This window comes from Streptomyces sp. NPDC042100, from assembly GCF_055582325.1.
The window spans coordinates 285,821-340,124 of the sequence record NZ_JBVJDK010000003.1 but is presented as its reverse complement, the minus strand read 5'-3'; the positions used below and the strand labels follow the sequence as shown (position 1 = coordinate 340,124).

54 protein-coding genes (1 of these 54 only partly in view) are annotated in these 54,304 nt (G+C 75.0%); 20 read left to right on the top strand and 34 right to left on the bottom strand.

Translation table 11 applies throughout. The features are described 5' to 3' along the window. Together ACZ6J5_RS08930 and ACZ6J5_RS08925 are read right to left on the bottom strand one after the other, a co-directional pair. A protein-coding gene (locus ACZ6J5_RS08930; protein WP_469389222.1) for an RNHCP domain-containing protein crosses the window boundary here: on the bottom strand, positions 1-369 show its 5' portion. It extends 48 nt beyond the left edge of the window; the window shows 369 of its 417 coding nt (coding positions 1-369); its start codon is at positions 367-369; its stop codon lies beyond the left edge, outside the window. 26 nt (positions 370-395) lie between these two features. Next, positions 396-803 (bottom strand): RNHCP domain-containing protein, encoded by a 408-nt coding sequence (locus ACZ6J5_RS08925; RefSeq protein WP_469389220.1) that lies wholly within the window; start codon positions 801-803, stop codon positions 396-398. Positions 804-1,196: 393 nt separating this feature from the next. Here ACZ6J5_RS08925 and ACZ6J5_RS08920 point away from each other — a divergent pair, with 393 nt between their 5' ends. Continuing rightward, positions 1,197-1,790, top strand: coding sequence for a TetR/AcrR family transcriptional regulator (locus tag ACZ6J5_RS08920; RefSeq protein ID WP_469389218.1), 594 nt, complete (start codon positions 1,197-1,199; stop codon positions 1,788-1,790). A 53-nt stretch (positions 1,791-1,843) separates the two neighbouring features. Further along, a complete protein-coding gene (locus ACZ6J5_RS08915; RefSeq protein WP_469389216.1) occupies positions 1,844-2,554 on the top strand; it encodes a tyrosine-protein phosphatase in 711 nt (236 codons plus the stop codon). Between the two features lie 82 nt (positions 2,555-2,636). Here the strand turns inward: ACZ6J5_RS08915 and ACZ6J5_RS08910 are convergent, their stop codons facing one another. From ACZ6J5_RS08910 to ACZ6J5_RS08890, 5 genes are all read right to left on the bottom strand, one after another. Then, entirely contained in the window at positions 2,637-5,729 is a 3,093-nt protein-coding gene (locus tag ACZ6J5_RS08910; RefSeq protein WP_469389214.1) for a tetratricopeptide repeat protein, read from the bottom strand. Then, positions 5,730-7,598, bottom strand: coding sequence for an HSP90 family protein (locus tag ACZ6J5_RS08905; RefSeq protein ID WP_469389212.1), 1,869 nt, complete (start codon positions 7,596-7,598; stop codon positions 5,730-5,732). A 299-nt stretch (positions 7,599-7,897) separates the two neighbouring features. After that, entirely contained in the window at positions 7,898-8,875 is a 978-nt protein-coding gene (locus ACZ6J5_RS08900) for a hypothetical protein (RefSeq protein ID WP_469389210.1), read from the bottom strand. Between the two features lie 90 nt (positions 8,876-8,965). After that, complete coding sequence (gene thpR, locus ACZ6J5_RS08895) at positions 8,966-9,559, bottom strand: RNA 2',3'-cyclic phosphodiesterase (RefSeq protein WP_469389208.1); 594 nt, start codon at positions 9,557-9,559, stop codon at positions 8,966-8,968. Positions 9,560-9,719: 160 nt separating this feature from the next. Next, positions 9,720-10,223 (bottom strand): hypothetical protein, encoded by a 504-nt coding sequence (locus ACZ6J5_RS08890; protein WP_469389206.1) that lies wholly within the window; start codon positions 10,221-10,223, stop codon positions 9,720-9,722. 137 nt (positions 10,224-10,360) lie between these two features. Between ACZ6J5_RS08890 and ACZ6J5_RS08885 the strand changes: the two genes are divergently transcribed. Further along, positions 10,361-11,596 (top strand): sensor histidine kinase, encoded by a 1,236-nt coding sequence (locus ACZ6J5_RS08885; RefSeq protein ID WP_469389204.1) that lies wholly within the window; start codon positions 10,361-10,363, stop codon positions 11,594-11,596. Positions 11,597-11,604: 8 nt separating this feature from the next. After that, positions 11,605-12,243, top strand: coding sequence for a response regulator (locus tag ACZ6J5_RS08880; RefSeq protein ID WP_469389202.1), 639 nt, complete (start codon positions 11,605-11,607; stop codon positions 12,241-12,243). Positions 12,244-12,260: 17 nt separating this feature from the next. Here the strand turns inward: ACZ6J5_RS08880 and ACZ6J5_RS08875 are convergent, their stop codons facing one another. The 6 genes from ACZ6J5_RS08875 to ACZ6J5_RS08850 form a co-directional block, all read right to left on the bottom strand. Further along, positions 12,261-13,535 carry an MFS transporter gene (locus tag ACZ6J5_RS08875; protein WP_469389201.1) on the bottom strand — a complete coding sequence of 425 codons (1,275 nt, stop codon included), beginning with the start codon at positions 13,533-13,535 and terminating at the stop codon, positions 12,261-12,263. 95 nt (positions 13,536-13,630) lie between these two features. After that, positions 13,631-14,083 (bottom strand): DUF7144 family membrane protein, encoded by a 453-nt coding sequence (locus ACZ6J5_RS08870; RefSeq protein WP_469389199.1) that lies wholly within the window; start codon positions 14,081-14,083, stop codon positions 13,631-13,633. A 154-nt stretch (positions 14,084-14,237) separates the two neighbouring features. Next, positions 14,238-14,504: a metal-sensitive transcriptional regulator gene (locus ACZ6J5_RS08865; protein WP_469389197.1), complete on the bottom strand. Its 267-nt coding sequence runs from the start codon at positions 14,502-14,504 to the stop codon at positions 14,238-14,240. Between the two features lie 58 nt (positions 14,505-14,562). Further along, positions 14,563-15,423 carry a sulfite exporter TauE/SafE family protein gene (locus tag ACZ6J5_RS08860; RefSeq protein WP_469389195.1) on the bottom strand — a complete coding sequence of 287 codons (861 nt, stop codon included), beginning with the start codon at positions 15,421-15,423 and terminating at the stop codon, positions 14,563-14,565. Next, positions 15,420-16,040 carry a rhodanese-like domain-containing protein gene (locus tag ACZ6J5_RS08855; protein WP_469389193.1) on the bottom strand — a complete coding sequence of 207 codons (621 nt, stop codon included), beginning with the start codon at positions 16,038-16,040 and terminating at the stop codon, positions 15,420-15,422. Before ACZ6J5_RS08855 ends, ACZ6J5_RS08860 begins: the two co-directional genes overlap by 4 nt. 173 nt (positions 16,041-16,213) lie before the next feature. After that, positions 16,214-17,626 (bottom strand): MBL fold metallo-hydrolase, encoded by a 1,413-nt coding sequence (locus ACZ6J5_RS08850; protein ID WP_469389191.1) that lies wholly within the window; start codon positions 17,624-17,626, stop codon positions 16,214-16,216. 269 nt (positions 17,627-17,895) lie between these two features. Here ACZ6J5_RS08850 and ACZ6J5_RS08845 point away from each other — a divergent pair, with 269 nt between their 5' ends. After that, positions 17,896-19,254, top strand: coding sequence for an MFS transporter (locus tag ACZ6J5_RS08845; RefSeq protein WP_469389189.1), 1,359 nt, complete (start codon positions 17,896-17,898; stop codon positions 19,252-19,254). Here ACZ6J5_RS08845 and ACZ6J5_RS08840 read toward each other — a convergent pair. Continuing rightward, complete coding sequence (locus ACZ6J5_RS08840; protein ID WP_469389187.1) at positions 19,249-20,841, bottom strand: multicopper oxidase family protein; 1,593 nt, start codon at positions 20,839-20,841, stop codon at positions 19,249-19,251. The genes ACZ6J5_RS08845 and ACZ6J5_RS08840 overlap by 6 nt on opposite strands. Positions 20,842-20,925: 84 nt before the next feature. Continuing rightward, positions 20,926-21,306, bottom strand: a complete 381-nt coding sequence (locus ACZ6J5_RS08835; RefSeq protein ID WP_469389185.1) for a hypothetical protein — start codon at positions 21,304-21,306, stop codon at positions 20,926-20,928. 266 nt (positions 21,307-21,572) lie between these two features. On the opposite strand from ACZ6J5_RS08835, the gene ACZ6J5_RS08830 reads away from it, so the two are divergent. Then, complete coding sequence (locus tag ACZ6J5_RS08830) at positions 21,573-22,610, top strand: C40 family peptidase (RefSeq protein WP_469389183.1); 1,038 nt, start codon at positions 21,573-21,575, stop codon at positions 22,608-22,610. Between the two features lie 18 nt (positions 22,611-22,628). On the opposite strand, the gene ACZ6J5_RS08825 is transcribed toward ACZ6J5_RS08830, so the two are convergent. The 4 genes from ACZ6J5_RS08825 to ACZ6J5_RS08810 all read right to left on the bottom strand — a co-directional run bounded on the left by ACZ6J5_RS08825 (position 22,629) and on the right by ACZ6J5_RS08810 (position 26,086). Continuing rightward, positions 22,629-23,546 (bottom strand): M56 family metallopeptidase, encoded by a 918-nt coding sequence (locus ACZ6J5_RS08825; protein ID WP_469389181.1) that lies wholly within the window; start codon positions 23,544-23,546, stop codon positions 22,629-22,631. Beyond that, positions 23,543-23,911 (bottom strand): BlaI/MecI/CopY family transcriptional regulator, encoded by a 369-nt coding sequence (locus ACZ6J5_RS08820; RefSeq protein ID WP_362476608.1) that lies wholly within the window; start codon positions 23,909-23,911, stop codon positions 23,543-23,545. Before ACZ6J5_RS08820 ends, ACZ6J5_RS08825 begins: the two co-directional genes overlap by 4 nt. Before the next feature lie 148 nt (positions 23,912-24,059). Further along, positions 24,060-24,821 carry a GNAT family N-acetyltransferase gene (locus ACZ6J5_RS08815; protein ID WP_469389635.1) on the bottom strand — a complete coding sequence of 254 codons (762 nt, stop codon included), beginning with the start codon at positions 24,819-24,821 and terminating at the stop codon, positions 24,060-24,062. A 260-nt stretch (positions 24,822-25,081) separates the two neighbouring features. After that, complete coding sequence (locus ACZ6J5_RS08810; RefSeq protein WP_469389179.1) at positions 25,082-26,086, bottom strand: glycoside hydrolase family 26 protein; 1,005 nt, start codon at positions 26,084-26,086, stop codon at positions 25,082-25,084. Positions 26,087-26,190: 104 nt separating this feature from the next. On the opposite strand from ACZ6J5_RS08810, the gene ACZ6J5_RS08805 reads away from it, so the two are divergent. Further along, positions 26,191-26,718 carry a DinB family protein gene (locus tag ACZ6J5_RS08805; RefSeq protein ID WP_469389177.1) on the top strand — a complete coding sequence of 176 codons (528 nt, stop codon included), beginning with the start codon at positions 26,191-26,193 and terminating at the stop codon, positions 26,716-26,718. A gap of 56 nt (positions 26,719-26,774) precedes the next feature. Here ACZ6J5_RS08805 and ACZ6J5_RS08800 read toward each other — a convergent pair whose 3' ends face one another. Both ACZ6J5_RS08800 and ACZ6J5_RS08795 read right to left on the bottom strand, forming a co-directional pair. Beyond that, the gene (locus ACZ6J5_RS08800) at positions 26,775-27,158 is read right to left on the bottom strand and encodes a hypothetical protein (protein WP_469389175.1); all 384 of its coding nucleotides are present in this window, start codon (positions 27,156-27,158) and stop codon (positions 26,775-26,777) included. Next, positions 27,155-28,297 (bottom strand): alpha/beta hydrolase, encoded by a 1,143-nt coding sequence (locus tag ACZ6J5_RS08795; protein WP_469389173.1) that lies wholly within the window; start codon positions 28,295-28,297, stop codon positions 27,155-27,157. Before ACZ6J5_RS08795 ends, ACZ6J5_RS08800 begins: the two co-directional genes overlap by 4 nt. 61 nt (positions 28,298-28,358) lie before the next feature. On the opposite strand from ACZ6J5_RS08795, the gene ACZ6J5_RS08790 reads away from it, so the two are divergent. After that, positions 28,359-28,931 (top strand): antibiotic biosynthesis monooxygenase, encoded by a 573-nt coding sequence (locus tag ACZ6J5_RS08790; RefSeq protein ID WP_469389171.1) that lies wholly within the window; start codon positions 28,359-28,361, stop codon positions 28,929-28,931. Between the two features lie 46 nt (positions 28,932-28,977). On the opposite strand, the gene ACZ6J5_RS08785 is transcribed toward ACZ6J5_RS08790, so the two are convergent. Beyond that, the gene (locus tag ACZ6J5_RS08785) at positions 28,978-30,183 is read right to left on the bottom strand and encodes a hypothetical protein (protein WP_469389169.1); all 1,206 of its coding nucleotides are present in this window, start codon (positions 30,181-30,183) and stop codon (positions 28,978-28,980) included. A 156-nt stretch (positions 30,184-30,339) separates the two neighbouring features. On the opposite strand from ACZ6J5_RS08785, the gene ACZ6J5_RS08780 reads away from it, so the two are divergent. Together ACZ6J5_RS08780 and ACZ6J5_RS08775 are read left to right on the top strand one after the other, a co-directional pair. Then, entirely contained in the window at positions 30,340-30,711 is a 372-nt protein-coding gene (locus ACZ6J5_RS08780) for a PadR family transcriptional regulator (RefSeq protein WP_469389167.1), read from the top strand. Then, on the top strand, positions 30,708-31,268 hold the full coding sequence (locus tag ACZ6J5_RS08775) for an HAAS signaling domain-containing protein (RefSeq protein WP_469389165.1): 561 nt from the start codon (positions 30,708-30,710) through the stop codon (positions 31,266-31,268). The genes ACZ6J5_RS08780 and ACZ6J5_RS08775 overlap by 4 nt, the downstream gene beginning before the upstream one ends. Before the next feature lie 57 nt (positions 31,269-31,325). On the opposite strand, the gene ACZ6J5_RS08770 is transcribed toward ACZ6J5_RS08775, so the two are convergent. After that, positions 31,326-31,694: a VOC family protein gene (locus ACZ6J5_RS08770; RefSeq protein WP_469389163.1), complete on the bottom strand. Its 369-nt coding sequence runs from the start codon at positions 31,692-31,694 to the stop codon at positions 31,326-31,328. 63 nt (positions 31,695-31,757) lie between these two features. Beyond that, positions 31,758-33,980: an RICIN domain-containing protein gene (locus ACZ6J5_RS08765; protein ID WP_469389161.1), complete on the bottom strand. Its 2,223-nt coding sequence runs from the start codon at positions 33,978-33,980 to the stop codon at positions 31,758-31,760. Positions 33,981-34,573: 593 nt separating this feature from the next. On the opposite strand from ACZ6J5_RS08765, the gene ACZ6J5_RS08760 reads away from it, so the two are divergent. From ACZ6J5_RS08760 to ACZ6J5_RS08750, 3 genes are all read left to right on the top strand, one after another. Continuing rightward, positions 34,574-35,764: a cytochrome P450 gene (locus ACZ6J5_RS08760; RefSeq protein WP_469389159.1), complete on the top strand. Its 1,191-nt coding sequence runs from the start codon at positions 34,574-34,576 to the stop codon at positions 35,762-35,764. Positions 35,765-35,778: 14 nt separating this feature from the next. Beyond that, a complete protein-coding gene (locus ACZ6J5_RS08755; protein WP_469389157.1) occupies positions 35,779-35,973 on the top strand; it encodes a ferredoxin in 195 nt (64 codons plus the stop codon). A gap of 575 nt (positions 35,974-36,548) precedes the next feature. After that, the gene (locus ACZ6J5_RS08750; RefSeq protein WP_469389155.1) at positions 36,549-37,007 is read left to right on the top strand and encodes a GNAT family N-acetyltransferase; all 459 of its coding nucleotides are present in this window, start codon (positions 36,549-36,551) and stop codon (positions 37,005-37,007) included. Positions 37,008-37,335: 328 nt separating this feature from the next. On the opposite strand, the gene ACZ6J5_RS08745 is transcribed toward ACZ6J5_RS08750, so the two are convergent. Beyond that, positions 37,336-38,553: an MFS transporter gene (locus tag ACZ6J5_RS08745; protein WP_469389153.1), complete on the bottom strand. Its 1,218-nt coding sequence runs from the start codon at positions 38,551-38,553 to the stop codon at positions 37,336-37,338. Positions 38,554-38,617: 64 nt separating this feature from the next. On the opposite strand from ACZ6J5_RS08745, the gene ACZ6J5_RS08740 reads away from it, so the two are divergent. Continuing rightward, positions 38,618-39,214, top strand: a complete 597-nt coding sequence (locus ACZ6J5_RS08740; RefSeq protein ID WP_469389151.1) for a CGNR zinc finger domain-containing protein — start codon at positions 38,618-38,620, stop codon at positions 39,212-39,214. Positions 39,215-39,462: 248 nt separating this feature from the next. On the opposite strand, the gene ACZ6J5_RS08735 is transcribed toward ACZ6J5_RS08740, so the two are convergent. Then, the gene (locus ACZ6J5_RS08735) at positions 39,463-39,930 is read right to left on the bottom strand and encodes a hypothetical protein (protein WP_469389149.1); all 468 of its coding nucleotides are present in this window, start codon (positions 39,928-39,930) and stop codon (positions 39,463-39,465) included. Between the two features lie 364 nt (positions 39,931-40,294). Here ACZ6J5_RS08735 and ACZ6J5_RS08730 point away from each other — a divergent pair, with 364 nt between their 5' ends. Next, positions 40,295-42,544 carry a sulfatase-like hydrolase/transferase gene (locus tag ACZ6J5_RS08730; RefSeq protein ID WP_469389147.1) on the top strand — a complete coding sequence of 750 codons (2,250 nt, stop codon included), beginning with the start codon at positions 40,295-40,297 and terminating at the stop codon, positions 42,542-42,544. 181 nt (positions 42,545-42,725) lie between these two features. Then, complete coding sequence (locus ACZ6J5_RS08725) at positions 42,726-44,096, top strand: FAD-dependent oxidoreductase (RefSeq protein ID WP_469389145.1); 1,371 nt, start codon at positions 42,726-42,728, stop codon at positions 44,094-44,096. On the opposite strand, the gene ACZ6J5_RS08720 is transcribed toward ACZ6J5_RS08725, so the two are convergent. Continuing rightward, positions 44,065-44,679 (bottom strand): TetR/AcrR family transcriptional regulator, encoded by a 615-nt coding sequence (locus tag ACZ6J5_RS08720; RefSeq protein WP_469389143.1) that lies wholly within the window; start codon positions 44,677-44,679, stop codon positions 44,065-44,067. The genes ACZ6J5_RS08725 and ACZ6J5_RS08720 overlap by 32 nt on opposite strands. Before the next feature lie 48 nt (positions 44,680-44,727). Here ACZ6J5_RS08720 and ACZ6J5_RS08715 point away from each other — a divergent pair, with 48 nt between their 5' ends. Beyond that, the gene (locus ACZ6J5_RS08715) at positions 44,728-45,282 is read left to right on the top strand and encodes a GNAT family N-acetyltransferase (RefSeq protein ID WP_469389633.1); all 555 of its coding nucleotides are present in this window, start codon (positions 44,728-44,730) and stop codon (positions 45,280-45,282) included. Positions 45,283-45,339: 57 nt separating this feature from the next. Here ACZ6J5_RS08715 and ACZ6J5_RS08710 read toward each other — a convergent pair whose 3' ends face one another. Further along, complete coding sequence (locus ACZ6J5_RS08710; RefSeq protein WP_469389140.1) at positions 45,340-46,587, bottom strand: chitosanase; 1,248 nt, start codon at positions 46,585-46,587, stop codon at positions 45,340-45,342. Positions 46,588-46,811: 224 nt separating this feature from the next. Between ACZ6J5_RS08710 and ACZ6J5_RS08705 the strand changes: the two genes are divergently transcribed. Beyond that, positions 46,812-48,125, top strand: coding sequence for an NAD(P)/FAD-dependent oxidoreductase (locus tag ACZ6J5_RS08705; RefSeq protein ID WP_469389138.1), 1,314 nt, complete (start codon positions 46,812-46,814; stop codon positions 48,123-48,125). Continuing rightward, the gene (locus tag ACZ6J5_RS08700) at positions 48,122-48,676 is read left to right on the top strand and encodes a GNAT family N-acetyltransferase (protein WP_469389136.1); all 555 of its coding nucleotides are present in this window, start codon (positions 48,122-48,124) and stop codon (positions 48,674-48,676) included. Before ACZ6J5_RS08705 ends, ACZ6J5_RS08700 begins: the two co-directional genes overlap by 4 nt. Before the next feature lie 45 nt (positions 48,677-48,721). Here ACZ6J5_RS08700 and ykgO read toward each other — a convergent pair whose 3' ends face one another. The 4 genes from ykgO to ACZ6J5_RS08680 all read right to left on the bottom strand — a co-directional run bounded on the left by ykgO (position 48,722) and on the right by ACZ6J5_RS08680 (position 50,991). Beyond that, positions 48,722-48,844, bottom strand: coding sequence for a type B 50S ribosomal protein L36 (ykgO, locus tag ACZ6J5_RS08695; RefSeq protein ID WP_362476568.1), 123 nt, complete (start codon positions 48,842-48,844; stop codon positions 48,722-48,724). Between the two features lie 2 nt (positions 48,845-48,846). Next, positions 48,847-49,011 carry a 50S ribosomal protein L33 gene (gene rpmG, locus ACZ6J5_RS08690; protein WP_469389134.1) on the bottom strand — a complete coding sequence of 55 codons (165 nt, stop codon included), beginning with the start codon at positions 49,009-49,011 and terminating at the stop codon, positions 48,847-48,849. Positions 49,012-49,117: 106 nt separating this feature from the next. Continuing rightward, positions 49,118-50,158, bottom strand: coding sequence for a CU044_5270 family protein (locus ACZ6J5_RS08685; protein ID WP_469389132.1), 1,041 nt, complete (start codon positions 50,156-50,158; stop codon positions 49,118-49,120). Further along, on the bottom strand, positions 50,155-50,991 hold the full coding sequence (locus tag ACZ6J5_RS08680) for a sigma-70 family RNA polymerase sigma factor (protein WP_469389130.1): 837 nt from the start codon (positions 50,989-50,991) through the stop codon (positions 50,155-50,157). Before ACZ6J5_RS08680 ends, ACZ6J5_RS08685 begins: the two co-directional genes overlap by 4 nt. A gap of 155 nt (positions 50,992-51,146) precedes the next feature. Between ACZ6J5_RS08680 and ACZ6J5_RS08675 the strand changes: the two genes are divergently transcribed. Further along, positions 51,147-52,745 carry a serine protease gene (locus ACZ6J5_RS08675; protein WP_469389128.1) on the top strand — a complete coding sequence of 533 codons (1,599 nt, stop codon included), beginning with the start codon at positions 51,147-51,149 and terminating at the stop codon, positions 52,743-52,745. Between the two features lie 10 nt (positions 52,746-52,755). Here the strand turns inward: ACZ6J5_RS08675 and ACZ6J5_RS08670 are convergent, their stop codons facing one another. Both ACZ6J5_RS08670 and ACZ6J5_RS08665 read right to left on the bottom strand, forming a co-directional pair. Then, a complete protein-coding gene (locus tag ACZ6J5_RS08670; protein ID WP_469389631.1) occupies positions 52,756-53,799 on the bottom strand; it encodes a sigma-70 family RNA polymerase sigma factor in 1,044 nt (347 codons plus the stop codon). Between the two features lie 82 nt (positions 53,800-53,881). After that, positions 53,882-54,298: a nuclear transport factor 2 family protein gene (locus ACZ6J5_RS08665; protein WP_469389126.1), complete on the bottom strand. Its 417-nt coding sequence runs from the start codon at positions 54,296-54,298 to the stop codon at positions 53,882-53,884. Positions 54,299-54,304: the final 6 nt, after the last annotated feature.

Genomic DNA, 54,304 nt, shown 5'->3' with positions numbered 1-54,304 from the left:
TCTCAGCGCCAGGCGCAGCAGGGCGAGCGGGTTGTCGTCCCCCGCGACGCGGTTGGCGCTGAGCTCGTCGCAGGAGGCGCACTGGTGGATGATCATCCACTCGCCGTCCGGGCGGGCGGACAGGCCCAGCGCCACCATCCGGCCGTGGCACTCCGCGGCGCGGTCGCCCGGGACCCTGCGGTCCACGTGCAGGCTGGCGAGGCAGTTGGGGCAGTGGTTGCGGTGCGCGGTGCCGGGCGCGTCCAGGGACACGTCGAGTCGGCAGGACACGCAGCGGAAGTCGTGGGCCCGGTGCCGGCCCTGGGTGTGCAGGACGTCCTTGCGCCGCTGGGGACGGCGCCGTCCGCGACCGGTGTTGTTGCGCGACATGGCGGGTGCTCCTTCTCTCCGGGCGGTCAGAGGGTTCCGAACGCTTCGAGCGGGAAGGGCGGTTGGGCCAGCGGGCGGACCGCGATGCGCATGAGGATGAGCTGGTTGTCGTCGGTGTGGACCGGGTTCGAGGTCAGCTCGTCGCAGCGTACGCAGCGGTGGATGACCCTCCAGTCGCCGGTGCGGAGCACGGCGATGGCGATCGGCGACATCCGGCCCGCGCAGTCGGAAGGACCGCCCTCGACGTGGTCGAGGACGTGCCGGGAGCGCAGACAGGACGGGCAGTGGTTGCGCGGGGCGCCGTCGGGGGCGTACGCGGACACGGCCAGTCCGCACCAGGCGCAGGCGAAGGTACCGAGGCTGAGGGTGTGGGTGAGCGTGTGGGTGGTGCTGGAGTCGGTGGTGCGGGAGTTGCTGGAGGTGTGGCTGGACACCCGGTGCTCCTTGCTGAGAGGTCGTCATGACAGCAAGAGCAGGCCGAGCGGCCTCGTCAGGAGTCGGCCCGGGGCCGCGAGACGGCGGCGGGCGGGCAGGACGGAACACCGGAGAACACGTCCGGCAGCCGCCGGCGAAGACGGGCGGCAGGGAACAGCGGACGGTTACGCGGCGTGGCGAGGCGCACTCGGCGCGGTCCGGGACATCAAGACACCCTCTTCTTCGGGCGTGGAGGCCCTGGAGCGAGAACGGATCGTTGCGACCCCCGCAGGCTAACAAGGCACCGGGCGGGGCCGTCAACGCATTAAACGCCGCCCGCCCCGCGCCGCCCGCCGTCCCCACACCGCCCGCCCTCCCGTCCCTGCGCCGCAGGCCCGGCCTAGACTGGGTCCGTGCCCAAGATCCACGCTGCCACGGTCGCCGACCACCGCACCCAGCAGCGTGCCGCCCTGCTCGACGCCGCGCGGGAGCTGCTCGCCGAGGGCGACGCCTCCCGGGTCACGTTCGCCGAGGTGGCACGCCGCACGGGGCTGGCCCGCAACAGCGTCTACAAGTACTTCCCGGACCGGCAGCACCTGCTGACCGAGGTGGTGCGGGAGGCCGCGCCGCGCTGGACCGAACGCATCCGCGCCGCGCTGGCCGCCGCCGGGGACGCCCCGAGCGACCGGGTCGCCGCCTATGTCAACGCCCAGCTGGAGATGGTCCGCGACGGCGAGCACCGGGTCGCCCGCGCCTCCGCCGACGCGCAGGACGCCGCCGCCCTGCGCGCGGGCGCGGACGAGGCGCACCGGGCGCTGCTCGAACCGCTCGTCGCGGCCCTGGCGGAGCTCGGCGACGACGCGCCGCTGCTCACCGCGCGCCTCCTCCAGGGCTTCGTGAACGCCGCGACGACCGCGCTGGAGGGCGGCGCCGACTACGCGACGGTGACCGCCCGTGCCGTACGCCTGGCCGTCGCCGCCCTCGACGGGGTGCCCGGCGCGCCGTGACGCGGGGGCCGGGCCCGGCCGGCCCCGGTGAACGCGCAACGTACAGTGAGCCGATGAGGACCGATGGGGTGGGAACAGCGGCGCCGGTCGGCGTCGACGGCGTGCGGAACCTCCGGGACGCCGGCGGACTCGGAGGACTGCCTTCCGGCGTCCTCTACCGGTCCGGCGCGTTGCACGCGATGTCCGCGGCGGGCGCCGACGAGCTGGTGGGCCTGGGGGTGCGCGCGGTCGTCGACCTGCGCAGCCGGCCCGAGGTCGCCGTCCGTCCGGACGCCCTGCACGGGGCGGCGATCCGGCATCTGCATGTTCCGGTGTTCACCGAGCGGCGCTGGCCGCAGGAGCAGATGGAGCTCTACCCGGCGATGGCCGAGCGTTCCGGCCGCGCCGTACTGACCGTGCTGCGGCGGCTGCGTGCCGGGGGCGACGGTGCAGTACTGGTCCACTGCGCGTCGGGGAAGGACCGGACCGGTGTGGTGGTGGCGCTCGTGCAGACGCTCTTCGGGGTGCCCGAGGCGGAGGTGACCGCCGGCTTCGTGCGCTCCAACACCGAGCTGGGCCTGTCCGTCGCGGAGTCGTCGGGCCCTCGGGGGCACCACGCCCTGCCGGTCTCGGCCGGGCACCTGAGCCGCGCGCTCCTGTGGATCCGCAGCCACCACGGTTCCGTGGCCGGCTACCTCCGCACACAGGGCGCCACGGAGGAGGACCTCGCCGTGCTGCCCGCCGCCGGGGCGTCGGCGGGCCGTCCGCCGGTGTCTCCGTACTGATGCGAGCCGAGGGGGAACGGTCTGTTCCCGTCCTGAGGTGAGCCGAGGGGGGAACGGGCCGTTCCCCCCTCGGCTCAGCGGCCTAGCGCGACAGGTACTCCTGCCGCAGCGCGTCCAGGATGTGCGCCGCCTCGTCCAGGCCCGCGTGGCGGCAGCGGGCCGCGGCGGCGGTGAGGCGGGTGATGGCGTCGTTGAACCTCTCCAGGCCGTTGCCCTCGATCAGGGCGGCGATCCGTACGGCCTCGGCACGCGGGATCTCGCCCTGCTCCCCGCCCTCCTCGTGGGCGCCGATCGCGGCCTCCGCCGCGACGAGCGCCTCGTCGAAGCGGCCGGCTTCGGCGAGGACCCGGGCGCGCCGGTAGAGGACGGAGCCCGTCTCGTACCAGACGGGGAACTCCGCCTTCCCCTCCGCCGCCGCGGCGGCCACGAGTGCGTCCGCGCGGGCCAGGTGCTCCAGCGCCGTCTCGACCCCCTCGGCGTCCCGGGCCGCCATCGTCAGGCGGGCGAACTCCCGCATCATCTCGGCGATGACCGGCGGGTTCGGCTCTTCGGCGTGTGCCTCGACGGCCCGCTCGTACGCCGCGTCGGCCTGCTCCCAGCGGTCGGCCATGGCCAGCGTGGTCGCGGCCTCGGCGGCGACCAGGGTGTGGACGTACCGGTCCTCCTCCCACGCCGCCACGCTGTCCGCGAGCCGCAGGAACTCGGTGGCCGAGGCCAGGTACTCCTCCAGCTCCCGCAGCCCGCGCGCCAGGTTCAGGCGGGCCTGGGCGAGGACGCGGTCGTCGAGGCCGGTCGTCTGCTCGTCCGCGAGGACCGATTCGAGCACGGCGACCGCGTCGGCGTGCCGCCCGTCGCCCGAGAGGACGTCGGCGAGCCGCAGCCGCGTCTCGGACGCCTCCTCCTGGTCGTCCGCCTGGTCGAAGCGCGCGGCCGCCTCCGACAGGTGCCGGACGGCGCCCGTGGTGTCGCCGAGGTGCGAGAGCGCGTGCCCGAGGATGGCGTACGTGGGGGCCAGCGGGAAGTCGGTCTCGTCGTACCGCACGGCGTCGGCGATCGCCTGGTGCAGCAGCTCCACCGCCTCCTCGCGCTGCCCCCGGCCCATCAGGACCTGGGCGAGCAGGGCGCGCGGGCGCGAGCCGCGCCAGGGCCGCCCGGCGGCCTCCACCAGCTTCAGGGCCTCGCGGAGCTCCGATTCGGCGCTCTCGAAGTCGCCGTTCCGGGCGCTCAGGTCCGCGATGTACTGCCGTGCGTTGGCGAGCTGGTGCGGAACGGCCAGGCGCTCCGCCTCCGCGCTGAGGACGCCGACGCTCTCGTCGAACCGGCTCCGCACGGCCTCGGGCACCTCGGGGAGCCCGCGCAGCACGCCCTTGTAGGCGGCGAACGCGTGGCCGCTCAGCACCGAGAGGTACTTGAGGGCCCGCTCCCGGCCGACCTCGTCGGCGGAGCCGGTCTCCCCCTCCCCCGGGTGCTCGCCCGAGAACGGAGCCCGCGTCTTGAGGAGCTCCGCCTCGGCCAGGAAGCCGTCGAGGCGGGCCCACATGGCGGACTCGTCCGACGCCGTAGCCGTGGCCGAAGCCGCAGCCGTAGCAGGCACCGTCGCCGACGCCGTGGCCGCCTCCTGCCCCTGCTCCGCCTCCGAGCCCGGCTCCCGCTCCGAGCCCGGCTCCCGCTCCGCCCCCGGGCCCTGCCCCGGCTCGTCCAGCTTGGTGCCCCAGGCGACCGCCCGCGTGCGTACGGAGAGCTCGTGCCAGCGCATCCCGAGCCCGCCGAACAGCTCGGCGGCCCGCTCCATCTCGACGACGGCCTCGTCGTCGCGGTCCGCGTTGCCCAGCTCGGCGGCGCGGTGTTCGGCACACTCCGCCTGGAGGAGCGCCTCCGGGCCGAGGTCGTCGGTGTGCCCGGCCGTGCCGGCGGCGACCCGCTCCTCCACGGCCGTCCACAGCCGGTCGGCCGTGGGGTGCCCCTCGGCCGACAGGCGGCGGGCCTCGCGGACGAGGGCCGCGTAGTCGTCGGGGACCGCGACCGCGGCGCTCTTCGGCGGCGCGGGCTTCGGCGCGGTGCCGGCCGCGGCGGGCGAGCGCAGGCCCAGCGGCAGCGGGGCGTCGACCAGCGGCTTGCGGGCGAGCCGTTCGGCGCGCCGGTCGCCGACGGCGGTCGTGCCGTTGCGCGCGTCGAAGGCAGCGGCCAGCCGGTCCTCTTCGGCACGGACGTGGGCGAGGAGTCCGGCGGCCGTCCAGGAGCGGCCGGGCGGGCCTGCGACGACGGTGTCCGCGTGCCCGTCCTCGACCAGGCGGGCGACCAGCACCTCGACGCCGGTGAGGAATTCGAGGTGGGCGAGCGGGGCGCCGGTGGCCTCGAACAGCGGCCGGTTCTCCGCGAGAATCTCCAGGCCGCGGCCCTCGTTGCGGGACAGGGCGCAGAACTCCAGGTGGAGACCGACCTCCTCCTGGGTGCCGGTGCCGCCGCGGACCTGCCGGTAGCCGGTGAGGTGGTGGGAGCGGACCTCGTCGGTGCGGCCCTCGCGGAGCAGCGACAGCAGCACGCGGGCCTGGCTGGCCTGCGGCTCCTCGCTGCAGGACTGGGCGCCCGCGAGGACGGGGCCCCAGCTGTCGACGGCCGAGGCGTCGTCGCCGGCCAGCACCTGGTGCCAGGCGAGGTGGCGGGTCTCGCAGGCCTCGCAGTCGCTGAGCCGGGTGCGGCCGCGGGTCGCCCACAGGTCGTACGCGTCGGGGACGTCGATGCCGGTGTGGGCGGCGACGTGGTAGCGCATGGCGGCCACCGGCTGCATGCCGTGCCCGGCCGCCTCGTAGCGGGAGCGCATCCGGTCGATCCAGGCGTGCACGGTGGCCAGCGGCACCTCGGGGACCTGGAGGAGCGAGGTGGTGACCCACTTGAAGCGCCAGAAGACCTGGTGGGCCTCCCAGTCGCTGAAGGACTCGGGCGCGGTGTCCCACAGTTTGAGCAGCCGGGCGAAGACGACGGGCGACTTGCGGTGCTCGCCGGTGTACTCGTACGCCGTCATCAGTTCGAGCAGCGCGGTGATGAGCATGTCGGGCTTGTCGAAGGGCTCGGCCGCCTCGACGAGCTCCTCGGCGGTGACGGTGCGGTGCAGACCGTGCGGGCGGTCGTGGTTCTCCCGCAGCGCTTCCAGCACGGCCTCGGGGGTGTCCAGCATCTACAGTTCCTTCCGGGGCTCGGTGCCGGGTGCTTCGCCGCCCGGGTGGTGCATGGCGTGGGTCAGCAGCCCGATGAACGCGCGGTTGAGCAGGGCGCTCTCGCTCGCCTTGAGCGGGCGGCGGCTGAGCAGCAGGGCCTGCCCGTACAGCGCTTCGGCGGTCGTGACGGCCAGTCCGCGCTCGGCGATCGTGATCGCCTGGCGGACCAGCGGGTTGAGGTGGTTGAGGACGAGCTGCGCGCGGGGCGTCTCGTGCCGCAGGGAGCCCAGGATGTCGGCCCACAGGCCGTCGCTGTCGGCGGCGAGGTGGGACCGGGTCCGCTCGTGGCGGGCCTCGCGGTTGTCGAGGAGCAGCGCGGGGGCGGTGACGGGCTGGAAGTCGCGCAGGACGACGTCGCAGTCGTGGATGGCGACGGTCTCGCGCGCGACGGCGAGGAACCCGGCGGCACGGAGTTCGGCGGTCGGGTCGACGGCGTCCAGGTGGGCGGTGACGGTGGCCGGGTCGAGGTCGGTGACGCTCGTGCCGGGCCGGATCTCGGGGAGCCGGTGCACCAGGTCGCGGTCGTAGGTGTAGCCGCCGTTGACGACGCCGAGCCCGGCGGCGGAGGCGATGGGCGCGACCTGGCGGAACTCCTCGACGCTCCGGGTGACCAGGAGCGTCGGGTGGGTCCGCGCGAACTCCTCCAGGGTGACGTTGCCGTCGGTGGTCTCGAAAGGCAGCCAGGGCAGCACGATCCGGAGCAGCTCGTCGTCGTAGCGGGCGAGCGCCTTCACCGCGAGGTGGTGGGTGTCGATGAACCGGTGCAGCAGGGCCGGGTCGCTGGCGGCGAGTCCGGTGAGCCAGTCGCGGATCCGCTCGCCGAGGGCGTCGCGTACGGCGGACAGGGTGCCGTCCTCGTACAGCGACTCCCGGGAGGCGGTGGGCCGCAGGCTGGTGGTGTCGACGACGCAGCGGACGAAGAAGGCCCAGTCCGGCAGCAGTTCGGGGGCCTGGTCGGTCAGCAGCATCCCCTTGAGGTGGACGCGGTGGCCGGCGCGCTGGGCCGGGCTCACGGCGGTGGGCAGCACGTACGCGACGCCGCGCAGGCCGGCCGCCGGGAGGTCCAGCTCGATGGTGTCGAGCGGGGTGAAGTCGAAGAGGGCGCGGCCGTATTCGGCCAGTGCCTCACGCCGGGCCAGCGGGGAGCGGTGGGTACGGTCCCAGGGCGGCGTCTCGTTGACCCGGTGGCTCTCGCCGCGCGGGCCGACGACGGTGACCTCGTGCCGCAGCAGTCCGCCGTAGTGGCGGGCCAGCTCGACGACCCGCTCGGGGCTCGTCCACTCGGCGTTGTCGACGCGCGGGACGAGCCGCACGGTGGTGCCGGGCTCGGGTACGGCCGAGGCGGGCAGGGTGCGGATGGTGTAGCGGCCGTCGGAGTGGCCGCGCCATTCGACGGCGGGTGCGCCGGGGTCGGCGGCGGACCGGGTGAGCACGGTGATCTCGTCGGCGACCACGAAGCAGGCGAGCAGGCCGATGCCGAACTGTCCGATGAACTCCCCGCGCGCCGCGTCGAGCCCGGCGCCGTCGAGGGCGCCGTCGGGGGTGCGCTTGGAGCTGCGCCCGATGGTGGCGAGGAAGCGGTGGACGTCGGCCTCGGTCAGCCCGACGCCGGTGTCCGTGACGGTGAGGGTGTCACCGGTGCGCACGGTGATGCTGCCGTGCGCCGACGGGTCCAGTGCCTGGCGGGCGGTGATGGCGTCGACGGCGTTCTGCAGCAGTTCGCGCAGGTAGACGCGCGGGCTGGAGTAGAGGTGGTGGGACAGCAGGTCGACCAGGCCGCGCAGGTCGACCTGGAAGGTGTGCGCGGTCTCGGCGTCGGAAGGGGACAACGGGCGAAGTCCTTCACTGGGCCCGTCGCTCGGGGCGAGCGGGCGGGCGGGGCGTACGGGAGGGAGGTGTGGGGGCGCGAAGAGACGGGACGGGGCGGGGCGCCCGGCGAGGGACCGGTACGGACCGGGCCGGGTCGGACGCGGTACGGACGGGGCCGGGTACGGACCCGGTACGGACGGGGCCTGGTACGGCCCCGGTACGGGACTTGACCGGAGTGCGGCCCCGGTACGGGACTTGACCGGAGTGCGGCCCCGGTCCGGTCCGGTTCCTCCGGCTTCGGACCCCGCCTCTCCTGGCGTCAGCGACCGGCCAGCGAGCGCATCTTGCGGTACGCCTCGGTCGGCTCGGAGCCGTTCAGGTAGTACCAGGGCGCCTCGGTGACCCGGCCCTCGGCGGCTCGGAAGCACTCGCGGGCGCCGGCCCGGTCACCGGCCAGCGAGAAGGCCATGGCAAAGGTGTTGACCAGCGGGAGCCAGCCTCGGTTCCGCTGGAAGTCCGGGTGCCGGTAGGTGTGGTCGGCGGCCTCGTTGAGGGAGGCGGCGACCTGGGGGCCGGCCATGTACGCGGCGTCCTCGCCCCGGTCGAGGTCCAGCCAGTGCTCGATGTGCGCGTACGCGACGAGCTGTCCGAGCAGGTTGCCGCCGGGCGCGCCGAAGGTCGCGGCGCGGGCGAAGGCGTGCATCTCCTCGTGCGAGCCGCTCCACTTGGCGCAGAGGTGCTGGAGCTGCTGCTGATGGGCGCCCAGGTGGAGCGGGTCGCGCCGCAGGGTGGCCTCGAAGCGGCGGCGCGCGGTGTCCTTGCCGACCTGGAGGCCGCGGCCGGTGACCTGGAGGCCGTACCAGGGCGAGGTCCAGCCGGGCTCGCGCTCGGCGGCCTCGTACAGCCGGCTCTCGGCGGTGCGCAGCCGTGCGTGGAACACGTCGAACTGCTCGCGCGAGACGTCCTTGGCGCGGGCGTCGGTCCGCGCCTCCCAGCCCCAGGTGATGTGCCGGATGCCGGCGACGAGCCGAGGCAGCGGGGCGTCCGGCTCGGCTTCGATCACGGGCTCGATCCAGCGCTCCAGCCCGTCGGCGTCCGCGACGGCCCAGAGCAGTTCGGTCCGGTCCTCGCGCTCGGACCGGGCTTCCAGGATCGCCCGTACCGTCGGCCAGTCCGCGGCCTCGGCGGCCGCGCGGACGCGCGGCACATCGGGGTCGCCGGAGTCCTTCTGCAGTGTCAGACCGGGTCGGCCGGCCCATTTCCCCAGCGTGAGCCCCAGATCACGGAGCAACGCCATCTCCCCACCCCTTGCCATGTCCGAACGGGCGGTTGTCGATCATCGCGCCCGGTGCAGTAGTGCCTATCACGGGCGACCGACAATCGCACATCAGTTTCCTCGGCCGTCCTGGCCCAGCTTCCACGCCTCGATGTCGCGGTAGTGGATCGGGCCGGGTCCGCGCCCTGTGTTGCTGCCGACGAGGTGCAGCCGGTCGGTGTGCCAGGTGCGGCCCCGGAAGCCCGCGAGCGCGGCGGCGGTGTCGACGGCGCCGGCCGGGTCGTCGCGGCGGGCGCGGGCGAGGGTGAGGTGGGGGCGCAGGGGCCGCCCCTCGTAGGGGATGCCGCACGCGCGCACGAGGGCGCGGACGTCGTCGGCGAGGCCGTGGAGTCCTTCGAGGTCTCCGTCGACGCCGCTCCACAGGACGCGCTCGTCGAAGTGGCCGCCGCCACGCAGCGCCAGCGCGAGGGGCGCGCGGGACGCGGCGAGTCCGGCGAGGGGCGCGCGGAGCGGCGGTACGGCGGCGACGGGGAGTTCGCCGAGGAAGGCGAGGGTGATGTGCCAGTCCTCGATGCGGTTCCAGCGCATCCGGGGGTGGGCCGCGTAGGCGGGGAGAAGTTCCCGTTCCAGCTCGTCCTTGGCGTCGTCGGGCGGGGCCAGGGCGATGAAGACGCGGATGGTCGCCGCGCCGTTCTCTTCGTTCACAGCGGTCTTCGTACCTTGTCGTTCCCGAGGGCGTCACCGTCGACTTCGACTTCGACTGCGCCTTCGTCCTTACCCTGCCCGGTGGGCCGGTCGTTCGAGTCCTTCCCTGCCGCCCCGCCCAGGGGGCTGGGCCGGCGCGAACGGCTGGGGAGGGGGCTCGCTACCGGCATGCGGCCATTCTCACCCACCGGCAGGCGCCGTGACCAGCGGTTCTCCGGAGGCACAGGGCCGCCAGCGGCAGTTCCGCGAGCAGGGCCATCGCGAGGGCCACGGCCTGCTCCGCGCCGGGGGCGGCGGTGGCGAGGTCGGCGCAGGCGTCGGCGACGAGGAGGACGGCCGCCGCCGACGCCGGGGCGCGGTACCGGGGGTCGCCGGCGAGGAGGCGGCTCCCGGCGGTGAGGAGCGCGAGGGCCTCCAGGGCGTCGAGGGCGACCCAGGCCACCGCCTCGGCGGGCGGCAGGGTGCCCGCGAGGTAGCCGAGCCACGGCAGCAGGACCAGTCCGGCGCCGAGCAGGATCCGGCCACGGAACCGGTCCGCGCGGCCGGTCCGGCGGCACGGGATCACGGCGGTGGCGTCGACGACCGGGGTACCGGTCGCGGGGCCGGACGGCCCGGCGGTCGGGGCGGCGGGTGCGGTGCCGGTCGGGGTGGCGGGCAGAGCCATGAAAGGCGCCTCTCGGGGTCCGGTGTCGCGGAAGGAAGGTGGGCCGGCCGGTGGCATCCCGGCCGGTGATCCACACTCCCCCGCGGCGGATGCCTGCCGCATTCCGGGCGGCGGGCTCCGGACCGTACGGTTGGATCATGAAGGTCCCGCCCAGGACGCGGCGCGCGCTGACCCGCGCGGCCCGAGACACGTCCTTCCTCGCCCTGGGGGCTCCGCTCCATCTCCTCATGGGCTTCCTGCTGTTCGTCTGCGCCGGTCTCCTCTGGGAGGTCGTCGACGGCGGTGACACGACCGCGCCGATCGTCCTGGGGGTCGTGGCCGTCCTCGGGATCCTGGCCGTGCCCGCCCTGACGGCGGGCCAGATCCTGCGGTTCCGGCGCCTGCTCGGCATCGGGATCGTCCGCCCGGGGTGGCGGCGCCCGCTGCGGCAGGCCGGCTACCACTGCCTGACCGGCCCGCTCCTGGGCGCGCTCGAAACCCTGCTGCTCACGCTGCTGCTGGCCGGGGTGGCCGGGGCCACGGTGTACGGGTGGATCTGGGCGGTGCCCTGGGAGTGGCGGGCCGCGCACCCCGGGTACGCGGTCCAGGCGCTGTACGTGACGGTGGCCGGGTTCGGCGCGCTCGCCTCGGTGCCGCCGCTGGCGGGTGCCCTGGTACGTCTGGAGACCGTGCTCGGGCCGCGGCTGCTGGGGCCGGACGCGCGCGAGGACCTGGCGCGCCGGGTCGCGGACCTGACCGAGAGCCGCGCCGGGGCCGTCGACGCGGCGGACGCGGAACGGCGCCGGATCGAGCGGGACCTGCACGACGGCGCCCAGCAGCGGCTGGTGTCGCTGGCGCTCAACCTCGGGATCGCGCGGGCGACGCTCAAGGACCTGCCGCCGGAGGCGCGGGCCGTGATCGAGGCGGCGCACGAGGAGGCGAAGGCGGCGATCGAGGAGCTCGGCGACCTGGTCCGGGGTCTGCACCCGGCGGTGCTGGACGAACGGGGCCTGGACGCGGCCCTGTCCGGCCTGGCGGCCCGGGCGCCGCTGCCGGTGCGGCTGCGGGTGGACCTGCCGCCCGGGCCGGCGGGACCGGGGGCACGGACGGCGTCGGCCGTCGAGGCCGTCGCGTACTACGTGGTCTCGGAGGCGCTGACGAACGTCGCCAAGCACGCCCCCGACGCGACCCGGGCGGAGGTGACCGTCACCCGCCTGGGCGGGATACTGCGGGTGGTGGTCGCCGACGACGGGGTGGGCGGGGCCGATCCGTCCCGGGGAAGCGGACTGCGGGGGCTCGCGCAGCGCGTGGGGTCCGTGGACGGGACCTTCCGGATGAGCAGTCCCGTGGGGGGACCGACCATGATGAACGTGGAGTTGCCGTGCCCGAGGTGAGGCGTGCCGTGATCGCCGAGGATTCCGTGCTGCTGCGGATCGGTCTGGTCAAGGTGGTGGAGATGGCCGGTTTCGAGGTGTCGGCCGAGGCGGGCGACGCGGAGGGGCTGCTGGCCGCCGTCGCGGAGCACCGGCCGAGCCTCGCCGTGGTGGACGTGCGGATGCCTCCCGGTTTCACGGACGAGGGGGTGCGGGCGGCCCTGTCGATCCGGCGGGAGCGGCCGGAGACGGCGGTGCTGCTGCTCTCCCAGTACGTGGAGGAGCGCTACGCGGCCGAGCTGCTGGCGACCAACACCAGCGGGGTCGGCTACCTGCTGAAGCAACGGGTCGCGGACGTGGAGGAGTTCGTGGAGGCGCTGCGGCGGGTCGCCGACGGCGGCACCGCGCTCGACCCCCAGGTCGTGGCGCAGTTGCTGGTGCGCAGGCCGAGCGATCCGCTGGAGCGGCTGACGGCCCGCGAGCGCGATGTGCTGGCGCTGATGGCGGAGGGGCGTTCCAACGCGGGGATCGCGGCACGGCTGGTGGTCAGCGAGAGCGCCGTCGCGAAGCACATCAACAGCATCCTGGCCAAACTGGACCTGCCCCGCGCGGACGCCGACCACCGCCGCGTGCTGGCCGTACTCCGCTTCCTCGGCGTGGCGGGCTGACGCCCGCGGGCTCTCGGTCACCGCGTCGGGGCCGGGTCCGCGGTCGGATCCGGGGCTTCCTGCGGGCGGCGGGTGCGCTCCGCCCAGGCGGCCAGCGGCGGGCCGGCCGCGCCGAGCGCGGCGAAGAAGACGCCGAGCAGCAGCCAGCCCGCGTGTCCCAGGCCGAGGACCGCCGTGGTGAGGACGGCGGGCGCGAGGGCCTGTCCGGCGGCGAAGCCGATGCCGAAGAAACCCTGGTACTGCCCCTGGGCGTGATCGGGAGCGAGGCCGAAGCCGAGGGCGAAGCCGCCGGAGGACTCCCACACCTCGCCGAGGCTGTGCACGACGACGGCGAGGATGGCGAGCAGCGGCGCGACCCATGCGGGTACGTCGGCGGTGAGCGCCATCAGGGGGCAGCTGACCAGGAAGAGGAGTCCGGCGACGCGGAGCGCGCGGCCGCCTTGCCGGGGGGTCTCCACGCGCGAGCCGATGCGGCTCTGGAGGAGCACGCACACGCCGCTGTTGACGGCGTAGACCACCGCGACGGTCCAGCGGGGCGCGTCGGTGTGGGCGGAGAGCCAGATCGGCAGGAGCAGCGAGACCGCCTGGTAGTGCAGGCCCATGACGCCGTAGAGGGCGACGAAGGTGACGTACGGCCGGTCGGCGAGGACGGCCCAGCGGCGGTGGTCCTCGGGCGCGGGCAGCGGCCGGTAGTCCGGCACGCCGAAGAGGGCGACAGCGCCCGCGCAGACGAAGCTGGCGGCGTTGGCGAGGATGAGGACGGTGTAGGCGGCGCGGGTGTCGACGGAGACGGCGAAGGCGGCGCCGAGGGTGCCGAGGACGACGCCGAGGTTCACGTAGGTGCGGAGCCTGGCCCGGAACGCGGCCGGGTGGTCGCCGCCGGCGCGGGCGATGAGGGCGCCTCCCGCCGCGCCGCTCGCGGTGGCCGCGAGGCGGTCGAGGGTGGCGATGAGGGTGAAGGTGAGCCAGTCGTCGATGAGGACGAACGCGGCCATGGTGACGGCCTGCACGGCGAAGGAGACGAGCCAGACGGTGCGGGGCCCGTGGCGGTCGGCGAGGTTCCCGGCGGGGATCCCGGCGAGCAGTCCCACGAGGCCGGCGACGGTGAGTCCGATGCCGACCTGCGCGGCGGGCAGGTGCACGACGAGCGTGAAGTAGAGGATGGCGGCGGTGTTGAAGAGGCCGTTGCCGACCCGGTTGACGAAACTGGCGGCGATGAGCGCCCGTTGGGGGCGGCTCGACGCCGGCCGGTCGGATCTGGATACGCGCGTCCCACTGCTCTCCCCGTTCACGCCCGCAGGCTAACAACCCCGCCGCGCGCCCCGGTCGGGAGCCGCGGTGAGGAGCCGCGGTCAGGAGCCGCGGTCGGGAAAGCCGGTCGCTTCCGCTAGACGCCGCCCGTCCGGCCGCCGTTCGCGGGGGTGTCAAGGCTGTTGGCAAGGGCCCAGATGACGAACACGTCGATCGCCATCATGAGGATCGACCAGAAGGGCGCGTACGGCAGGAAGAGGAACTGCGCGAGCAGGCTCAGGGTGACGAGGAGCAGGCCGGTGAAGCGGGCCCATGTGGCGCCCTTGAGCAGTCCGGCGCCGGTGAGGGCGACGAGCACGCCGAGGACGATGTGGATCCAGCCCCAGCTCGTGAGGCTGAGCTCGTACACGTACGAGCCGATGCGGGTGTACACGTCGTTCTCGGCCACGGCGGAGATGCCCTGGAGGATCGCGAGGATGCCGCCGCTCAGCATCAGCACCGCCGCGAACACCACCCCGCCGGAGACCCAGCCGTCGGCATCCCGGCCGTGCCGGGGTGCTCTTGGAGGCCGCGTTGTCTGCTGGCTCATGCCCGTGTTCCCTTCTGGTGCCGCTGGACCCGGTACCACTGGACCCGGTGCCGCCGGCCCCGGTGCCGCTGGACGCGCTGGTTGGTTCGAGCGTCCTCGGGCAGCCGGGCGGCAACCACATGGAATCCGCCGAACAGGTGAACGGCGGGTCCGCTCAGGCCAGGGCGAGGAAGAGCTTCTCCAGCTCCTCCTCCGACATGGGCGGGGCGTCGGTGTCGCTCTCGGCGAGGCACTGCCGCATCCCGCTCGCCACGATCTTGAACCCGGCCCGGTCCAGGGCCCGGGAGACGGCGGCGAGCTGGGTCACCACGTCCTTGCAGTCACGGCCGGCCTCGATCATCGCGATGACGGCGGCGAGCTGCCCCTGGGCACGGCGCAGCCTGTTCAGCACGGGACGCACAGCCCCTTCTTCGACCTGCACGGAGACCTCCTCACTCTCACCCCGCCCACTATGATACCCCTAGGGGTATTAAATCGCCCTAGCCACTGCTTCTCATGCGCAACCGGACGGCCACCACGGCGCCTCCCCCGGCCAGCAGCACCGCACCCAGCACGCCCCAGGTCGCCGGGTGCGTCCACAGGCCCGGGCCGAGCTGCCGGGTGAGGACGAAGACGCCCATCACCACGACGAACCAGCCGAAGGCCCTGCGCAGCACCTCCTGCGGGATCCGGCCCGCGAAGCGCGCGCCCAGGAGACTGCCCGCGACCGCCACGGCCGTGACCGTCAGGGCGAGGCCCCAGTCGATCCGCACCCCGGCGAGGTGCCCTGCCAGGCCTGCGAACGAGTTCATGGCGATGACCAGCAAGGAGGTGCCGACGGCGACGCTCATGGACAGGCCGGCGAGCAGGGCGAGCGCCGGGACGACGAGGAAGCCGCCCCCGGAGCCGACCAGGCCGGTGACCGCGCCGACGACGAGGCCCTCGACCGCGACCCGGCGCACCGGCAGCTCGCGCTCCCGCGGTTCCGGCTCCGTCCCGGCGCCGCGCCGCGGCCCGCGGAGCATCGCGGCCGCCGTGGCGAGCATCATCAGCGCGAAGGCGATGAGCAGCGCCGTACCGGGGACGTACTCCGCGAGCCGGCCGCCACCGTAGGCGCCCGCCATGCTGAAGGCGCCGAACAGCAGGCCGGTCCGCCAGCGCACCCGCCGGGCGCGCGCGTGCGGCACGAGCGCGGCCAGGCTGGTGACGCCCACGACGAACAGCGAGGTCGCGATCGCCTCCTTCGTGCCCTGCCCGGCCAGGTAGACCAGGATGGGCACGGTCAGGATCGAGCCGCCGCCGCCGAGGACCCCGAGGGTGACGCCCACGAGCAGGGCCGCCGCGAGGACGAGGACGGTCACGGGGTGCTCCGCAGCTCCGCGAGGACGGTGCCGATGTCGGTGCGCGGGCCCCGGTTGTAGGGGAGCTTGGAGAGCAGGACGCCCATGGCGCAGGTGTTGCTGAGGGCCGCGTAGGTCAGGCCCGCGCCGACCGCGGTGCCGACCAGGTGCGCGCCCGGCACGAACACGCCGACGAGGCCGGTCACCAGCACGATCGAGCCGGCGACGAGGCGGACCTGACGCTCCATGTCCCAGCGCTCGGGGCCCCGGTTCGCGGGGGCGCCGGCCGCCTCCCAGGCGTTCATGCCGCCTTCGAGCACCCGCAGGTTCGGCAGGCCCGCCTCCGCGAGGGCCTTCTCGGCCTGGGTGGCCCGGGCACCGGAGCGGCAGACGAGCACGACCTCCTCGTCCAGGTGCGAGAGCAGCTCGGCGCGGTGCTCGCGGAGGGTGGCCAGGGGCACGTTGTACGAACCCGGTATGTGCGCGGTCCGGAACTCCCCCGGCGTCCGCACGTCGAGCAGCCGCGGCGCCCGGCCTTCGCGGAACAGCGCATGGAGGACGGCGGGGGTGATCGAGGAGGAGGAAGAGGAGGTGGGGATGGGGGTGGGGTGGGTGGGGTGGGTGGGGTTCTCGGTCATGGGTGGCTCCGGTGCGTCGGTACGGGTGGGCGAGGGGAAAGGCGGCGGGGAGAATCGGCGCGGAGGCGGCGGGGACGCGGGGCCCCGCGCACGAATACAGGTCCGCGTACGGATACGGGTCCGCGTACGAATACGGGTCCGCGTACGGATACGGATACGGATACGGATACGGGTCAGGCGTCGGCGGGCTCGGCCGCCTGCGTCCGCTCGGCCGGCTCGCTGGACAGGGCCCAGGCCGCGTAGCCGCCGAGGATGTCGGAGATGTCGTCGAAGCCGCGGTGGCGCAGGAGGCTCGCGGCGATGGACGAGCGGTGGCCGCCCGCGCAGTGCAGGACGAGCGGGCGGTCGACGGGCAGCTCGGCGGCCCGGACCGGGAGTTCGCTCAGCGGGATGTGCACGGCCCCGTCGATGGAGCCGTCGGCCCCGCGCTCCCCGCAGGTGCGCACGTCGACGACGAGCGGCGGCGTGGGTCCCGCCAGGGCGGCGCGCAGGTGCGCGGCGGTCAGGCGGCTTGCGGGGGCGACCTCGTCCGCGAGCGCGGCGAGGGCGTCCTCCGGGTTGCGGAGGTAGCCGACGGCCCGGTCGAAGCCGATGCGGGCGAGGCGGGTGACGACCTCTTCCTCACGGTTCTCCGGGGCCATGACGATCAGTTCGTCGGCCGGGTCGAGGACGGTGCCGGCCTGTTCGGCGAACCGGCCCTCGGCGGGCACGTTGACCGCGCCGCGCAGGTGCCCGTTGGCGAAGTCCTGCGGCGAGCGGGCGTCGACCACGACGGCGCCCGAGCGGCGCAGTGCGGTGAACTCGGCGAGGGAGAGCGGCCGGGGCGCCGCCGCGTCGTACAGCAGACGCTCCTTGCGGTTCAGTTCGGCGTCGTACGCGAAGTAGCCGGGCGCGGCGGACTGTCCGGCGGTGACGAGGGCGACGAACTCCTCGCGGCTCATCGGGGCGCAGGCGTAGTTGGTGGCGCGCTGTGCGCCGATGGTCGACTGCTTCTCGGTGGAGAGGTTCTTGCCGCAGGCGGAGCCGGCCCCGTGGGCGGGGAAGACCCGCACCTCGTCGGGGAGGGCCATGAGCTTGTGCTGGACGCTGTCGTGGAGCATGGCGCCGAGCTCTTCGGCGGTGACGCCGACGGAGGCGAGCAGGTCGGGGCGGCCTACGTCGCCGATGAAGAGGGCGTCGCCGGTGAGCACGCCGTACGGGACGGTGTCGGCGGCGTGCTCGTACACGAGGACGCTGATCGACTCGGGGGTGTGGCCGGGGGTCTCCAGGATCTGGAGCGTGACGTCGCCGAGCGAGACGCGCTCGCCCTCGGCGAGCGGGCGGATGGGGTACTCGGTCTCGGCGCGGCGGCCGTAGCCGATCCAGGCGCCGGTGCTGTCGGCCATCTCCAGGTGTCCCGCGACGAAGTCGGCGTGGAAGTGGGTGTTGATGACGCCGACGACGGTGAATCCGTGCGCGGCGGCGTCGGCGAGGTACTCGGAGACGTCACGGCGGGGGTCGACGACGACCGCCTGACCGGTGGTCTCGTCGGCGATCATGTACGACGCCTGGGAGAGGCAGTCGAGGTAGTACTGCGCGAAGAACACGACGTTTCCTCCGTCGGGGACGCGCGTCCGGCCGCATGAGCGGGGCGGGCGGGGCGGACGCATCGGATTCCGATACCCCCCTGGGTATCGATGCATCCGACCGTAAACAGGTCGACCCTCGCGAGTCAAATACCCCCCTAGGTATCCTGGGTCACACCTCCAGAAATACGGGTGGGGGTATGGTGGCCAGCCGAAACACGGACGCGAGAGCGAAACCGACGGCGAAGCGCAAGCGAAACCGAAGGCGAAGGCGAAGGCGAAGGAACTAGATGAACCGGCAGACGGTCAAGGCCAAGGTCGCTCCCGAGCACGAGCCCGACCCCACACCCGGCCCCGGCCCCGCACCCGGCCCCGCCGCGGTCCGGCTGGGCCTGCGGGAGAACCGGGCGCAGTTCGCCCTGCTCGTCCTCGTCACCGCGGCGGTCGGCGCGCTCGTCGGCCTGGAGCGGACGACGGTGCCGCTGATCGGGACCGAGGTGTTCGGGCTCACCGGCAATCTGGCGGTGTTCTCGTTCATCGTGGCCTTCGGTCTGACCAAGGCGCTGACCAACCTGGCGGCCGGCGCCCTCACGGCCCGCTTCCGCCGCAGGCAGCTCCTGCTCGCGGGCTGGCTGGCCGGTGCGCCGGTGCCGTTCGCGCTGGCGTGGGCGCCGTCCTGGTGGTGGATCGTGGCCGCGAACGTGCTGCTCGGCCTGAACCAGGGGCTTACCTGGTCGATGACCGTGAACATGAAGATCGACCTGGTGGGCCCGGCCCGCCGCGGCCTCGCCACCGGTCTGAACGAGGCCGCCGGATACGTCGCCGTCGGCGCCTCCGCGCTGCTGACCGGCTTCCTCGCCACCCGCTACGGGCTGCGGCCCGCCCCCGAGCTCATCGGCGTCGTCTTCGTCGCCGCGGGTCTCGCGCTCTCCCTCCTGGCCAAGGACACCGCCGCCCATCTGGCCCTCGAACTCTCCCGCCACCCGGCGCCCCCGCCGCGAGCGGCGCCGGGAGCGGGGCCGGTGTCCTTCCGGACCGTCTTCGCCCGCACCTCCTGGCGGGACCGCTCGCTGCGCGGCGCGAGCCAGGCGGGCCTGGTGAACAATCTCAACGACGGCCTCACCTGGGGCGTCTTCCCCCTCCTCTTCGCCGACCGCGGCCTCGGCATCGCCGCGATCGGCCTGATCAAGGGGCTCTACCCGCTCCTGTGGGGCCTCGGCCAGATCCCGGCCGGCCATCTGGCCGACCGGATCGGACGCAAACCCCTGGTGGTCACCGGCATGTCGGTCCAGGCCGCCGGACTCCTCGTCGCCCTCACGCTCCTCGACCACCCTCTCCTCGCCGGACTCCTCTCCGCCGTCGGTCTCGGTCTCGGGACGGCGCTCGTCTACCCGGCCCTGATCGCCGCCGTCTCCGACCGCGCGCACCCGGCCTGGCGTGCCGACGCCCTGGGCACGTACCGCTTCTGGCGCGACCTCGGCTACGCGGCAGGCGCCCTTCTCGCCGGGGTCCTCGCCGACACGCTCGGCCTGGCGCCGACCGTCCTCGCCGCCGCCGTCCTCACCGCCGCCTCGGGGCTGCTGGCGGCCCGGTGGATGAGCGACCTGGCTCCCGGTGACGGACGCGCGGCCCCCGTCCGCCGCTCATGAGCGGTAGGCGACGAGCGCCATCATCCCCGCCTCCCCGTGGTACGCGTTGTGGCAGTGGACCATCCACAGGCCGGGGTTGTCCGCGTCGAAGTCGACGGACAGGGTCCTGCCGGGCAGGACGATGGCGGTGTCCTTGCGGGGGCCGTCGGCACCCAGCTGGTAGGTGTGGCCGTGCAGGTGCATCGGGTGCCACATCCCGGACCTGTTGACGAACTCCAGGCGCACGCGCCGCCCCTTCTCCACCAGCAGCGGGGCGGCTTCGGGGGCGTTCATGTCGAACCGCCCGCCGTTCAGGGACCAGTCGTACTTCGCCATGCCGCCGCCGAGCTCGATCCGGTGCACCAGGTCCGGCTTCGCCGTGTCCAGCCGTACGTCGTCGGCGGCGCGCAGCCGGTCCGCCGTCACGATCCGGCCGGCCAGCTCCTTCGGCCGGACGGTCGGGGCCGGGGCGGCGCCCGCGCCCGTGCGCACGAGGGCCATGCCGGTGGCGTCCTTGCCCTCGGCGAGGGCGACGAGCGGGAAGACGCCGTCCGCGAGGGTGAGCAGCACGTCGTACCGCTCCCCCATGCCGACGAGCAGCGCGTCCACCTCCTCGTGCCGCACGGGGAAGCCGTCGGTGTGGGTGATCGTCATCCGGTGGCCGCCGAGCGCCACGCGGTACGCGGTGTCCGCGCCCGCGTTGACGATCCGCAGGCGCACCCGCTGCCCCGGCTTGCCCCGGTGGACGTCCGGGTCGGCGGCGACCCTGCCGTTGACGAGGTGGTGCGGGTAGGCCACGTCCCCGGCGTCACCGCCCAGCAGTTCGCTGCGGGCGCCCATCAGCACGAGCCCCATGGGCGCGGGCGGCGCGTCCGGGCCGCCGCCCGTGCCGTGGGCCCCCGTGTCATGACCGCCCATGCCCATGTCCATGCCCTGGGTGAGCTCCGCGAAGGCCTGGTCCGGGGTGCCGGTGACGCCGTCGAGCCAGTCGTCGAGGACGACCACCCACTCCGTGTCGTAGGCCAGCGGCTCCCTCGGGTCCTCCACGATCAGCGGCGCGTGCAGCCCCCGGTCGAGCTGCACCCCGACGTGCGGGTGGAAGAAGTACGTGCCGGGGTCGGGGGCGACGAACCGGTACGTGAACGAGGCCCCCGCCCGGACCGCCGCCTGCGTCACGGGCGGCACGCCGTCCATGTCGGAGCGCAGGGCGAGCCCGTGCCAGTGGAGGGAGGTGGAGGTGCGGTCCGGGAGCTGGTTGGAGAGCTCGGCGACGAGCGTGTCGCCCGCGCCGATCCTGATCTCCCTGCCGGGGGCCCGGCCGCCGAAGGCCCAGGTCCTGGCGGTGATCCCGGCGCCCAGCCCGACCTTGGCCGCGGCGGCGGTGAGGGTGTGCCGCCGCTCGGTCCCGGTGCCCCCGCGCGCCTTCTCGGCGGCGGCGGCCTCGGGGCCGCCGACGCCGACGAGCGCCGCACCGCCGCCCGTACTCGTGCTCGCGCTCGTGCCGTTGCCCGTACCGCTTCCGGAGCAGGCGGCGAGGGCGCCGGCACCGGCCGCGCCGAGTCCGGCGAGCAGGAGGGAACGGCGGTCGAGGGGGAAGGTACGCGTCATGATGTGATGCCTCGTCTCGGTTTACCGGCAGGCGGAGCGGTACGGGCGTGGCGGCGACAACACGTCGCCGTCTGGAGGCGGGGCCTATATGCGCAGGGGAGACGAGGCGGAGGGGCCGGGCGGGGAGAGCCCTGACGCGGGGCCGGACACCGGCCGTCCGCCGGACGGAGCGGACCGGTACGTGCGGTCGGGCCCTCCGGGAGCCTGCGCGGTGAAGGTGGGCGGGTCGCCGACCGGGGCCGAGCAGTGACCCGAACCGGGGCTCGGACAGGCCCCCGTGGCGGCCTTCGCCTCCGCGTGCGCGTCCGTCTCCGTGGCCGCACCCACCGGCACGGCGTGGCTCATGGCTCGGGCGGCGGACGCCGTCGCGGCGGGCGGCGCGGCCTCGTGGTGGACGAGCACGACGAAGGCGACCAGGAGCGACACCAGCACCGCCGGCACGCACCGCGAACCGATCCGTACCATGCCGCCTCCCCCTCCCTGACTCGATCCGCAACCGGCCATCGGCCATCGGCTAATCTGCTAAGCGGATTCACATTCCCATGTCACGGCACAGAGTAGCGCGCATCGCACCCACCCCGATCAGCCTGTGGATAACCGTGGATCGAGGGTCGGTTGTCACCATTCAGCTAAGCGGCTTAGTATTCGAACGCTCCTCCGGCCGCCTGCCGGGCCCCGTGCCCCGGCCCCGGCCGGGGGAGCCTTCCCGAGGAAGAAGGAGCTGGCCGATCGTGGCGTCCCACCGCCGTCCCAAGACCTCCCGCCCCCGCTACGCGGGCGTGCTCACGACGACAGCGGCGGCGGCCGTCGCCCTGTCCGCGCAGACCGCGTGGGCCGACCCGGCGCCCGACCCGACGAAGAAGGGCGTCCAGGCCGAGATCGACCGGCTCTACGAGGCTGCCACGCAGGCGACGGAGAAGTTCAACGGCGCCAAGGAGAAGGCCGACACGCTCCAGAAGCAGGTGGACGCCCTCCAGGACGCCACCGCCCGCAAGCAGGGCGAGCTCAACAGCCTGCGCGACCGGGTCGGTTCGCTGGCCGCCGCGCAGTACCGGGGCGGCGGGCTCGAACCGTCGATGCAGCTGATGCTCTCCGCCGACCCCGACTCGTTCCTGGAGCGGGCGAGCCTGCAGCAGCGGCTCAGCGAGCGCGACGTGAACACCCTCCAGCTCTTCGAGGCGCAGCGCCGGGAGCTCCAGCAGCAGCGGACCGAGGCGGCGCGGAAGCTCGCCGAGCTGGAGGAGACCCGTGGCGAGCAGCGCCGCGAGAAGGCGGAGGTGCAGGGCAAGCTGGCGAAGGCGCAGAAGCTGCTGAACACCCTCTCCGCCGAGGAGCGGGCACGGATCGCCGAGAAGGAGGACCGGGCCAACCGGGCAGGCTCCCGGGTCGACCTCGGCAACGAGGCGAGCGCCTCCTCGCGGGGTGCCGCCGCGTTCGCCGCGGCGCAGAGCCGGGTGGGGATGCCGTACGTGTGGGGAGCGAGCGGTCCGGGGTCGTTCGACTGCTCGGGGCTCACCTCATGGGCCTTCCGGCAGGCGAACGTGAACATCCCCCGTACCTCGCAGGCGCAGGCGAACGTGGGCACCCGGATCGACTCGCTGAGCGCCCTGCGCCCCGGCGACCTCATCATCATGCGGACCGACCTGAGCCACGTGGGCTTCTACGCGGGGAACGGGCAGATCCTGCACTCCCCCAAGCCGGGCGCGCAGGTCCGCTACGAGTCGATCGCGCGCAGCGGGATGCCGTTCATGTGGGGCGTCCGGCTCTGACCGTGCCGCGCGGCACGGTCAGAAGGGCCCGCAGCCGAGGAGCAGCGGGAACAGCGGGGCGCCGGCCGCCGCCAGGGCGACGCCGAGGCGGGCCGCGCCGTGCGGCCTGGGCTGCGGGGTGAGCACCCGGCGGAGCCTGATGAGGGCGCTCGGGCCGCCCATCCCGAGGGCGGGCCTCGGCACGCGCCCCGCGGCCACCTCGCACAGGGCGGTCGCGAGGGCCTCGCGCGAGTGCAGGCGCAGGGCGCGGTCGTCGGCGACCATCTCCAGCAGGAGCAGCACCTGCTCGCGGGCGTGCCGGGCGAGCGGGAGCCGGGGGAAGGCGCGGGCGAAGGCGCTCAGGAGCATCTGGACCAGGTGGTGGCGTCCGTCGATGTGCGCGCGTTCGTGCGCGAGGGCGGCGCGGAGCTGCTCGTCGTCGAGGGCGTCGAGGGCGCCCCGGGTGACGACGACGCGGGCCGGCCGGGCCGGGAGGCAGTAGACGGCGGCGACGGGGTGTTCGACGACGGTCGCGCCGTACGCGGGTGCCGGGCGGCCGATCAGGCGCAGCGTGTCGAGCTGCCGGCGGCGCTCGGCCCGCGCGGTCCGCGCGGTGCGCAGCAGCCAGAAGAGGGGCAGCGCGACGACGGCGCCCACGGCGGCGAGCCCGGCGGCGTCCCAGCCGTCCGGGCCGGCGGCGCTGTCGGCGAGTGTGCCGTGCGGGCCCAGTCCACAGGCGCTGAGCAGGCCGATCAGGCCGTCGTGCACGTGCCGGTCCGCCATCACGAGGTGGTGGGCGGCGAGCGCGGTGGAGACGACGAAGGTCAGCATCAGGAGCAGCCAGACGCCGACGGCGAGGGCGGGCGCGCGGTGGGCCCAGCGGGCGCGGGCCAGGTAGCGGGGGGAAGCGGCGCCGACGAGCAGGGCGTAGCCCGCCAGGACGGCGGAGGTGATCACGACTCGGCCCGGCGCCGGGCGGCACGGAGCGCGGCGCGCAGGGCCTCCACCTCGTCGGGGGTGATCTGCTCGACGAAGCTGGCCATCACCCCGGCGGTGTCGGGGCTGCCCTCCAGGGCGTCCTGCATCCGGGCGGCGGTGTACTGCTGGCGGGAGCAGGTGGGCTGGTAGAGCCAGGCCCGGCCGTCCTTCTCGCGGGTCAGCATGCCCTTGCCGTAGAGGATGTCGGCGACGGTCTTGACGGTGCTGTACGCGAGGGGCCGCTGCTTGGTGAGGTCGTTGAGGACCTCACGCGCGGTGGCGGGGCGGCCCCAGGACCACAGGCGGTCCATGATCTCCGCCTCCAGCTCGCCCAACTGACGCACGCCCGCTCCCTTCGGCACCGGCGGCCGCACCGTCGGGCCGCGGTCCCCCATCGTAATGGCGGGGCCCCGGGCGGCCGGACGGCATCCGGTGTCGCGGCGCCTCGGTGTCACGGCGTCTCGGTGTCACGCGCCTCACTGCCTCGTCGTCTCAGGGCGTGACGGCGTGCTCGGTGAACCGGCCGCAGCTCCGGAAGCCCAGGCGGCGGTAGACCGGCTCGCCGTCGGCCGACGCCTGGAGGACGGCGACGCGGTGGCCACGGTCGCGGGCGGTGCGCAGGGCCGCGAGGGTGATCGCCCCGCCGTAGCCTCGGCCGCGGTGGGCAGCCAGGGTGGAGACGTTGTAGAGGCCCGCGACCCCGGCGTGCAGGAACACCTCGGCGGAGCAGACCGCGCGGTCCTCCACGTAGCCGACCAGGTAGCGGGCCGGGCATCGGGCGGCGAGGGCCCGGGGGGCCGCCCGGGCGAAGAAGCGGCGGACGGTGTCGGCGGGCGGGTCCCAGTTCGCGGCGAGGACCGTGGCGTAGTCGGCGAGTTCGGCGGGGGTGGTCACGGGCCGGATGTCGAGCCCCGGGACGGCGGGCGGCGAGGTGTCGCCCAGGGCGGCCCACATCGCCGTCTCGTGCTCGGACGCGGGGAGTCCGGCCGCCGCGAGCCGCGCGCCGAGGTCGGCGGGGGTGGAGGCGGGCCCGACCCACCAGGAGAAGGGCCGCCCGGTGGCGGCCAGCGTCCGGGCCGTACCGGCGACGCGCGCGTCGGCGTCGGCGGGGGTGAGGCGGGCGGCGGCGACGATGTTGAAGGTGTCGTCGTCGAACCCGCTGTCCGCGACGAGCAGGTCCCCGGTGTCGGTGACGGTGGCGCCCGTCATGCCACGGTGGAGGTGACAGGCGTGCTCCGCCAGATTCCGCTCCATCCGGTCCACGAGGTCCGGCAGGTCGGGGTGGTCCGGGCCGTTCGGAAGATCCATCGGTTCCTGCGGGCCCATCGGGTCCTGCGGGTCCTGCGGGTCCTGCGGGTCCTGCGGGTCTTGTGGGTCCATCTGCTCGGCGCCCTCGGGAAGGTATTCGTTCACAGGAAGCGATCCCAGCACGTCCGGGCGCCGGGCGCACCCGAGAATCCCCTGCCTGCCCCCCCTGCTTCCCCTCCCCCTCTTCCCCTCCCCCTGGCCACCCCCTACGACCGGCGCCGGTACTCGCGCGCGCTCTTCGGGTGCCGGGCGCAGGTCCACACGCCGTGCGGGCAGTAGTCGGCGAGCGACTCGTAGAGCGGGCGCTGGGCGCGGAACCAGTCGAGCATCCCCTTCACGTACGCCGGGTCGTCGCCGTTGCGGAAGAGCCCCCACTCCGGGTAGGAGACGCGCTTGCGGTGCCGCTTGGCGAAGTCGACCTGGTCGCGCAGTCCGTACGGCTCGTCGACCTGGCGGCGGAAAGAGGTGCCGCGCGGCTGGTCGTAGGCGTCCATGCCGATGACGTCCACGTACGCGTCGCCCGGATAGCAGCGGGTCCAGGGGATGGCGTCGCGGCCGCGGCTGGGCGCGAAGTCGAAGCGGAAGCGCTGGCCGGGGACGGCGCGCATGGCCCGGACGATCCGGCGCCAGTAGGCCTGCCACTGCGCCGGGGCGGGGTGGCAGCGGTGGGTGTAGGTGATGCCGTTCATCTCCCAGCCGAGCACCAGGACGCTGTCGCCGAGCCGCTGGCGTACGAGGCGCTGGGCGAGGACCCGGAAGTGCGCGTCGTTGCGTCCGCTCGCGCCCGCCTTGAGCAGCGCGACGACGCGCCGGTCGGACAGCCCGGCCTCGCTGCGGTCGAGCATGGGCACGTTCAGGACGAGGACCCGGCCGGGGCGCGCGGCGCGCCAGGCGGACCAGGGGCGCAGGAAGGCCTCGGGGCCCTCGATGCTGACCCAGTCGTCCCCCGGGAGGTAGGTCCGCCCGGCCTGGAGCGCCCCGTGGCCGCGCCAGCTCTCGAAGCGCCGCAGCCGGGCGACGCCCTCGGCGCCGGAGCCGAGGAACACCCCGTGCAGGGTGGTGGCGGTGGCCCGGGGCGGCTTGGCGTCGCCGACGTGCTCCGGGGTGGGCGCGGCCAAGGAGCCCAGGACGAGGGCGCCCACCACCCAGGGAACGACGCCGCCGCGCACCCGCCGTACCAACGGCACCTCCCTCGGGACCTGACCGATCATCAGCGTAGGCGCGACCGGGGAGGCCCGCACGCGCGGGACGGCGCTCAGGGGGCGGCGCGCGGGCTCCTCTTGATCCCGCGCGGACGGCAGGGCACCGTGGGGGCATGACATGGACAGCGCCGCCGGTCGTGCGCCGGCAGGAACTCAGGGCGCTCGGTGCCGTGGACGAGCGCCGGATGCTGGAGGGCTGGCTGCGCCGGCACCGGGAGACCCTGCTCGCCAAGTGCGCGGGACTGGACGCGGACCAGCTCGCCAGGGCCGCGGTGGAGCCCTCCGGGCTCACGCTGCTGGGCCTGGTGCGGCATATGGCGGAGGTGGAGCGGTTCTGGTTCCGCCGTTCGTTCGCCCGGGAGGCGGTCGGGCCGGTGTTCACCGGTCCCGGGGACGGCGACGAGGGGCTCGCCGGGATCGACCCGGCCCACGCGGAGCGCGATTTCGGGCGTTTTCTGGCCGAGGTGGAGGCGTGCGACGCGGCTGCCGCCGGGCGCGGCCTGGACGAGACCTTCGACTCGGCCGCCGGAGTCCCGCTCAGCCTCCGCTTCGTCTACACCTTGATGATCCAGGAGTACGCGCGCCACAACGGCCACGCCGACCTCCTGCGCGAGCGGACGGACGGGGCGACCGGGGACTGACCGGGTCGCCCCGCGCGGGACGGCGACGCGAGGCGCGGCGATTCGGAATCGGTGATTCAGGAATCGGCCGTCCAGCCGTCGTCGAGGTCGATCGTCCAGGTGTCCCCGACCGCCCGCCGGAGCCGGACGAGTTCCGCGACGGCGGCGACCGGAGCCGGCGCGTCGGCCAGGCGCAGCGGGGCGGCGGGGACGCCCCGCCGGGTGTAGGTCGGGAGTACGCCGTCGCAGGTGAAGGCGTGCAGCGGCGGTACGGGGTCGTCGGCGAACCAGCCGGGGCGGTGCGCCTCGGCCCAGGCCGCCGCCGCGTCGATCCGGTCCAGGTGCGCGAGCAGCGCCACGGGGGCGGGGCCGTGGCTGAACTGGACCAGGAGCCCGTCGGTGTCCACCGCCCACCAGTCCCAGGTGAAGCCGGGGCGCGGGTGGCGCAGGCGGGACGTCACCGGCGCACCGCGCCTTCGGCCGCAGGGGCGCCGGAGGCCGCCGTGGGGCCGAGGGCCGCCGTGGCGTCGGAGGCCGCCGTGGAGCCGAGGGCCGCCGTGACACCGAGGGCCGCCGTGGCGTCCGCGCCCCCACCGTCCAGGTACCCCGGCGTCGCGAGGAGGCGGCTCGGCCAGCGGGTGCGGGTCTCGCGGGCGTGCAGGGTGAGGGCCGCGCGGGGGGCGACGCTGTCGAAGCCGTGGAAGGCGCCCGGCCAGACGTGGAGTTCGGCCTGGCCGCCCGAGCGCCACAGGGTGGCGGCGTAGGCCACGCACTCGTCGCGGAAGGTCTCCGCCGAGCCGACCTCGATGTACGCCGGGGGCAGTCCGGTCAGCTCGGCGGCCCGCGCGGGCGCCGCGTACGGCGGCAGGTCGGGGGCGCCGTGCCGGTCGCCGAGGAGGGCGCGCCAGGCGGTCGCGTTGGAGGTCCGGTCCCAGGTGTCGACGCCGGCCATCTGGTGGCTGGAGAAGGTGTCGCCTCGGTCGTCGAGCATCGGCGACAGCAGGAGCTGACCGATCGGGGCGGGGCCGCCTCGGTCGCGGGTGAGCAGGGCCAGGGCCGCGGCGAGGCCGCCGCCCGCGCTCTTGCCGCCGATGACGATGCGGCCGGGGTCGATGCCGAGCTGGGCGGCGTGCTCGGCCGCCCAGACCAGCCCGGCGTAGCAGTCCTCCAGCGGTGCGGGGTGGCGGGCCTCCGGGGCCAGGCGGTAGGCGGCCGAGAGGACCGCCAGCCCCAGCGGCTGTGCCCAGGCGCGGAGGAGCCCCGGGACGACCGACCGGGCGTTGCCCATGATCATGCCGCCGCCGTGCAGGTAGTAGAGCAGCGGGAGGGGACCGACGGTGCCGGTGGGGCGGGCGCTGACGAGGGTGAGTTCGGGTGCTCCGGGCGGGCCGGGCACGCGGGTTTCCGCGAGCTCGAAGCGGCCATCCGCGCGGAGCTCGTCGAGCGTGGGCCGGGGGCGGGCCGCAGCGTCGCGCGCCAGGCGGGCGGCGAGGTTCTCGGGGGTGTAGGGCTCCCGCGCGCCCTCGCCCAAGGCGGCGAGGGCCGCGCCGAGTTCGGGGTCGAAGGGGGGCGTGGGGGCGGGGTGGGCGGCGGCCGTCATGGAGGCAGTATCCCGGGGCGCGTACAGTGACCGCGGCGCGGCGTGACGATCGGGAGTATCCATGACCGCGGTGAGCCTTGAGCACACGACCGTCCCCGCCGACGCGGGTGAGGTGACCCTGCTGATAGCCCGGCGGGTCGAGCCCGGCCACGAAGCCGCGTTCGAGCGGTGGGCGAGGGGCATCCTCGACACCGCCGCCGCTTTCCCCGGCCACCTCGGCTACGGTCTGTTCCGCTCGTCCGGCGGCGACGCCCCCTGGTTCCTCGTGCACCGGTTCCGGGACGCGGAGGCGTGTCGGGTGTGGCAGGAGTCGCCGGAGCGGGCGGCGTGGTTCGCGAACTGCGAGGGCCACCACCACACGGAGATCGCGCGGCGGGAGCTGACCGGGATGGAGACGTGGTTCGCGAAGCCAGGCTCGACCCGTCCGGCGCCACCGAGGTGGAAGATGGCGATCAGCGCGACCGTGGCGATCTATCCGGTCTCGCTGCTCGGCGGCCTGTTCCTGGCGCCCCGCCTGACGGGGCTGCCGCTGCCGCTGAGCGCCCTGCTCACCGCCTGCGTCTTCAACGTCCTGATGACCTACGTGACGATGCCGGCGGTGAGCAGGCTGCTGCGCGGCTGGCTCGGCCGCTAGGACCTGCCGGTCACGCCCCCGCCCGCCCCGCGACGCCTGGCATGCCCTAGGACGCGCCCCGGGCCTCGCGTCCGGCGGCGCGCAGGGTCGCGGTGGCCGCGGTCCCGGCGACGACGCCCCAGGTCAGGGCGGCCGGTACGCCGTTGCCAAGGTCGCCGAGGGCGCTCAGCGGCGCGTAGCCCGGGTCCGCACCGGCGAGCGCGGCGCGCAGCGCCTGGCCCGCCAGCAGGGCCGACACGGTCGCGCCGACGGCCCCGGCGGCCATCGCGGGGACGGTGACCCGGGTGAGGAGCCCCGGCAGGAGCCGCAGCGCCCACCAGACGAGGACGAGCACCAGCACGTCGACGGCCCGGTACAGCGCCCATTCCCCGAGCGGTCCGGTGACGGGGGCGGTCCAGCCGCCGAGCAGCAGCCACTGGCGGAGCAGGTCGCCCGGCTGGTCGAGGAAGCCGCCCGGGGACGGCGCCGACTGGATGACGGTGGCGATCCCGTCGTACGACAGGACGAGCAGCGACAGCGCGACGGCGGCCGTCCCGGCGGTGGCGGCGCGGCGGGCCGGGCCGGCCGGGACGGGGGTACGGGGCGGGATGCCGGCCCCCTTGGCGGCGACCCGGGCGACGAGCACGGTCACGGCCGCCGCCACGAGGGCCGCCAACACGAGCACCTGCCGCCCGGAGCCGAGCATGCCGGCGAGCTGGGGCAGGAAGCGGTAACTGCCGCGCCCGCCGGAGGCGATGAGCCACGGCGCGGAGAGCCCGACGGCGAGGGTGCCGGCCACCGCGCCCCAGCCCCAGAGCGCGAGCAGGGTGGCGGGCAGCCGGCCGTGGACCGGGGGCAGTCGGCGGAGCAGGAGCAGGGCGCCGGGGAGGAAGAAGGCGAAGACCGCGCAGAAGCGGATCTGCAGGGCTGTGGCGTGCAGCGAGCGGTAGCGGTCGGCGTCGGCGAAGCCGGCGCTTCCCCCGGCACCGTCCGCCATGCCCCCGTCCGCCGCGTCCCCGCCCGCCGTGCCGCCGGGCGCCGCGTCCCCGCCCGTCGTGCCCCCGGGCGTCTGGCTGCCGGGGCGGAGGGCGTCCGGCGGGTCGTATACCCAGGGGGCGAGCCAGTGGTCGAGTTCGGCGGCCGTTCCGGCGCCGAGGGTGTCGCCGCTGCCGGGCAGCCGGAGGGCGGCGCTGCTCGCGCCCGCCCACCAGAGCAAGGCGGTGAGCAGCAGCGCTCCGGCCAGCGTGGGTATCAGCGCGCGTCCGTATGTCATGTCTCGTCCCCCGTCCGCCGGGCGCGTCCCGTGACGCGCCCGGTCCGTGGAGGGTACGGGGCGCGCCCCGCGCGGGGGCGGGCGGGGACACCGGGTGGCGCGCGCGGGGCGGAGGCGCCTTGCGGAGCGGACCGCGCGCGGACTATCTTGCATTGCATGGTTCCTGGTGAAGCAATGAACGAGACGGGGGGCCGGGTTCCCAGTCAGCTCCGCAAGGGGGTGCTGGAGCACTGCGTCCTCGCACTGCTCAGGGACGGGCCGAGGTACGGGGTCGAGCTGCTGTCCGAGCTCTCCTCGGTCAGCGTCATGACCACCAGTCAGGGCACGATCTACCCCCTGCTGTCGCGGCTGCGCCGCGAGGGGTTCGTCGAGACCGAGCTGCGCGAGTCGCCCAGCGGGCCGCCGCGCCGCTACTACACGCTGACCGCCCTCGGACGGGCGGCCCTCACCGAGTTCACCCAGGCGTGGCCGTCCTTCCGGGACGCCGTCGACCACTTTCTCAACGACCCGCAGGGGGATTCCGCATGAACGCCACCGACCACCCGCTGGTGACCGCCTATCTCGACGCCGTCGCCCGCGAGACCGCCGCCCTGCCCGCCGAGCGCCGGGCCGAGCTCCTGGCCGACCTGCGCGAGCACGTCGAGGTCAGCGGTGCCGACTCGGACGACGAGGTCCGCGCGGTGCTGGCGGGCCTCGGCGACCCCCGCGCCGTGGCCGCCTCCGCGCTGGCCGAGGAGCCGCACGTCCTGCTGGCCCCGGCGGCCCCGCCCGTCAGCCGCACGCGCGTCCGGGTCACCGTCGGACTGCTGGCCCTGTCGGGGCTGCTGTCGGCGCTCAACGCCTTCGTGGGGGCGGCGGCCCTGATCATCGGTCTCGTACTGCTGTGGGGCTCGCCGGTGTGGAACGGGCGCCAGAAGACGATCGCCACGGTCAGCTGCGCGATCGTCCCGTTCGCCCTGGTCGTCGGCGGGCTGCTGCTGGCCGGCGGGCGCATGGGGCCGACGGAGGTGCTGCTGATCCTCGCCGTCTCGCTGATCGCACCGGTCGTCGGCGCCACCACCCTGCTGCGCGGCGCCCGGCGCTGACGCCCTCCCCCCGACGCCCGGCGCTGACGCCCGGCGTTGAGCGCTCAGCCCGGGCGCTCAGCCGACGACGATGCAGAACGGGTGCCCCGCAGGGTCGGTGAGCACTCGCCAGCGCTCCTCGTGCGGCTGCCGCTCCGGCTTTCCCGCGCCCAGTTCCAGCAGGCGCGCCTCCGCCTCGTCCAGATCGGCGACGTCGAAGCAGAGGTGGAGTTGCTGGGGGACGTCCGGTTCCGGCCAGGTCGGGGGGCGGTGGCCGTCGACCCGCTGGAAGCCGATGATCATCCCGTTCGCCGACCGCAGGCTCGCGAAGCCGTCGTCGGAGCGGGGGTGCGGTTCGAGTCCGGTGACCTCCTGATAGAAGGCGGCGAGGGCCCTCGGCTCGGCGCAGTCGAGCGTGATCGCGCTCAGCTTCAGGAGCGGGGACATGGCACCTCCGGACGTTCGGCGTCGCTGGCCCGTCCACCCTAGGGGTGGACGGGCGTTCGGCCGTCAGGGGTAGGCGACCAGGTTGGCGACGTTGGTGCCGGTGTCGGAGGGGCCGCCCCGGTCGTTCACGACGTGGCGGATGGTGCCGGTGCCGCCCAGGGAGACGGTCACCATGTCGCGGAAGCGGATGCCGGGGCCGGCCGGGGTCTCGATGGCGCGTTCCGCCGTCACGCGCGGGTCGACGTTGAAGTAGCAGTAGCTGCCGAGGCCGTACGCCTGGTGGGTGGTGACGGTGTCCGCGACCTTGTAGGCGGCGTAGCCGCGCGTGGCGCCGTTCATCCACGCCGCCTGGTTCGGCGGGTCGTAGGGCATCTCGTTCTGGTAGAAGTACGTCCGGCCGCCGTTCCCGTTCCAGACGGTCTGGTACTTCTGGTAGTGCTCGACGAACAGGCCGTACATCGTCACGTCGTCGCCGTTGACGACGAGTCCGGTGTCGGCCGTGTTGACGGTCCAGCCGACACCGCTGCCGTGGTCGGCGCGCCAGATCCACAGGTGGTCGCCGATCACGTGGTCGCTGTTGACGACGAGACTCGTGGTGGCCTTGCCGACGCCCGCGCCGCCGACGCGCACGTACACGTCGTGCAGCGAGGTCGGGTTCGCCGCGTGGGAGGCGGCGGAGCCGGGCGGGCCGACCTCCAGCAGGGTCGGCGAGTTCACCGGTCCGGCGTCGAAGAGGAGCCCGGCGAGCTTCACGCCGTCGACGTCGGCGACGGTCATGGCGGTGACGCCGTTGTCGGGGACGAGGGTGGCCAGGCCGAGGCCGAGGACCACGGTGTCGGGGCGGGTGATCCGCAGGGTCTGGTCGAGGTGGTAGACGCCCGGTGTGACCAGCAGGTTCCTGCCGGCGGCGAGCGCCGCGTTGAGCTGGGCGGCGGTCGCGCCCGGCTTCACGACGAAGAAGGCGTCCATGCCGAGCGAGGTCCCGGCGGGGGTGCCGGACGCCCAGCTCGTGGCGGTGGAGTCGGTCCGCGTGGCGGGCACGAACACCTTGTAGGCGCCGGCGCCGTCCACGTACAGGAACGGCTTCTCGCGCACGACCGGGGTGCGGTCGACGGTCGTGTAGGGCGGGCTGGGGAAGCTGGTGGCGGGGACGCCCTGGCTGCCGACGAAGACCATGTTCCAGTTGGCTCCGGTCCAGCCGCCGAGCTGCGCGTTGCGGGTGAGCCACTGCTGCTGGGTGCCGGAGCGGACCTGGCCGTCGACCTTGGTGTCGGCGAGGAAGCCGCCGCTGGACCAGCCGCCGTCGCTGAGCTCCAGGTTGCCCCGGACGTGCATCCGGCGGTACGCGGACGCCTGCGAGACGGCCCAGCGGTCGGTGCCGCCGGTGGGGGTGACGGACAGGTTCTCGGCGCCGCGCCAGAAGTTCTGCGTGGCGTTCTGCGGCGGGAACCAGTCGGCCTCCGCGTGCACCGCGCCGTTGATCGTCACCGCGTCCGGGGACTGGCCGAGGCCGAGGACCTGGGTGTAGAAGCCGACGTTGACATCGTTGGCATAGCTGCCCGGCTTGAACAGCACCGCGTACCGCTGCGCGCCGAACTGGTTGGTCTCCTGGCTTCGGAAGATGGCGTCGAGGCGGCTCTGGACCGTCGCGGACGGCATCGACGGGTCGAAGACGGCGACGTTCGGGCCGAGGTCGACGTCGCCGGGCGGGAGCTGGGCGGCGGTCACCTGGAAGCGCTGGGCGGCCGTCCCGTTGCAGGTGTACTGCGCGAGCTGGACGCCGTCGGCCGTGGCGGCGGCGGGGACGTCGAGGCACTTGCCGCTGTTGCGGTTGACGAACCGGTAGGCCCCTCCCCCGTCGTCGACGGCCCGCCACTGCTGGTTGAGCCCGCCGCCGTAGGTCCACAGCTGGACGGGGGCGTTGTCGGCCGTGGAGACGTCCTTGACGTCGACGACCTGCGCGGAGTCGTTGCGGTTGCCGATCCGCAGAAAGCCGTCGGAGGTCGGGGTGAGCGCCCACTGCTGGGCGGCGGTGCCGTTGCAGTCGTACTGCTGCACGGCGGTGCCGTCGACGGTGGCGGCGGCGCGGGCGTCCAGGCACTTGCCGCTGCCGGCGTTGGTCACGGTCGCCCAGCCGGTGGGCAGCGCGGCGGCCTGGGCGACGGCCGGGCGGGGGGTGAGCCCGACGAGGGCGGAGGCCAGCAGGGCACCGAGCGCGAGGGCGGTGGCGAGACCGGGCCGCCGGGACGGAGACGAGGACGACGGCATGTGCGGCATGTGGGGCATGTGTGGCGTACGAGGTACACGAGGTGCACGGCGCGTACGGGGTGTACGGGGCATACGGGGGCCTTTCTCGGAGTACGTGTGGGGCCGGTGGTCCGAGGAGGAACTGAGGCGTGAGTGAACTGCCGCGACGGCCCGCCGTCAAGACCTCGCGCGTTCACCTCCTGAACGCGCAACTCCCCGAACCAGCCGCGTAGTTCAATTCCAGCCGGTTCTGTCGTGAACTCTTGACGCCACAGCCTCGGGCGGCACTTCCGCGCCGGGCGGCGGAATCCGGAACGGCGGGGGCGATTTGCCGCCATCGCACCACGAAAGGGAGTTTCGGCGGTACTGTGTTCTCAGGCCCGGCCCCGTACCTCCCCCGTGTACGAGGCCGGGCCCTTCTCATGCCCGGAGCGCCCGGAGGGTGCGAAGCGGCCCCGGGCCGCGTGCGGGCGAAACCGGCGCATCAGGGTGCCCGGCACCCGCGCGGGCGAATGGACGATCTCGTTCCGGTGGATTGGCCGAACTGTGCGTAGACCAGATAGGTGCCTGAGGCATGTAGTGGAGACGGCAACCCACGTCAGAGCCACCGATTCGCCCTTGCGAGGCCCCCCATGACGGAAGCCGTTGCGTTCCCGCAGGACCGGACCTGCCCCTACCACCCGCCCACCGCCTACGACCCCTTGCGCGAGGACCGCCCGCTGTCGCGGGTCACCCTCTGGGACGGGCGCTCCGTGTGGGCTGTGACCGGCCACGCGACCGCCCGGGCGCTGCTGTCCGATCCGCGGCTGTCCACCGACTCCACCCGCCCGGACTTCCCGCTGCCGACCGAGCGGGCCGCCGCCCTGCGCAGGTCGCGCCGGGCCGCGCTGCTCGGCTGGGACGATCCCGAGCACAACGTCCAGCGCCGGATGCTGATCCCCAGCTTCACGCTCAAGCGCGCCGAGCGGCTGCGGCCCCGCATCCAGGAGACCGTGGACGGGCTGCTCGACGCGATGGAGGCGGCGGGGCCGCCGGCCGAGCTGGTCGGCGCGTTCGCGCTGCCGGTGCCCTCGATCGTGATCTGCGACCTGCTGGGCGTGCCGTACGAGGACCACGACTTCTTCGAGGCGCAGTCGCGGCGGCTGCTGCGCGGCCCGACCGGCGCGGACACCGAGGAGGCGCTGGCGCAGCTGGAGGGCTACCTCGGCGACCTGATCGAGCACAAGCGGGCCAAGCCAGGCGAGGGGGTGCTGGACGACCTGGTGGCCCGGCAGCTCCAGGACGGCGGGCCGGACCGCGACGAGCTGGTACAGCTCGCCACGATCCTGCTGGTCGCCGGGCACGAGACCACCGCGAACATGATCTCCCTCGGCACGTACACGCTGCTGCGCCACCCGGAGCGGATGGCCGAACTCCGGGCGGACCCCGGGCTGGTGCCTTCCGCCGTGGAGGAGCTGCTGCGCTTCCTGTCGATCGCGGACGGGCTGCTGCGGGTGGCGCGCGAGGACGTGGAGATCGGCGGCACGGTGATCCGCGCGGGCGAGGGGGTGGTGTTCTCCACCTCCGTGATCAACCGGGACGGCACCGCCTATCCGGACGCGGACGCGCTGGACTGGGACCGCCCGTCCCGGCACCACCTGGCCTTCGGCTTCGGCATCCACCAGTGCCTGGGGCAGAACCTGGCGCGCGCCGAGATGGAGATCGCCCTCGGGACCCTGCTGCGGCGGCTGCCGGGGCTGCGGCTCGCCGCGCCGGCGGAGGAGATCCCGTTCAAGCCGGGCGACACGATCCAGGGGATGCTCGAACTCCCCGTCACATGGTGAAAGGACCCGCACGGATGCGCATCTCGATCGACGGGGACATCTGCATCGGCGCCGGACAGTGCGCGCTGACCTCGCCCGGCTTCTTCACCCAGGACGACGACGGCTTCGGCACGGTCGTCGAGGGCCGTGAGGCGGGCGCCGACGGCCCGATGGTCCGCGAGGCGGCACGGGCCTGCCCGGTCCGGGCGATCACGGTCGAGGAGGAGTAGGACCGGCGGAGCGCTCGTCCCGCCCCGTCCGGCCGCGCACCGCTTCCCGCCGCGCGGCCGGACGGGCGCAGGGGTCTTTCGGCGCCTCCGGCACGCGTCGAGAGATCGTGATCCATGCACCTGGGCCGAGGCGCGGACCGAGTGTTCGACGTACTCAAGGACGACTCCCCCGGCGTGCCGGACCATCGCGTTGCGTCCGGTCGGCACCTCCTGGGACCCGCGAGCAGTTCGCCGCCGTGGGCGTCGGGGAGCGCGGGCAGTCCGTCGAGGTCGTCGACGAGCACCGTGCCCTGGACGGCGCGGAACGGCGCCAGCGCCTCCTCGGTGCCCGCGACCAGCAGGAAGCCGCTGATGACGGCCACTTGGGTCTGCCCGCGACGCGCTCGACCTTCGCTACCCGCTGCTCCTGACGGCCGTTCTCGACGAGCTCGCGGGGACCGGATCCGGCCACTGAAGCCCCGTCGACTGTCCATCCCGGCGCACGGCGGGCCGCGCTTTGGCCACCGCGTCAGGAGTGCGCCCGGCGGCCGGCCCGCATGATCGTCCCACCAGCGAGAACGAGAAGGTGTGCGTCCATGTCGACCGAGATCAAGGTCCGTCCCGCAGCCCCCGAGGACTTCGCGCAGTGGCGCGCCCTCTACCGCGGCTACGCCGACTTCTACCGGGTCCAGCAGACCGAGGAGGCCGCCGGGACGGTCTGGGCGTGGATCCACGACGCCGCGCACGAGGTGCGTGCCCTGGTCGCCGAGGACGCGGCCGGGCGGCTCGTCGGACTCGCGCACTACCGGCCCTTCGCCCGCCCGCTCTCGGCGACGACCGGCTGTTTCCTGGACGACCTGTTCGTCGCGCCGCAGAGCCGGGGTTCGGGCGCCGCCGACGCGCTGCTCGCGGCGCTGCGCGGGCTCGCCGCCGAGCGCGGCTGGAGCGTCGTGCGCTGGATCACCGCAGACGACAACCACCGCGCCCGAGGGAAGTACGACCAGGTGGCGACGCGCACGATGTGGGTCACGTACGACATGACGCCGGGCTCCTGAGAGGGCGGGACCACAGCCCGCCCCCTCCCTCTTCCGGAAACCGCTACCCGGCCGCCCGCCGCGCCTCGCGGGCGAAGTCGCGGAGCGTCTTGGGCGCCCACGCGTATGAAGCGCGTACCGGGGCCGCGCAGCCCCAGGACCAGGGGGATGACGCTCGGCTCACGGGGAGCCCACCGGGGCGCGGCCATCGTGACCGTCGCCCTGGCTCTTCTCTTCTGGTACGGCGAACTCGTCGCTGGTACGGCGAACTCGTCGCTCCGGGCATCGTCAGCGAAGTCCGTCCGCTGCGGTTCGCCGCAGCTCGCGCAGGGGTGTACGCCGGTGGGCCTCACTCGGCGCGCGCCTCCTTGAGGCGGGGCGCGCCGGGCCCGGTTGCCGGGGCCGCCGGGCGGGTCCGGGCGGTCAGCGGGGCGACGAGGAGCGGCTGGGCGGCGGCGAGGGCGAGGGCGAGGAGTGCCGTCGCGGTCCACAGGGCGGTCGCGCCGAAGCGGTCCAGGAGTTGGGTCGCGGTGATCGGGGCGGCCGTGGTGGCGATGCCCCAGCTGACGCCGTACGAGGCGAGGTAGCGGTCCGAGCCGCCGGGCGGGGCCAGCGCGGCCACCACGCCGAACACCCGGCCGAGCACGAACACTTCCCCGAGGCTCCAGAGTCCGGTGCCGACGAGGAACCCGGGCAGGGACGACGCGAGAGCGTATCCGGCCAGTCCCAGCGCCATGAGGACGTAGCCGAGCGCGAGCGCCGCCGGGTCGGACAGGGCGGCGATCCGGCGCAGCCGGAGGGCCGGCTGGGCGGCGACGACGATCACGGCCGAGGCGGTGAACAGCAGCCCCGCGTCGGCGGGTCGGAGGCCGCGGATACCGAGGGTCAGCGGCAGTCCCATGACGACCTGCATGGCCAGCAGCGCGAAGACCGTGCCGCAGCCGAACACGGCCCACAGCGCCCGGTCCCGCCAGGGGTGGACCGGGGCGCCTCCCGCCGCGCGGTCCTCGGCCGGGCGGCGGAGGTGGTCGGCGGGCAGCACGAGGCGCAGGGCCAGGGCGCAGACGAGGCAGGTCACCGCGTCGACGACGAAGAGCCAGCGCAGGTCCCATCGGCCCACGGCCGCCGCGATCAGGCCGGCGCCGGTGCCGGCGACCGCGAGCGCGGCGTTGAGCAGGCTGAACGCGCGGACCCGGTCGGCCGGGCCGACGGCGTCGGCGATCATGGCCTGGCTCGGCGGCTCGTACAGCTCGAAGGCGAGGCCGAGGACGACGGCGACGACCGCGACCTGGAGCAGCGAGTCGGCCGCGGCGATGGCCAGTTGCGCGACCGCGCAGCCGGTGAGGCCGAGGACGATGGTGCGGCGGCGCCCGAGGAGGACCGCGAGGCGCCCCCCGGCCAGCCGCGAGGGGATGGTCGCGAGGCCGAACGCGGCCGAGAGCAGCCCGGCGGTGGTCATGCTCGCGCCGAAGTCGCCGCTGATCAGGACGGTCAGGAAGGGCAGCGAGAAGGCGCCCAGCTTGTTGACCGCCCGCGCGACCACCAGCGCCCACACGAGCCTCGGCATCGCCGCCCCCTGTACGTAACCATCGAATCGAGTAACGTCAGTGACGAATCAGACCATCGAAGGGGTGACTGGTCAAGTGATGTTCGACAGTCACGTGGCGGTGCTGCTGGATCAGGCGGTGGCGCTCGTGAACGCGTTGACGGACGGCGAGGCGCGCGGGCGCGCCCATCCCGCCCCCCGGGGCGCGCAGCGCACGGCGGCGATCGACGAGGCGGTGCCGCGCGCGGCGTCCTCGCTCCCCCGCGCGCTGGACGCGGCGGAGGCGGACCAGCTGGCCGCCGCCGCGGTGCGGATGCGCGCGGTGTTCCGGGCGGTACGGGACGGGGACCTGGACGCGGCGGCCGTCGAGGTGAACGCCCTGCTCCTGGACAGCGGCGCCCGGCCGCACCTGGACCGGCGCGCGGGCGAGCCCTGGCGGCTGCACTTCCACGGCGCCGACGAGACCTTCGCGACGGGCACCACCGCCGCCTGCGCCACCGCGCTCGCGCTGGCGGTGGGCGGCAGCCTGGCCGGCCGACTCGGGGTCTGCCACGCCGAGCGCTGCGACCGGGTCTACGTGGACGCCTCGCGCAACGGCGCGCGGCAGTTCTGCTCGACGGCCTGCCAGAACCGCGCCAAGGCCGCGGCCTTCCGGGCGCGGCAGGGCGCGGCGGGGCGCTGAGCGCCGGTTCCCGGGGCTCGGCCCACTGAGGGCTCGGCCCACTCGGGGCTCAGCCCACTCGGGGCTCAGCCCACTCGGGGCTTGAGCCACCCGGCACGGGCCACCGGGGGCGGCTCCACCGAGGCTCGCCCCCCGAGCTCGAACCCCCAGGCTCACCTCCCGGGCTCGCCCCCTTGGCTCCGCCCCCTTGGCTCCGCCCCCTTGGCTCGACCCACAGGCTCGCTCCCCGGGCGCCCCCGGGGTGCTCGTCAGAAGGGCCTGCGGCCCGGGCGGTTGCCCTGGGGCCGGCCGCGTCCGGTGCGGCGGCGGCCCGCGGGCGGGGTCGGCGCCTCGTCTCCGGCGGCTCCCGGCGAGGAGAAGCCGACCGCGACCGGCGGCGGGCCGGCGGGCGCGGCGGGGGCCGCGGCGCGGGTGCCGCCGGGGCCGGACTGGGGGGCGACGGTCCGGCCGCCCGCGAGGACGGTGGCGTGCGTGATGAGGGGCGCGCAGGCCTGGCAGATCTCGGCGAGCGTCCAGATCTCGGCCACGGCCGGGTTGTGGATGAGGACGAGCAGGGTCGTGCCCGTGCAGCTGGCGCGGGCGGTGTGGTGGCGGCAGCCGCTCGCCCCGCACGCGCAGGCGGCGCTCGGGCGCGGGCTGGCGAGGCGCGCGTGGGCGCGGGCGTGTTCGCCCGCGAAGACGCGCAGGGCCGCGATGTCCCTGGACCTCGCGGGCATACGGCAGCCTTCCGTCGTGCAGCTGACGGTGGCGGAGTGGTCCGGGTGGCCGGTGAGTCGGACCGTCCAGGTCCGGCCCGGGACACGTGATCCGGGAAGCATGGTCAACGCGCGCGTGTCCGTTCGAATGAGAGGGGTGTTGGTCATGGTTTTACCCCGAAGGGGGCGGAGGTTCACATCCGGGGCCCGACATCCCTGGCCGAGGTCGTCCGGTCGGCCGATTCGGGCGGGGTACGCGGGGGCCGCCGGTGACACACGATCGTCATACCCCGTGCATGGATCGCCGGACGGCCTCGCCCCATGATCGACGCTACCGCGCGGGACGGTCCCGCCGGGCCGCCGCCCTCCCCGAAGGAGCCGCCCCATGCCCAGTCGTCGCCGCTTCCTCGCCGGTTCGGCCGCCGCCACGGCCGGTCTCGGCGTGCTTCCTGGGGCGCTCTCCCCCTCCGTCGCCTCGGCGGCCGGGCCGGCCTCCGAAGCGGAGCCCTCCGGGGCGGGCGGCACGGCCGACCGGCCGCCGAACCTGGTCCTCGTGCTCGCCGACGACCTCGGCTACGGCGAGCTCGGGGCGTACGGACAGCGGCTGATCCGCACCCCGCGCCTCGACCGGCTGGCCGCCGAGGGGCTGCGCTTCACCGACTCCTACTCGACGGCCGCGGTCTGCGCCCCGTCCCGCTGCTCCCTGCTGACCGGGCTGCACACCGGGCACGCCACCGTGCGGGCCAACCCGTCCGGGGCGCAGGGCGCGCTCACCGCCGCCGACACCACGTTCGCGCAGGTGCTGCGGGCGCGCGGCTACCGCACGGGCGTCATCGGGAAGTGGGGCTTCGGTCCGGAGGCCGGCGGCCAGGACAGCCATCCGAACGCCCGGGGCTTCGAGGAGTTCTACGGCTACATCGACCACGGGCACGCCCACCAGTACTACCCCGAGTACCTGTGGCACAACGGCGCCAAGGAGCCGATCCCGGCCAACGCGGGCGGCGCGCGGGCCGTGTACGCGCCCGACCTGATCCGGCAGCGGGCGCTGGACTTCCTCGACCGGCACGCGGCCGAACCGTTCCTGCTGCTGCTCACCCCGACCGTCCCGCACGCCCCCAGCGACGTCCCCGGCACCGGCGCGTACGCGGGGACCGGCTGGAGCACCGCGAACAAGGGCCACGCGGCGCAGGTCACGCTCTTCGACACGCTCGTCGGCGACGTGGTCGACCGGCTGCGCGCGCTGGGCCTCGACGGGGACACCGTCCTGCTGGTCACCAGCGACAACGGGCCGCACGAGGAGGGCGGGGTCGACCCCGATCTGTTCGACGCCAACGGGCCGCTGCGCGGCTACAAGCGGAACCTGTACGAGGGCGGTGTCCGCGTCCCGCTCCTCGCCTGGGGACCCGGGCGGGTGCGGCCGGGCACCAGCGACCGGCCCACCTCCCTCACCGATGTGCTGCCCACCCTCGCGGAGCTCGGCGGGGCGCCCGCGCCCTCCGACGTCGACGGCCTGTCCGTCGCCCCGCTGCTCACCGGCGCCGCCGCGCCCGCCCGCCACGACCACCTCTACTGGTTCCGCGACGAGAGCGGCGTCACCGCCCGCGCCAACGCGCAGGACAGGCAGCGCGCCGGCTGGCTCGCCGAGGCACTGCGCAAGGAGAACTACAAGGCCGTCCGCTTCGCCCCGGTCCGCGACCACGCGCTGCCCGACGCGCGGTGGCAGGTGGAGCTGTACGACCTGGCCGCGGACCCCGGCGAGACCCGGGACCTGGCCGCCGAGCGGCCGTCCACGGCGGACGAGCTCGTCGCCCTGATGCGCTCCTCCTGGCGGGACGCCTATCCGCGCACGCCCTTCGGCGCCGCGCTCGCGCTGCCCCCGCTCGCCGTGCCCGGGCAGCCCTTCGCCGTGACGGCCACGCTCGCCAACGGCTCCTCCCGGCCCTGGGACTCCGCCGCGCTCACCCTGCGCGCGCCCGCCGGCTGGACCGTGACCCCGGCCTCGGCGGCCACCGCCGACCGGCTCGCCTCGGGGGCCCGGCTCACCGCCGCCTGGCAGGTCACCGCGCCCGCCGGGGCGGCCCCGGGCGGGGCGTGGACGCTCACCGCCGAGGGCACGGCGCTCGCGCCCGGCGGGCCGGTGCGGTACGCGGCCGGCGGGACCGTGCCGACGCCGCCGCCCGCGCCGGCCGCCGACGCCTACCTCTCCGACCTGGCCTGGATCTCCGCCGTCAACGGCTGGGGCCCGGTCGAGCGGGACGCCTCGAACGGGAAGAACGCGGCCGGAGACGGCACCCCGATCGCCTTCGGCGGCACCGTGTACGCCAAGGGCCTCGGCACCCACGCGTACAGCGAGATCGCCTACCACCTGGGCGGCGCCGCGCGGCGGTTCACCGCCCTCGTCGGCATCGACGACTTCTCGGCCCGGCAGAGCTCCCTGGGCGCCACCCGCGCCACGGTCTACGGGGACGACCGGCCGCTCCTGACCACCCCGACGCTGACCGCGGCGACCGGGCCCGTCCCGGTCGACGTGGACGTGCGCGGGGTGCGGGTCCTGCGCCTGGTCGTGGCCGACGCGAACGGCCGTACGTCCTTCGACCACACCTCCTGGGCGCTGGCCCGGGTCACGGTGGGCTGACCGGGCGGCCCGCCGACGCCCCCGGGCGGTGCGCGTGACGCCCCTCGGCCGCGTGGGGCGCGCGCGGGCTCGCACTCCGGCACGTAGCCCCGGGGCGTGCGCCCACAGTGATCCTTCACGCCGGTCGGCGGGGGTGACATTCCGTTGAGGCGCCGCTCCCTCCCCGCCCATCCTGGTCCGCATGACGAAGCATCAGCGGTGGGGCAGGGCGGCGGTCGTCGGCGGGAGTTACGCGGGGCTCGTGACCGCGCGGGTGCTCGCCGACTTCTTCGACGAGGTCGTCGTGCTCGAACGGGACCCGGTGGACGCGGACACCGGCAGCCATCCGGGGGCGCCGCAGGGCTATCACGCGCACGCCATGCTGGCCAAGGGCGGCGAGGTCCTGGAGAAGCTGTTCCCGGGGCTGCGCCGGGAGCTGAGCGAGGCGGGCGCGCCGGTCTTCGACTACGGGGAGGGCATGGACTTCCTCCAGCCCGCCGGCACCGCGCCCCGTGCCCGCACGGGCGTCGAGATCCAGACCTTCACCCGGGACGGCCTGGAACGGCGGCTGCGGGCCCGGGTGCTGGCGCTGCCGCAGGTGACCTCGATGCCCGCGACCTCGTGCACGGGGCTGCTGCGGGACGGGCGCGGCCGGGTGGCCGGCCTCGCGTACCGGCCGGCCGGCGGCGAGGGCACGGAGCCGCCGGCCGAGCTGGCGGCCGACCTCGTGGTCGACGCCTCGGGCCGGTCGAGCGCGCTGGAGAAGTGGCTGGGCGACCTGGGCGTGAGCGTGCCGCCGATGCGCACGGTGAAGGCGAAGGTCACGTACACCTCGATGAACTTCGACCGGCCCGAGCAGGGGCATCCGGACTACTTCGTCGCCTACGAGATGCTCTTCGCGCCGAAGATCGCGCGCGCCGGGGTGCTGCTGGCGGTGGAGGGCGGCCGGTGGACGTGCTCGCTCTTCGGTTTCCAGCAGCAGCCGCCGACCGACGACGCCGGATACCTGGACTTCGCCCAGTCGCTGCGCAACCCGCACCTGGCGGAGCAGCTGAAGCGGCGCGAGACCCAGGAGCCGACGTACCGCTACACCAACGTGGACAACCGCTGGCGGCCGTACCACCGGGTGAAGGACTGGCCCGAGGGGCTCATCGCGGTGGGCGACGCGGTCTGCGTCTTCAATCCGGTGTACGGGCAGGGGCTGACGGTGGCCGCGATGGAGGCCGAGCTGCTGGGCGGGCTGCTCGCCCGGCGGCGGGCGTCCGGGCGCGGGCTCGCCGGGGCCGCGCGCGACTTCCAGCGGCGGGTGGGGCGGCTGGTGCTCACGCCGTGGACGCTGTCGACCAACTCGGACCTGATGTGGAACCCGGCCGGGCAGCCGGCGGGCGCCCGCTTCGCGCACTGGTACAACAGCCGGCTGTTCCGGGTGGCGGTGCGGGATCCGGAGGTGTGGGCGCGGTTCGTGCGGGTGGTGAACATGACGGCGTCCCCGGCCGTGCTGTTCCACCCGGCGGTCGCGGCGAAGGTGCTGGCGAGCGCGGTCAGGCCGGGTCCGGGCGGCCGGGGGCGGTAGGCGCGGCGAGGCCCGCGAGGTAGCCGTCGAGCAGGGCGACCTGTCGCTCGGGGGCGAATTCGGCGGGGGCGAAGAGGGCCTGGACGACGAGGCCGAGCGCGAAGGACTGGGCGCCGGCGGCGAGGTCGTCCGGGTCGCCCGGGGGCAGTTCGCCGAGCTCCTGGGCGTGGGCGACGCGCTCGGCGAGGCGGGTGCGGCTGCGCCCGTACTTCCCGGCGTAGTCCTCGGTGAGGGCCGGGTCGGCGAGGGCGGTGTCCCAGGAGGAGACCCAGATCCGGTTGCTCGCGGTGGCCTCGGCGGTGAGCGGCAGGATGTCGAGCAGGGCGCTGCGCAGGGCGGCGAGGCCGGGGCCCGCGGCGCGCCGGGGGCGGGCGGCGGTGCGCGTGTCGAGCAGGTCGAGGGCGTGTGCGACGAGGTCGCGCTTGGCCGGGAAGTAGTGGGTCAGCAGGCCGGTGGTGGCGCCGAGCTCGGCCGCGACGGCGCGCAGGGTGAGGCCGTGGAAGCCGTGCGCGGCGAGGACGCGCCAGACGGCCTCGGAGACGTCCCGGCGGCGGGCTTCGTGATCGCCCTTGGTGCGTGGCATCCTGCTACGGTACATAACCGTAACGCTTGTTGTGTGAATGGGGTCGCCATGTTCTCCCTCCCGCTGCGGGACGGTGCCGTGCTCCGTCCGCTGGAGGTCCACCACGCCGAGGAGTTCGCCGCCCACATGGGCCGGGCGCGCGAGCACATCCGGCCGTGGGTCGGCGCGGGCTTCCTGTCCTCGGACGTCGAGGGCGCGCGGGGCACGCTGCGCCGGTACGCGGACCGCCTGGCCGGGGACGGCGGACGCCTGTTCGGCATATGGCTGGACGGGACGCTGGTCGGCGGCGTGATGTTCACGGACTTCTCGACGGCGACGGAGCTGTGCGAGGTCGGCTGCTGGCTGGAGCCCGGCGCCGAGGGCAAGGGCCTGATCACGCCGGCCTGCGAGCTGCTGCTGGACTGGGCCCTGGTCGAGCGCGGGCTGCACCGCGCGGAGTGGCACTGCCGGGCGGACAACGCGCGCAGCGCGGCGGTGGCGGAGCGGCTCGGGATGACCCTGGAGGGCGTGAACCGCGAGACCTGGTCGTACGGGGGCGTCCGTCACGACAAGCAGGTGTGGGCGGTGCTCGCGCCGGAGTGGCGGGCCCGCCGGGGGCTCTGACGTCCCGGACTCCGGCACCCCCGGCGGCGGATCCGCCGAGGGCGCCGGCCGGGGGCGTCAGCCGGTGATCGAGAAGGACTCCCCGTAGACGCTCCAGTACAGCGGGGTATCGAGGGAGAGGTTGCCCTCGTTGAGGAAGCGGCGCTGGGCGGTGCTGACCCGGGTGGTGTCGCTGTGCGCCTCCTCCTTGCGCATCTCCTCCTCACGGGCGTCGAGGAAGGCCTTCAGGTACGCCTTCTCGTCGCCGCCCCGGGCGGGCGGGAGCGCCCGCGAGAGGGCGACCGAGCGGATGCCGCGGAAGCCGTCCTCGCCGTGCATGACGGCGGCGTCGTAGTACGCGAACTGGCCGAGCGCCCGCAGGCCGTCCTGCTTGGCCTGGGAGACCGCGGGGTTGAAGTAGACGCGGTCGCGCTCCTCCTCCTGGGTCTGCTGGAAGACGGCGTCCTGGGCGGCCTGGCGCCAGGCGTTCGGGAAGCCGGGGTCGAGCCCCTGGTGGGAGTCGGTGCCGTTCACGGCGCGCAGCGCGGGCAGGTAGGAGGCGAGCGGGTTGGACGGCTTCTTGGCGGTGTAGCGCTCGACCAGGTCGAGCATGTCGCCGGTGCCGGAGCAGAAGCCGATGATGCCGGCGGTGTAGCCGCGCCCGTCGCCGATGTCCTCGATGTAGGCGAACTGGGCGCGCCAGTCCAGCGAGGAGTTCTCGAAGGAGGAGACCAGCTTCATGGCGACCTCCTTCTTGCGGGGGTCGTCGAGGTTGGTGCCGGTGGACGGCGGCGTGGTGGTGCCGCCGGAGCCGTAGGCCTCCACCTCCCACAGCGAGTAGCCGTAGGTGGTGGCGCGCTGGGTGCCGAAGACCCGCAGGTAGCGGCCGGTGCCGTTGACGGCGAGGTCGTCGGTCGCGCCGTCGCCGGAGGAGGTGGCGTAGAGCTGGCGCCAGGTGGAGCCGTCGTCGGAGAGTTCGACGCGGTAGGACTTGGCGTACGCGGCCTCCCACTTGAGGACGACGCGCTTCACCTCGGTCGAGGGGCCGAGGTCGATCCGGATCCACTGGTTGTCCACGCCCTCGGCGCTGGCCCAGCGGGTGGTGGCGGAGCCGTCGACGGCCTTGGCCCCGGCGTAGCCGCTGCCCTCCGTGGAGGAGGTGGCGACCGGGCGGCCCTGGGCGAGGTTGCCGGCGGCCGCGGTGGTGGCGGCTCCGGCGGTGGTGGCGGCGAGGAGCGCGGCGGCCGCGGGGACCAGGACGCCGGTGGCGGCGACGGCGAGCGCGGCGGAGCGGCGGCGCCGGAGCGCGTGGCTGGTGGGGGGCATGTCACTCCATCGTGGTGAATCGATGATTGTTAGGAAAGCTTCCTAACGTCGGGGTGAGGCGAGAGTAGGGGGTGGCATCCCGGGGCGCAAGAGGTCTGGCCGAAGCCCGAGTTGACGGGCTCGCGCGTGTGCGGAGGGTGCGGGCCGCCGGGCCCGGTAGGGTCGCGCCATCCCCGCACGCGCCACGGGACGCGCGAGCGGCACGGGAAGAGCACGGGGGTCACATGAAGCGCGCGGTCGTCCTGGGCGGGAGCTACGCGGGCCTGTTCGCGGCCCGCGTACTGAGCGGGTACGCCGAGGAGGTCGTCGTCCTCGACGCCGACACCATCGGCGAGGACGGGCTCGGCCGGCTCGCGCCCCAGCGGCGCCAGCTGCACGCGCTGCTCGCCATGGGGCACGCGCGCCTCGAGCGGTGGTTCCCGGGGCTGACCCAGGAGCTCGTCGCGGCCGGGGCGCGCCTCGGCGAGGGCGACGACGTGCGGTTCTACGTGGACGGCCGGCTGAAGGCGCCGGCCGAGGGGACCCGGATGCTCGGCGTCACCCGCCCCTTCCTGGAGAGCCGGATCCGCCGCCGGGTCGCGGCCCTCCCCGGCGTCCGCCTCGTCGCCGGGGAGGCGGCCCGGGGCCTCGTCGTCGAGCGGAACCGCGTCGGCGGGGTGCTCACCGCGTCCGGGGAGGTCCTCGGCGCGGAGTTCGTCGTGGACGCCATGGGCCGCTCCAGCCGGCTCGGCGAGTGGCTGGAGCGGACGGGCTGGGAGCGGGCGCCGCTGGGCCGGATGCGGATCGACCTCGGCTATGCCACGGCGACCTTCCGGCGCGGCGGGGAACTGGGCGGCACCGTGATCGCCCACTCGACGCCCGGCCCCGCGAGCGGCTACCTGCCCACCGTGACCGAACCGGGCGGGCTCACCGCCGTCGAGGGCGACCGCTGGTCGGTGGTGCTCGCCGGGTACGCGGACCTGCGGCCGGGCACCGACCCGGAGGAGTTCCGGAGCCGGATGCGCCGGTGCGTCGAGCCGCTGCGGACGGTCGCGGACGCGTGCGAGATGACCGGCGCGGTGGAGACCTTCCACTTCGCCGAGAGCCGGCGGCGGGACTATCTGCGGCTGCCCCGCTTCCCCGGCGGCCTCGTGGTCGTCGGCGACGCGCTGGCCAGCGTCAACCCGGTGTACGGGCAGGGGCTGACGCTCGCCGCCCTCCAGGCCGACTCGCTCGCCGCGCACCTGCGGTCGGGCGCCGCCCCGCACGCACCCGCGCGGGGCTACTTCCGCCGCGCGGCGGCCTTCGTCGACGCCGCCTGGCAGCTCTCCACCACAGCGGACCTCGCCCAGCCGCACGTCGAGGGGCCGTATCCGCGCGGGTACCGGCTGCTGCGGTGGGCGGGCGACCGGATCACCGAGGCGTCGGTGCTTGACCCGGTCGTGAACACTACGTACATGAACGTGATCAACATGGTGGAACACCCGCGCGCCCTCACCCGGCCCGGCACGCTGCTGCGCACGGCCCGCGTCCTCGCGGGCGCCAGGGGCCGGCGATGACCGGGACCGTCCCCGGGACGGCGCTGCGCCCGTGGGACGAGGGTGACGCGGACGTCCTCGTACGACACCACGCCGACCCCGAGATGCGCCGCTGGCTCGCCACCCACCTCGATTCGGTGGAGCAGGCACGCGTCTGGGTCGCGGAGCAGCGGCGGGGCCGAGCGGACGGCACGCGGGTCGCGTTCGCGGTGGTGGAACCCCCGGCGGCCCAGGATGTCCCGGAGGCCGAGACGGGAGCGGCGGCGGGGGCGCCGGTGGGGCACGTCGCCCTGTCGCGCCACGCGGACGTGGTGCGCGTCGGGTACTGGACGGCGCCCTCCGCGCGGGGGCGCGGGACGGCCTCCCGCGCGCTGGCGCTGGCCGCCGCGTGGGCGGCGGGGGCGCCGGACAGCCCGTTCGCGGGGCGTCCGCTGGAACTGCTGCACGCGGTCGGCAACGAGGCCTCGTGCCGTACGGCCCTGTCGGCCGGCTTCCGGGCCGCCGGGGAGCTGCCCGCCGCCCCGCCCGGCCGGCCCCGGGCCATGCACCGGCACATGTGCGCCCCGGCGTGACGACGGCCCCCGCCCGCGGGGAGCGCGGGCGGGGGCCGGCCGCCGTCAGCCCTGGCGGGCCTTCGAGCGGGGGTCCTTCTTGTTGATCACGAACGTCCGGCCCCGGCGGCGGACCACCTGCGCGCCGGGCTTCGACTTGAGCGCGTGGAGGGAGTTGCGAACCTTCATCGTCAGCGGACCTCACGGAAGTCGACGTGTGCCGCCACGACCGGGTCGTACTTGCGCAGGACCAGACGGTCGGGGTCGTTCTGGCGGTTCTTGCGGGTCACATAGGTGACGCCGGTGCCGGCGGTGGACCGGAGGGTGACCACCGGGCGCTGGGTGGTGCGGGCCATGCTGTGCTCCTTCCGGCCGACAGGCCCCGAGATCGATTGAGTCGGGCATGTCAGCTTCGTCCGGTGTAACAGGCGTCCCGTCCCGCCCATTCCCGGCGCCGCCTCCTCACCCGGCGGGGCGCTCCCCCGGCCGGTCCGTGACCGCCCTGGCCAGGACGGCGCTGCCGCCGAGGACGGTGCCGGCCGGGCCCGCCGCCGCCGGAGCCGTCAGCACCGTGCGCTGCCCGAGGAAGGCCGAGGTCTTCCGGTCGAAGATCCACTGGAGCTGCTCGCCATGGGCGGTACGGGCCACGGCGACGCCCTCGCGTCCCGCCGCGTCCGTCGCGGTCGGCAGCACGGTGGTGCCCGGGATCCGCGCGGCGGCCCCGTACAGCGCGGCCGTCACCTTCGGCGGCGCCCACGTCTCGGCGAGCAGGGTGCCGATGGCGGCGAAGGCCCGCTGGTCCGGGTCGGCCCCGGCCGAGTCGGTGCGGGTCTGCGCGTAGACCAGGCTCAGCAGGGCCGCCGGGTCCGTCGGCAGCGAGGCGACGAAGGTGTGCGTCGGGTCGGTGACCGAGGCGGCGGGGCCGCCGCCGGGCGCCTCGCGGGGCGTCGCGCCCCGGTGGTCGAGCGTGTAGACGGGCCCCCGGGCGCCGAGCACGCTGTCGGGCGAGCCCTGTTCGCGCAGCAGGCCCTCGCGGCTGCCGTCGGCGGAGAGCCAGACCTGCCGCCGGTGGGCCGGGGGCAGCGTGGCGGGCCCGCCGTCGGCGCCGCGGGCCGCGTAGGAGACCAGGCTCTCGACGTACACGAACTGCTCGGGGCGCGCCCGCGCCATCGGGGCGGCCGCCGCGGCGAGCGCGGCCCGCGCCAGGACCTGGCCCGAACCGGAGGCGGCGGCCCCCGTGTACGGGGCGGGGGCGGGCGGCACGGGCGACTCCCCGGCGACCACGACCAGGGCGACGGCGGTCACGGCGGCGGTGCAGGCCATCGCCGGGAACGCGAAGCGCGGGAGCCGGCGGCGGGCGCGGAGGGTACCGGGGGCCTCGGCCGCGTTCAGGACGCGGTGCTTGACCGCCTGGCGGCGCGGCGGGGTCAGCTCCGGCACCTCGGGGGGCGGCAGCAGCGCGGTGAGCTCGGCACGGAGGGCTTCGTCGGAGGGCGTGTTCACAGCGAGTTCTCCGGAGCGGGACGGCGCACGCCGACGGCGGCGCGGAGGGGGACGGGGGTGGGGACGGGAGCGGAGGTGGGGACGGGGGTGGAGACGGCAGCGGAGGTGGGGACGAGGGTGCGAGTGCGGGCCTTGGTGCGGGCCGGTGTCGGAGTGGTGGGTGCGGACACGGGCGCGGGCGCGGGTGGCGTGACGGATGGGCATGGTGTCGTGGTGCGGGAGGCGGGGGCCGCTGGGGCGGAGGGCGCGCCCGGGTGCGTGGCGGCGGTCGCCGACGGTCCGCGCCGGGCCTTCCGGACCGCTTTGAGCTCCGCGTCGGCCAGGGCCCGGAGGCGGTCGCGGGCGCGGGAGAGGCGGGAGCGGACGGTGCCGACCGGGATGCCCAGGGCCTCGCCCGCCGCCGCGTAGTCGAGCCCGGCCCACACCACCAGGGCGAAGACCTCGCGGTCGCGGCGACGCAGGCGCGTCAGGGCCGCGCGGGCGGCGGCCAGTTGCTCCGTGTCGTACAGGCGCGTGACCACCTCGTCGGCGAAGTCGGGGAGCACGCCCCGGTCGGCGATCCGAGCCAGGGCGGTGTCACGGCGGCGGGCCTCGCGGGCGGTGCCGCGCAGGATGTTGGTCGCGATGCCGAGCAGCCAGGGGCGCAGCCCGTCGCCCTCGGGCCGCAGTCGCTCGCGGCAGCGCCAGGCTTCCAGGAAGGTGGCGGACACGACGTCCTCCGCCGCCGCCTGGTCGCCGCAGACGCGCAGCGCGTACCGGTACAGGACCTTCGCGTGTTCGTCGTAGGCGTCGCCGAGCGCCGCGGTGTCCCCGGCCCGGAAACGATTCCTCATAGGTGATTCCACATGAAGCACTGGCCGCCGGTTCGCGCCGGTTCCGGTGACCTGCGCCACATCCGCCGCATCTGCCTCAGGGGCCCCGCCCGCACCACCGGCCGCGTGTGGCGCAGGTCACGGGAACGGGGCCGCCCGTCCGCCCAGTACTGGTCATGAACAACATCGTCACGAAGCGCCCCACCCGCCGGACCCTGCTGCGCGGGCTCACCCTCGCCGCCGCCGGGACCTGCCTCCCCGCCGTCGCCGCCGGGGCCGCCGCACCGGCCGCCGCCTCGGGCGGCGCCCCCGCCGAGACGTACACGCTGACGCTCGTCCACCTCGGGCGGACCGGCGAGCAGACCACCGACTACGTGACCAGTGTCGCGGGCGTCTCCGGTGCCGCCGCCGGGTTCAGCGAGCGGCTGCGCGAGCAGACGGCCGGGACCGTCACCCTCCGCGTCCCCAAGGGGCGTTATCTGCTGGACTCCGCGATCAGCGTGTTCGACCCGCGGATCGAGACGGACTGGATCGTGCGGCCGAGGCTGGACGTCGACGGCGACACGACCGTCGTCTTCGACCCCCGCACCGCGCTCCCGATGGACGTGCGGCCGCCGGAGACCGGGGCCGAGATGCGGCTGGGCGGGGTGCTCGTCGAGGTCGCGCACGAGGGCGGCACCGCGTACGCGCACCTCATCAACAACACGCCGGCCCTGCGGATGGCGCACCAGGGCCCGGCGGCCGAACCCGGTTCGGTGCGGCAGTGGGTGGACGCGTACTGGAAGGGCGAGAAGCAGTGGTACGCCCTCGGCTACTCCTTCGTCTCCGACCGGGCCCTGACCGGCCTGGTGCGCCGCCCGATGGCGTCCGAACTGGGCACGCTCACGGTCCGCGCGCCCGCGCCGGCGACCGGGCCGGGGTACGGCTTCCTCTCGCTCGAACCGTCCGGTCCGACCGTCGCCACGCTGCCCGATCCGCTCCTGGTCCCGGGGAGCACCACGTTCCTGGCGTCCCCCGAGCGCGGGTCCTGGAGCGTCGGCTACAGCACCCCCCGGGTGACGGACGACTCCGCGCCGACCGTCTACGAGGCGCCCGCGGTCCGGGTCCGGGCCGGCGCCACGACGCTCGTCACCTTCGACACGCCGGTCTTCGGCCCCGCCCTCGACCCGAGGCCCGGGGCGCGGCCGGCGGGCCTGCGCACCGGGAACACCCTCGCCCTCGACCTGTCCCTGCTCGCCGACGGCGAGGGGCACCTGTCGCGGGACCCGCTCTTCGAGGGGGCGAGCACCACCCTGCACCGCGACGGAGTGCCGGTCGGCACCGTGCGCGGCACACCGGGGAAGGCCGAGTTCGCCGTGCCGTCCTCGCGCGCCGACTACCGGCTCTCGACGACCGCCGCCCGTCCGGGCGGCCGGGTCACGGCCGCCTGGACCTTCTCCTCGGCGGCGACGGCTGCCCCCGCCGGACTCCCGCTCAGCGTCGTCCGGTTCGCGCCCGCACTGCGGCCGGACGGCACGGCCGCGCCGTACACCACCTCGCTGGTGCCGGTGACCGTGGCGGGCGCGGCCGCCTCGGCGGGTGTGCGGAGCCTCGCCGTGTCGGTCTCCACCGACGCCGGGACCACCTGGAACCGGGTGGCGATGACGGGGGGCAAGGCCTGCGTGCGGACGCCCGGACCGGGCCGGGCGGTGTCGCTGCGCGCCGAGCTCACGGACGCCGCGGGCAACACGCTCGTCCAGACGCAGCTCGGCGCGTACCGGGTGACCTCGGGCTGACCCCTACGGATCAGCGGCCCGCACCCCCCTCCCCGGATTCCTCCTCCCCGGCTTCCTCGGCGTCGGCTTCCTCGGCGTCGGCTTCCTCGGCGTCGGCGCCGAGGAAGCCGGGGAGGTCGGGGAGGTCGAGCACGTCGAGCCGCATCCCCGCGAGCCGTTCGGGTTCCGCGATGACCTCGATCCCGGTGATCAGGCCGTCCGTCACCGCGAAGGTGAGCACCAGGGCCAGGCGGCCCAGGGGCGCCATCGCCAGGCCGGCCGTGCCGTCGACGAGGGCGACGCCGGTGAAGCGGGCGCGGCCCATGGCCGCCATCGCGCCCTGCGCGACGGTGCGGCCGCCCCGGATGACGACCGGCTCGGGCGTCGGGACGACGCGGCGGTCGGCGTGCAGCACGACGTCCGGGTGGAGCAGGGAGACCAGCGCGGCGAGGTCGCCGCCTCGGGTCGCGGCGAGGAACGCGTCGACGGCCGTCCGCCGCCTGGCCAGGTCGGCCGCGCCCGCCGGGGCGGGGGCCGTCCCGCCCTTGACCCTGCGCCGGGCGCGGCTGGCGAGCTGCCGGACGGCGGCCGTGTTGCGCTCCAGGAGCGGGGCGATGTCCTCGAAGGGCACGGCGAACATGTCGTGCAGGACGAAGGCGAGGCGTTCGGCCGGGGCGAGGGTGTCGAGCACGACGAGGAGGGCGACGCCGACGGAGTCGGCCATCAGCGCCTCCTCCTCCGGGTCGCCGCCCGCCCGGCCGGAGCCGTCGGGCCGGTCGCCCCCGGGCTCGCGGAGCAGGTCGTCCAGGGCGTCCTCGCGGCGCCGGTCCCGGGACCTCAGCAGGTTGAGGCAGACGCGGGAGACCACGGTCGTGAGCCAGCCGCCGAGGTTGTCGACGCCCTGGATCCCGGCGGCGTCCGCGCGCAGCCACGCCTCCTGGAGGGCGTCCTCTGCTTCGGCGAGCGAGCCGAGCATCCGGTAGGCCACCGCCCGCAGGTGCCCCCGGTCCGCCTCGAACCGCCGGGCGAGGAGCTCGCTCTCCCCGCTCTTCCGCGTACGCTCGGTGTGCTCCATGGGCGTCCCCCGCTCGATGCCGTCCCGTCGGCCGTTCATGATCACGGCCGATCGGCACGACGCATCATGACAGCAGGGCGGTTCACCCGGCGGCGACGGGGGTCCCCTGGTGGTAGTACAGGCGCCAGCCGGCGTCGCCCTCCCCCTTCCGCCAGATCGAGCTGCGGCGCGCCCGGCGGCCGTCGATGCGCGTCTCGTACGTCACGTGCACGAGGTCCGGCGCGAGCAGCACCCCGCGGAGCTCCGAGGGCTCGAACCGCGGGCCGTCCCGCCGCCCGCCGTCGAGCTCGGGGAGTTCGGCCAGCATCTCCTCGTAGGTCCAGCGCCGTCCGGAGGCGCCGACCTCGACGAACTCCGGGTCGAAGAGGCGGCGGGCCTCGTCCCGGGAGCGGCGGACGGTGGGGTCGAGCAGGGCCAGTTCACCGGCGAGCGCGGCGGCGACCGCCTCGGCCCCGGCCTCGTCCCATCCTTCGTCCCGCGTCTGGTTCTCTTCGCGCATGGCCGC

Bases quoted from the DNA above. Each gene is read 5' to 3' on its own strand.
- ACZ6J5_RS08915 (WP_469389216.1), top strand. From the start codon at position 1,844: ATGAGGACCGATGGGGTGGGAACAGCGGCGCCGGTCGGCGTCGACGGC.
- ACZ6J5_RS08910 (WP_469389214.1), bottom strand. From the start codon at position 5,729: ATGCTGGACACCCCCGAGGCCGTGCTGGAAGCGCTGCGGGAGAACCAC.
- ACZ6J5_RS08900 (WP_469389210.1), bottom strand. From the start codon at position 8,875: ATGGCGTTGCTCCGTGATCTGGGGCTCACGCTGGGGAAATGGGCCGGC.
- ACZ6J5_RS08890 (WP_469389206.1), bottom strand. From the start codon at position 10,223: ATGGCTCTGCCCGCCACCCCGACCGGCACCGCACCCGCCGCCCCGACC.
- ACZ6J5_RS08885 (WP_469389204.1), top strand. From the start codon at position 10,361: ATGAAGGTCCCGCCCAGGACGCGGCGCGCGCTGACCCGCGCGGCCCGA.
- ACZ6J5_RS08870 (WP_469389199.1), bottom strand. From the start codon at position 14,083: ATGAGCCAGCAGACAACGCGGCCTCCAAGAGCACCCCGGCACGGCCGG.
- ACZ6J5_RS08855 (WP_469389193.1), bottom strand. From the start codon at position 16,040: ATGACCGAGAACCCCACCCACCCCACCCACCCCACCCCCATCCCCACC.
- ACZ6J5_RS08845 (WP_469389189.1), top strand. From the start codon at position 17,896: ATGAACCGGCAGACGGTCAAGGCCAAGGTCGCTCCCGAGCACGAGCCC.
- ACZ6J5_RS08840 (WP_469389187.1), bottom strand. From the start codon at position 20,841: ATGACGCGTACCTTCCCCCTCGACCGCCGTTCCCTCCTGCTCGCCGGA.
- ACZ6J5_RS08835 (WP_469389185.1), bottom strand. From the start codon at position 21,306: ATGGTACGGATCGGTTCGCGGTGCGTGCCGGCGGTGCTGGTGTCGCTC.
- ACZ6J5_RS08815 (WP_469389635.1), bottom strand. From the start codon at position 24,821: ATGGAGCGGAATCTGGCGGAGCACGCCTGTCACCTCCACCGTGGCATG.
- ACZ6J5_RS08810 (WP_469389179.1), bottom strand. From the start codon at position 26,086: ATGATCGGTCAGGTCCCGAGGGAGGTGCCGTTGGTACGGCGGGTGCGC.
- ACZ6J5_RS08805 (WP_469389177.1), top strand. From the start codon at position 26,191: ATGACATGGACAGCGCCGCCGGTCGTGCGCCGGCAGGAACTCAGGGCG.
- ACZ6J5_RS08795 (WP_469389173.1), bottom strand. From the start codon at position 28,297: ATGACGGCCGCCGCCCACCCCGCCCCCACGCCCCCCTTCGACCCCGAA.
- ACZ6J5_RS08790 (WP_469389171.1), top strand. From the start codon at position 28,359: ATGACCGCGGTGAGCCTTGAGCACACGACCGTCCCCGCCGACGCGGGT.
- ACZ6J5_RS08785 (WP_469389169.1), bottom strand. From the start codon at position 30,183: ATGACATACGGACGCGCGCTGATACCCACGCTGGCCGGAGCGCTGCTG.
- ACZ6J5_RS08780 (WP_469389167.1), top strand. From the start codon at position 30,340: ATGGTTCCTGGTGAAGCAATGAACGAGACGGGGGGCCGGGTTCCCAGT.
- ACZ6J5_RS08775 (WP_469389165.1), top strand. From the start codon at position 30,708: ATGAACGCCACCGACCACCCGCTGGTGACCGCCTATCTCGACGCCGTC.
- ACZ6J5_RS08770 (WP_469389163.1), bottom strand. From the start codon at position 31,694: ATGTCCCCGCTCCTGAAGCTGAGCGCGATCACGCTCGACTGCGCCGAG.
- ACZ6J5_RS08765 (WP_469389161.1), bottom strand. From the start codon at position 33,980: ATGCCCCACATGCCGCACATGCCGTCGTCCTCGTCTCCGTCCCGGCGG.
- ACZ6J5_RS08760 (WP_469389159.1), top strand. From the start codon at position 34,574: ATGACGGAAGCCGTTGCGTTCCCGCAGGACCGGACCTGCCCCTACCAC.
- ACZ6J5_RS08755 (WP_469389157.1), top strand. From the start codon at position 35,779: ATGCGCATCTCGATCGACGGGGACATCTGCATCGGCGCCGGACAGTGC.
- ACZ6J5_RS08750 (WP_469389155.1), top strand. From the start codon at position 36,549: ATGTCGACCGAGATCAAGGTCCGTCCCGCAGCCCCCGAGGACTTCGCG.
- ACZ6J5_RS08745 (WP_469389153.1), bottom strand. From the start codon at position 38,553: ATGCCGAGGCTCGTGTGGGCGCTGGTGGTCGCGCGGGCGGTCAACAAG.
- ACZ6J5_RS08735 (WP_469389149.1), bottom strand. From the start codon at position 39,930: ATGCCCGCGAGGTCCAGGGACATCGCGGCCCTGCGCGTCTTCGCGGGC.
- ACZ6J5_RS08730 (WP_469389147.1), top strand. From the start codon at position 40,295: ATGCCCAGTCGTCGCCGCTTCCTCGCCGGTTCGGCCGCCGCCACGGCC.
- ACZ6J5_RS08725 (WP_469389145.1), top strand. From the start codon at position 42,726: ATGACGAAGCATCAGCGGTGGGGCAGGGCGGCGGTCGTCGGCGGGAGT.
- ACZ6J5_RS08720 (WP_469389143.1), bottom strand. From the start codon at position 44,679: ATGCCACGCACCAAGGGCGATCACGAAGCCCGCCGCCGGGACGTCTCC.
- ACZ6J5_RS08715 (WP_469389633.1), top strand. From the start codon at position 44,728: ATGTTCTCCCTCCCGCTGCGGGACGGTGCCGTGCTCCGTCCGCTGGAG.
- ACZ6J5_RS08710 (WP_469389140.1), bottom strand. From the start codon at position 46,587: ATGCCCCCCACCAGCCACGCGCTCCGGCGCCGCCGCTCCGCCGCGCTC.
- ACZ6J5_RS08705 (WP_469389138.1), top strand. From the start codon at position 46,812: ATGAAGCGCGCGGTCGTCCTGGGCGGGAGCTACGCGGGCCTGTTCGCG.
- ACZ6J5_RS08700 (WP_469389136.1), top strand. From the start codon at position 48,122: ATGACCGGGACCGTCCCCGGGACGGCGCTGCGCCCGTGGGACGAGGGT.
- ykgO (WP_362476568.1), bottom strand. From the start codon at position 48,844: ATGAAGGTTCGCAACTCCCTCCACGCGCTCAAGTCGAAGCCCGGCGCG.
- rpmG (WP_469389134.1), bottom strand. From the start codon at position 49,011: ATGGCCCGCACCACCCAGCGCCCGGTGGTCACCCTCCGGTCCACCGCC.
- ACZ6J5_RS08680 (WP_469389130.1), bottom strand. From the start codon at position 50,991: ATGAGGAATCGTTTCCGGGCCGGGGACACCGCGGCGCTCGGCGACGCC.
- ACZ6J5_RS08675 (WP_469389128.1), top strand. From the start codon at position 51,147: ATGAACAACATCGTCACGAAGCGCCCCACCCGCCGGACCCTGCTGCGC.
- ACZ6J5_RS08670 (WP_469389631.1), bottom strand. From the start codon at position 53,799: ATGGAGCACACCGAGCGTACGCGGAAGAGCGGGGAGAGCGAGCTCCTC.
- ACZ6J5_RS08665 (WP_469389126.1), bottom strand. From the start codon at position 54,298: ATGCGCGAAGAGAACCAGACGCGGGACGAAGGATGGGACGAGGCCGGG.